We start from the raw sequence: 46538 nt of genomic DNA, 5'->3' as shown, positions 1-46538 counted from the left end.
CGTGCGACCCCGACCCTGCTCCGCAGGGCCACCTTCTCCCGCAAGGGGAGAAGGACAGCTGAGCCGCCGTCGCTCGGTCATCCTGACCAGCCAGGACATCACCGCGCCAGCAGGCGGGCGGGGATGTCGATGGGCATGTCGAGGAGTTGCTGGGCCTTGCCCTTGGCCAGCGGGTCCAGGCGCAGGCTGGAGAACTGGCCGCCGCCGAGCGCCTGGATGCAGTGCAGGTTCAGGGCCTGGAGGCCCGGCAGGTCGTAGGCGATCACCTGGGGCGCCTTGGCCCCCTCGAACTCGTGGGCGAAGAAGGCCTGCACCGCCTGGGGTGAGAGCGCCTTGCGGATCCAGGGCAGGTATTGCGGCCGGCGCGCGATGACCCCGATGTTGAAGGCGTCGCCCTTGTCGCCTGAGCGGGCCCAGGCGACGTCGATCAGGGGAACCTGGATGACCGCTTCGTCGGCCGGAGCGGTGGGGACCTCCGGGCGGGTGACCATGGCGGGGTCGAAGGGCTTGGCTGGCGGAACCGCCTCGACGGTGAAGGTTCTGTCCCCAACCGACACGACCGCCGGGACCTCGGTGCGGGGCAGCAGGACGGAATAGACCCGCGCCACCGGGGTGATGGTCGGCGCGCCGCCGAACCAGCCGGTGGAGCCGACGCTCATGGAGGTGGTGGGCGAGGCGAACTCGCGGGCCAGCAGACCCAGGGCCTCGGCGCTCTCGTGCTCGGCGCCGACCCGGGCGACCACCTCGCGCACGGCCATCGCCTCGGGACGGGCCTGGGCGCCGTAGGAGGACTCCGCCCCCAAGAGCTCGATGCGGCTGTCGCGCAGGGGCGGCAGGTTGCGGTCGCGCAGCATGTCGCCCAGCCGCTCCAGCAGGGCCTCGGCCTGGCGCTGGGCCTTGCGGGCGGCGTCGCGGCCCACCACCGGCATGGCCCCGATGAAGCGGTAGCCGTCCTCGAAGGTGATGCAGACCTTGTAGGCCCCGCTGGCGGGATAGCCCTTGGCGCCGGTGACGCGTACGCGGTCGGGCCCCACGGCCTCCACCTTCACCTGGGTGAAGTCGCAGACCACGTCGGGCAGGGCGTAGCCCTGGGGATCGCCCACCTCGTAGAGGATCTGCTCGGCCACGGCGGCCGGCGAGACCAGGCCGCCGGTGCCTGGCGGCTTGGTGACCACGAAGCCGCCGTCGGCCTGGCATTCGATCACCGGATAGCCGATGTGGGCCCAGTCGGGGACCTCCTCCCAGTCGGTGAACAGGCCGCCGGTGGCCTGGGCGCCGCACTCGATGACGTGGCCGGCGAGCGAGCCGGCCGAGAGCTTGTCGTGGTCGTCGTCGGTCCAGCCGAACTCGTGCATCAGCGGCCCGAGCGCCAGCGCGCTGTCCACCACCCGGCCGGTGATCACCATGTCGGCCCCGGCGGCGAGCGCCTCCGCGATGGGCCGGCCGCCGAAATAGGCGTTGGCGGTGAAGACGTGGGCGGGATCGGGGAAGGCCGCGTTCGTGAACATCTCGGTGAGGCCGCGGGCGGACAGGTCGCCCAGCCGGTCCATCAGGTCGTCGCCCTCGACGACGGCGATCTTGAAGCTAAGGCCCGCGGCGGCGGCCAGCTCCTCCATCCGCGCGCGGCAGGCCTGGGGGTTGAGGCCGCCGGCATTGGTGACGATCTTCACCCCCTGGGCCTTGAGCTCCTGGAGGTTGTCCTTCCAGACCCATTCGGTGAAGTCGCGGGCGAAGCCCTGGTCCGGCCGAGCGGCCTTGAGCTGGCCCAGCGCCGACATGGTGGCCTCGGCCAGGTAGTCGAGGATCATGTAGTCGAGCTTGCCGCCCTTGAGCAGCTGTGGGGCGGCCACGGAGGAATCCCCCAGGAAACCGCCGGCCCCGCCGATTCTGACCACCTTGCCCATGACCGGCGCCTCCCAACGCGAATGTCCGGGCGACAGCTAGTCCCCTGCCGTAAGGGGCGCCAAGAGGGGTTCGGCGGCAGGGCGCGAGGCCAAGGCGCGGCCACCCGCCCTGCCCGTATCCACGCCGTGAGGGGATTGCGACGACAGGGCAAACGCAGGGGCGCAACTGAATGCATTTTCACCCAAATTGGGGCCACATGCCGTCCGGCTGCTAGCCAGATAATTGCGCCTCGTCCAGCGCCGCCTCCATCGCGATCAACAGCTTGGCCGCGTCGATGGGCTTGCCGACCAGCCCATCCATGCCGGCCTGCATGTAGGAACTCAGATGATGAGCCATCACATTGGCCGTCAGGGCGAGGATGGGCGTCCGTGCGCCACCCCGTCCGGCCTCCTCCTGGCGAATGACCCGGGTCGCGGTCAGCCCATCCATGACCGGCATCTGGGCGTCCATGAGGATCAGGTCCCAGTTCGCCGTCCGCCAGGCGTCCACGGCTTCCTGACCGTCGTTGACGACCACGGGATTGAGCCCCGCCTGCTGCAGCATCGTCTGGATGACGATCTGGTTCACGGGATTGTCTTCGGCGACCAGGATGCGAAGCGCGCCAGGATCGTCGAATTCGGCTTCGTTGGCCGCCGCCTGCGCGGAGGCCTGCCGCGGGGCTTCCGACCGCGCCAGGGGGAGCCTCGCGGTGAAGGTCGAGCCGACACCTTCCTCGCTTTCGACGGTGACGTCGCCGCCCATCAGACGGGCGAGTTCGCGGGAGATCGCCAGGCCCAGGCCCGTGCCCCCGAACCTTCGGGTGATCGAGGGGTCGGCCTGGGTGAATTTCTGGAACAGTTCGCCGATCTTGCCCGCCGATATCCCTATCCCCGTGTCGCGGACGGCGAAGCGCAATTGACCGTCCGGGTTCGACACCACCAGCGCGACCTGCCCCTCGGTGGTGAACTTCAGGGCGTTGGAGGCCAGGTTATTGACGATCTGGCGGACGCGCGTCGGGTCCCCCTTGAAGATCCCCTCGGCCTCCGGCGCGATCTCCAGGGTCACGGCGATGTCTCTCTCGGCGGCCATGGCCAGGAGGTTGGCGAAGGCCGAGCGGGCGATCTCGGCAAGATCGACCTCACCCTCCTCGATGGTCAGTTTTCCGGCCTCGATCTTGGAGATGTCCAGCAGATCGTTGAGCAGGCTCAGCAGCATCTCGCCCGACTGCAGGATGACCTTCACCTGCCCATGCTGCCGCTCGGTCAGGTCCTCCTTCGCCAACACCTGTCCCATGCCCAGGATGCCATTGAGCGGCGTTCGGATCTCGTGACTCATGGTGGCCAGGAAGGTCGACTTGGCCAGGTTGGCGGTCTCGGCGTCTTCCTTGGCCCGCAGCAGGGCCTGCTCGGAGGCCTTGCGGGCGGTGATGTCCTGAAGGGCGCCGATCAGATGGAGGGGGCGGCCATCCGGGTCGGCGATCAGCCTGTTGGCGGCGGAGACCCAGACCTCCTTGTGGTCGGCGCGGACCACCCGGTACTCGGGGCGGTAGGGCGCGCCGTCCTCAAGGTGGCGTCGCCACGCCTCCTCGACGTCGGGGCGATCACGCGGATCGATGATCCGATAGATGTCCCGGTAGAGCTCCTCGTAGGTCTTTGGCTCGGTGAAGAAGGTGTCCTCGGCCCCGGCCTTGATCAGTTCGCGCCGGACATAGTCCATCTCGTAGACATGGACATCGGCGATCTCCAGGGCGAGCTCCAGCCGCTGCTCCGAGCGTCTGGTGCGTTCGAGCGCGGCCTGCACCTCGACCAACGCCGCCGCCTCGACCTGCGCCCGAGCCTGTTCGCTGGCCTCCAGATACGCGGCCACGGAGAGGTCGATGTCGAGCAAGACCGACTTGATCAGAGCCCCGATGGACGTCCCGGTCGACATGGCCTCGGTCGGGCGCGTCGCGCTCTCACGGACGATGGCCTCGACGAGATGCTGGAGCACCGTGGCGTATCCGCCAATGTACCAGCTGGGGTTCAGGCCGATCCGGGCATGGGCCTCGCCGATCCGTCGCGCGGCGCCCGCATAATCCTCGTCGAACTGAGCCTCGAAGATGCGCTCCCAATGAGACTGCTGGCGGTTCTTGACCCCGGAGAGGGCGGCGTCGTCTGGAAAGAACCGCGCGGTCTCCGGGAAGGCGAGTATCCGCTCGTAGAGGGCGTCCAGGGCGACCGGAATGGCCCCTTGCATCAGCGGACGGAGCCCTCGCAGAGCCGTGACGTCGCGGGCCCCGAGCCTGATGAAGTCGAGGCGCTGGCGCATATCGGAATGCGATGTCATGCGGTTGCTCCTCGACCTCCCGGAGTCCATCCCCGCTTCGACCAGGGTCCAGCGAGGTTAATCGGACCTTAGCCGCACCCGCGTTCTTCCAACTTATGTCGGCTCCGCGACACATGGTCACGAGCGTGGGACGATATCATCACCGTTCGGCGCGCTGTGGTTGCGGCGCCCGGGCGTCCCAGTCTTTGCGGAGGTGAAGCCCAGCCGGCGCCAGAACGGGACCGGCTCGAAGCCGAGCTCCGCGCTCGGCCACAGGCTGATGATCCGGCCGTGGGCGACCAGGATCAGGGCCGGCGGCTCCCGACGCGCGTCTTGGGGTGACAGTAACCCCCCGCCGAGACAGGCGCCTAGGAGCGCGATGGAGTCAGAGCAGATCCGAGGCGGCCGGTTCCTGGCCGAGCGCGATCTTGCCGGCGATCTGGGCGGTGCGGTCCCAGTCGAACATCACGTGGCCGCGCATCATCTGCAGGTCCCGCAGATGCCGCTGCAGCGGGGCGTTCAGGAATCCCGAGCTGGCCCCGGCCGCGGCGGCCAGGCTGTTCACCGCCTGGTTGGCCAGCCGCACGATGTCGGCCGAGGCCAGGCGCAGGGCCAGCAGGGTCTCCAGCGGGGTCTGGTGGCCAAGCGGCCCGTCGCGCTCCAGCAGGCGGACGGCGTCCTCCCACACCAGGCGGGCCGCGCGCACCGTGGCGATGGCCTCCCCCAGCCGCAGATGGGTGATGGGCAGGTCGCCCTGTTTCGCGCCGCTATAGGCCTGCAGCTTGATCTTCATCCGGTCGGTGAAGGCGCGCAGGGCGCCCTCCGCCGCGCCCAGGGCCGGGGTCGCGGCCACCAGGCCCAGGGTCGCCGACATCGGATAGTTGACGGTGGTCCCGGGATGGATCGCCTCGCCCGGCGACGGGGCGAACTTCAGCAGCAGGGCCGGGACCGTCCGGTGCTCCGGGACGAACAGGTCCTTGGCGACGATGGTGTTGCTGCCGGTGGCCGCCATGCCCGCCGTGCGCCAGACGTCCTCCACCGACACCTCGGCGAGCGGCAGGACGCAGAAGCGCGGCCCCATGGCGCCGGCCTCGACGCAATTGACGATCACCCAGTCGGAGTGATTGACGCCGGTGGCCCACTCCCAGCGGCCGCCGATCCGATAGCCGCCCTCGACCTTCTCCGCCTGGCCGGTGGGCGCCAGGGGGGCCGGGGCCAGCGGGACCGCGCCGCCGGCGAACAGCTCGGCCTGCAGCTGCGGGGTGAACTTGCAGAGGATCCAGGCGTGCAGGGCCAGGAAGGAGAGCGTCCAGGCGCTGGAGGCGCAGCCCTGGGCCAGGCGCCGCGACACGTCCATGAAGAGCGGGAAGCCGGCGCCTTCCCCGCCCACGGCGGGCGGGGTCAGGAGGCTGAAGAACCCCGCCGCCAACACCTCGTCCAGGGTCGCGTCGGGCAGGCGGCGAAGCGCCTCGGCGCCCTCGGCCCGCTCGGCCAGGCGTCCGGAAAGGTCGTCGGCCCAGGCGGCCCAGTCGCGGCCCGGCGCGGCGGTATCGGTCATCTCGTGGCCTCCCATTTCCTGCATGAGGGGCCTTAGAACCCGCGCGCGTCCAGCCAGCCGGTGACGGCGGCGACGGCGGTCGGCAGCAGGTCGGGACGCTCGATGTAGTAGTGGTCGGCGCCCTGGATATCGACATAGGTCTTGTCGGCGCAGGCGAGCGCCTCGAACAGGCGGCGCGCATGGCTGGGCGTGCAGGCCAGGTCGGCGGTGTTGTTGATGGTCAGGGTGGGGCAGCTGATGTTGGCGGCGTTCTTGACGCCGTTGGCCCGGCTCTCGTCATAGCTCCACTGCGACAGCCAGGAGCGCAGGGTGGTGAAGCGGCCCAGCCCCACCGGCCCGTCATTGGCGATCCGCGGCTCGCCCAGATAGCAGGTGTGGGGCCGGCGGTCGGAGGGGTCCTGGGTGGGGTCGGTCCAGCGGACGTCGCACATGGTGCCGTAGACCACGAAGGGCCGCTCCATGTCGGGATCGCCCGCGGCCTTGAGCTGCGCCAGGGTTTGTCGCGCATTGGCGGTGATCCTGCGGTTGCGCGCGATCTGGGCGGCGCGGAACCGAGCCACGAACTCAGGCGCGTAGGGCGACTGGTTGGGGCAGTCGGGGTCGTAGATGTTGAGCTCGCGGTCCCGCTCGAAGGGGTGGGCCTCGTCCAGGATCGAGGGGTCGATCCACTCGGTCATGGTGACCGAGCGGCTGATATGGGCGGCCAGCAGCAGGACGCCGTCGGCCGGTTGCAGCCCCGCGCCCACCAGGTCCACGGGATCGCCGGCCGGGGTGTCGGTGATCGTCGGGTGCTCGGCCTGATCCTGGTAGAACAGCGACAGCGAGCCGCCCCCCGACCAGCCGCCCAGCACCACCTTCTCGTAGCCGAACCGCGTCTTCAGGTCGGCGACGCAGGCGCCCAGGTCCAGGACGCACTTCTCCAGGATCAGGGCGGTGTCGTTCCCCCGGTAGCGGGTGTTGCAATAGATGACGTGCCGCCCGGCCCGGGCCAGGGCGGTCACCAGCGGCAGGAACGACCCGCCCCCGATCGGGTGGCTGAACAGGATGACGGTCTTGGACTCGCCCGTCTCCGGCCGGATGCGCATGCACTCGACGAAGACCTGCCCCTCGGGCCCGCCATAGGTTTCCTTCAGCCGGCTCTTCTCGGCATAGGCATAGCCATAGGGCTCGCGCAGGATCTTCATGAGGGCCTCCCACGGCCGTTGCTCCGGCCTGTGTTTCTGATTAGAAAGTCAGAAATCCTGACTGGGGAGTCAAGTCCATGCTGGAGGCCGTGGCCGCGCCGCCGACCCGCAAGGGACCGCAGACGGCCGGCCGCATCCGCGAGGCCGCCCTGGAGCTGTTCTCCCGCCTGGGCTTCGAGCGGGTGACGATGGGCGAGATCGCCGCGGCGGCCGGCGTCTCCCAGGCGACCCTGCACTACCACTTCGACGACAAGGCCTGTCTCTGGCGCGCCGCCATGCTGCAGCTGGGCGCGGTGATCGCCGAGGAGGAGCGGCTGCTGGAGGCGATGGCCGACGCCCCGCCCGAGGTCCAGCTGCGCATGGCCATGAAGCTGTTCCTGCGCATCAGCTGGAAACACCCGGCTCTCGGCCGGATCGTCGCGCTGGAGGGCATGGCCGGCGGCGAACGGCTGGCCTGGCTGGACGCCCATCTGACCGGCCCGCGCAACCGGCGGCTGGCGGAGATCGCCCAGGCCGCCATCGACAGCGGCGCCCTGAAGCCCTTTCCGGCCCCCATGCTGGTCATTACCCTGCAGGCGGCCAGCGCCGGGGTGATCAACCTGGCCCCCATGATGGGCGTCAGCTTCGGCATGGACCCCTCGGCCCCCGAGGCGCGCCAGGCCCACGAACAGATGATCCTGGACGCCATCCTTGGCGGCCTGCTCACCCACCCGACAACCCCATAGAAAACGACCGAGGAAACCCATGGGACAGCAACCGACCGGCATCCATCACCTGGCCTTCATGGCCGGGGACATCAAGAAACACATCGCCTTCTTTTCCGAGGTGATGGGCTGCCCGCTGGTGGCCCTGTTCGACATGCACGGCGTGCCGGGCGGATTGCACGCCTTCCTGCGGATGAACGACCACAGCTACTTCTCGATCGTCCAGCTGCCGGACGTGGACAAGATCCCGATCGAGCTCGGCAAGACCCATTCGGGCACCGGCGCCCTGCCCTGCGCGCCCGGGACCCTGCAGCACCTGGCCTTCCGCGCCGACAGCGACGCCGACCTGATCGCCATGCGCGACCGCATCCGCAGCCATGGGGTCAATGTCATCGGCCCGATCGACCACGGCATGTGCCGCTCGATCTATTTCGCCGGTCCCGACCACATGACCCTGGAGGTGGCCACCTCGAGCGAGGCCATCGATCCCGCCCGCTGGATCGATCCCACGACCCTGGAGAAGGCCGGCATCAGCGCCGAGGAAGCCGAGCGCTTCAAGGCGCCGGCCGCCTATTCCGGCCCGAGCCCGGCGCCCCAGCCCCCCTATGCCGCCGACAAGCCCCACATGGCCTATCCGGAGGCGCAGTACCGCGCGATGCTAGCCGTCCCCGACGAGGTGATCACCGCCTCGGCCTCCTATACCGAGCCGCCCGTGCCGGCCGGGTGAAGGCGGCTGAACCCGCCCTTAGGGATCGATGATCTCCAGGTCGCCATGTTCGGCCAGGACCGCCGCCGAGGTGAAGCCCAGCCTTCGCCAGAACGGGACCGGATCGAAGCCGAGTTCCGCGCTGAGCCACAGGCTGATGATCCGGCCGTGGGCGATCACAACCTTGGTCCCCTCCCCCGCCGCGGCGACCCGTTCCATGGCCGCGGCGAAACGCTCCCGGGCCGCCGCCCCCGTCTCCTCGCCCATGATCAGGTGATCGGGGTCGCGCAGGGCGCGCTCGATCAGGGCCTCGATCTCGGCGGCGGAGACGAAGGGATTGTGGTCGGCGCGGTGCTCGGCCAGGTCCTCGTCGGTCCGCACGGCCAGACCCAGGACCTCGCCCATGGCGGCGGCGGTGTCGTGGGCCTTGAGTTCGGGACTGGCGAACAGGAATTTCGGATCGAACCTGGCCAACTTGCCAGCCAACCGGGAGGCCGACGCCTGCCCCTCGTCCGATAGCGCCCATAGGGAGCGCGGCACGTCGGGCACGATGGCCGGCTTGCCGTGCTTGACCAGGATCAGGGCCGGCCGACGCGCTTGATTTCCCATTCCAGCTCGATCCCGGTCTTGGCCTTAACGTCGGCGCGCACCGCCTCGCCCAACCCTTCCAGATCGGCGGCGGTCGCCTCCCCGGTATTGATCAGGAAGTTTGCGTGCAAGGGCGAGAACATGGCGCCGCCGAAGGGTTTTCCGCGCCAGCCGGCCTCGTCCACCAGCTTCCAGGACGAGTGACCGGGGGGGTTCTTGAAGGTCGAGCCGCCGGTCTTCTCGCGGATCGGCTGGGTGGTCTCGCGCCGCGCGGTGATCTCGGCCATGCGGGCCTCGACAGCGGCGGGGTCGTCGGGGGTCCCCTCGAAGAGGGCGCCGGTGAAGATCAAGCCCCCCTCGGCGGCCTTGGCCGACTTGCGGTAGGAGAAGCCCATCTCGGCGTTGGAAAAGGTCTTCCGTTCCCCCGCCCGCGTCACCGCATAGGCCTCGACCAGGACATCCTTGGTCTCGGCGCCGTAGCAGCCGGCGTTCATCATGGTCGCGCCGCCGATGGAGCCGGGCACGCCGCGATAGAACTCCAGGCCCGCGATGCCGGCCTTGGCCGCCTCGCGGGCCACCAGGGCGTCCAGGGCCGCGGCGCCGGCATAGATGCGATTGTTCCCGCGCGGCTCAATCCTGCCGAAACTTCGGCCGGCCAGGCGGATCACCACGCCATCGACCCCGCCGTCGCGGACCAGGGTGTTGGAGCCGACCCCCAGGACCGTCACCGGCACGGAAGGGTCCAGCCCCTTCAGGAAGTCGGCGAGATCGTCCTCGTCCTGCGGCAGGAACAGCAGGTCGGCCGGCCCGCCCACCCGAAACCAGGTGAAGGGCGCCAGGGGCTCGTCGCTGAGCAGTTTGCCGCGCGCCTTGGGGAGGTTGTCGCGCCAGCTCACGTGGCGGCCAGGGCCTCAAGCTGGGCCGGCAGGGCGTAGGCCCAGCTGGTGATGTCGCCGGCGCCGAGGCAGACCACCAGGTCGCCGACCTTGGCCTCGTCGGCCACGACGCGGGCGAGCGCCGCCGGGCTCTCCAGGGCCACGGCGCGGCGATGGCCAAAACGGCGCAGGCCCTCCACCAGGCCGTCGCGGTCGGCGCCGGCGATGGGGCTCTCGCCGGCGGTGTAGACGTCGGAGACGATCACTACGTCGGCGTCGTTGAAGCAGCCGCAGAACTCGGAAAACAGGTCGTGCAGGCGCGAATAGCGGTGCGGCTGCACCACGGCGATCACCCGGCCGCCCGTGACCGCGCGGGCGGCTTTCAGCACCGCGGAGATTTCCACCGGGTGGTGGCCGTAGTCGTCGATGATGCGGATTCCGTTCGCGACGCCCACGGTGGTGAAGCGCCGCCCCACCCCGCCGAAGGTGGTCAGGCCCTTGCGGATGTCGGCCTCCGACACCCCCAGCTCGCGGGCGATGGCGATGGCGCCCAGCGCATTCATGACGTTGTGCTGGCCGGCCATCGGCAGGTGCAGGTCCTCCCAGCGCATGGGCTCGGCGTCGCGCGGCGCGATGACGGCGTCGAAGCGCGAGCCGTCGGGGCCCATGCTGATCTTCTCGGCCCGGACTTCGGCCTGGGGGTTGGTCCCGTAGGCGATCAGGCGGCGGTTGACGACCTTGGCGGCCATGGCCTGAACGTCGGGGTGGTCGGTGCAGACGGCGGCGAAGCCGTAGAAGGGCACGTTCTCCACGAAGTCCTGGAAAGCTTTCTTCACCGCGTCGAAGTCGCCGTAATAGTCCAGGTGCTCGGGATCGATATTGGTGACGATGGCGCAGGTGGACTTCAGCTTCAGGAAGGTGCCGTCGCTCTCGTCGGCCTCCACCACGATCCACTCGCCCTCGCCGACCTTGGCGTTGGTGCCATAGGCGTTGATGATGCCGCCATTGACCACGGTGGGGTCCATGCCGCCGGCGTCCAGCAGGGCGGCCACCAGGGAGGTGGTGGTGGTCTTGCCGTGCGTGCCGCCCACCGCCACCGAGAATTGAAGACGGGTCAGCTCGGCCAGCATCTCGCCGCGATGCACCAGGGGCAGGCGCCGGGCGCGGGCGGCGAGCATCTCGGGGTTGTCGGCCTTGATGGCGGTGGAATAGACGATGGCAGAGGCGCCCTCGATATTGGCCGCCCCCTGGCCGATGAAGACCTTGATCCCCAGCTTCTCCAGCCGCTCGGTGTTGGCGCTGGCCTTGGCGTCGGAGCCCTGCACGCTGTAGCCGATGCGCCGCATGATCTCGGCGATGCCGCTCATGCCGATCCCGCCGATGCCGATGAAGTGCACGGGGCCGACGGGGAACGGGACAGGGCGGCGATTCATGACAAGGAACCTAGTGTGCGTTTGTCCCGAGGGGGACCTCGATTATGCGTTCGGATCGATATGGCGGTGCGCCAAACGTCAACGATAGACCTCTCGTCGATGACCCACGTCGACGACGACGATGAGCAGTTCGGCGTCTTCGACCAGGTAGAGCACGCGATAGTCACCGACACGCAGCCGATAGTTGTCCTGGCCCTTCAGCTTCTTCACACCCGACGTGCTGAAGGGATCGGCCGCAAGCTGATCCAGGCGTTCGTAAATTCGCGCGCGGTCCCGCTTCTGGATGGCCCCCAGCGCCTTCACCGCGTCCCGCGTGATTGTCAGCCTGTACGTCATGCCCGCGCCCCGAACGTCTCTATCGGGTCGATCGTGCTGTCACGACGTATCGGAGCGGGAGACGGTTCGGGAGGCCCCTAGTCACCGAGTTCGCGCTTCGCCTCTTCCAGGGAGGTGACGTCCAGGCGGCCCGCGCGGAGATCCTGTCGAGCGCGCTCCAGGATTTCGCGGTCACGACGATCCTCCGCGCTTTCGCCCGGCACGTTGGCCGTTTCGGGCGGGCGGGCTGCAGATGACATGACGGTGCGACGGCTCATTGCAATTTCACATTACCACGTGGACGCATGGGTCATCAAATGGGCGTGGGAGAGTCAGGCTCTAGGACCTGGCTGCGGTCTTTTCGACCAGGTCGGCCAGGCGCTCGGCGGCGTCGGGCTTGGCGATGGAGCGGGCGCTGGCGGCCATGCGGGCCAGGCGGTCGGGATTGGTCAGCAGTTTCTCCAGGGCGTTGGCCATGGAGTCGACGGTGAGCTGGTGCTCGCGCGCCACCTGGGCCCCGCCGGCGTCGGCCATGACCTTGGCGTTCTGGCCCTGGTCGTCGTCCAGCGCGATGGCCAGCGGGATCAGGATGGCCGGCTTCCCGGCGATGGCGAACTCGCAGACCGTGCCGGCGCCGGAGCGGCCGATCACCAGGTGGGCGTCCTTCAGGCGGCCGGCCATGTCGCGGAAGAAGGGGGCGATCTCGGCCTCAACCATGGCGTCGGCATAGATCTTCCGCGCGTTCTCCATGCTCTCGGCGCGGGTCTGCTGCTGCACCTTCAGGCGCGCCCGCAGGGGTTCGGGCAACATGCGGATGGCCTCGGGCATCAGTTCCGAGAGCAGGCGAGCGCCCTGGCTGCCGCCGGTGATGAGGATGCGGATGGGCCCGTCGGCGGTGGGCGGGACGTAGGGCAGGTCGTAGAGGGCGCGAATCTCCGGGCGCACCGGATTGCCCACCACCACGGCGCTGTCGGCGACCTTGGGCGGGGCCTTCTGCAGCATGGGGAAGGCGCAGGCCACGGCCTTCACATGGCTCACCAGCCGGCGGTTGGCCCGACCCATGACCGCGTTCTGCTCGTGCATCACGGTGGGCAGGTTGAGCGTGATCCCGGCCAGCAGGCCGGGCACCGAGGGATAGCCGCCGAACCCCACCACCACGTCGGGCTTGATGCGCCGGAAGGCGGCGCGGGCCTGCATGACGCCGCGCAGGATCGAGAGGCCGGCCAGCGCCATGCCGACGGGATCACGGGGTTTGTAGGTGCGGGCCGACAGGCCGATGCGCTCCTCGGCCGGGAAGCTCTCGGCGAAGGCCGCCACCCGTTCGTCGCTGGCCAGCACGATGCGCCAACCACGGGCGATCAGGGCCTCGGAGAGGGCCTGGGCGGGGAAGAGGTGCCCACCGGTGCCTCCGGCGGCGACGACGGCGATCTTGCGCATGGGTGCGCTTTAGGCGAAGGCCGCGGACTTGGCGAGGCCCTCACCCTGGGAATAGGCCCCCGGGCGACGCCGGGTGAGGGCGAGCGCCAGGCCCAAGGTCAGGCAGATGGCCAGCATGGAGGAGCCCCCATAGGAGATGAACGGCAGGGTCATGCCCTTGGTGGGGATCATGTTGAGGTTCACCGCGATGTTGATGAAGGCCTGCTCCCCCACCAGGACGAAGAGGCCGGCCGCGGCCACCTGCTGGAACGGATCGCTCAGCTTCATGGCCTTGTAGAGGCCGCGGATCACGATGAAGGCGAACAGGGCGATGAGGATCAGGGAGAAGACCAGGCCGTACTCCTCGGCCGCCACCGAATAGATGAAGTCGGTGTGCAGGTCGGGAACGTGGCGCTTCATGACGCCCTCCCCCGGGCCGCGCCCGAAGAAGCCGCCGGCGGCGATGGCCTCGGCGGCGCGGTCCACCTGGTGGGTGTCGGCCCGGTCGGGGCTGATGAAACGGTCCACGCGGCTGGCCACGTGGGGGAAGAGGAAATAGGTCGAGGACAGGCCGGCGAGCGCCGTGCCGCCCAGCAGCATCACCCAGGAGAGCGGCACCCCGGCCATCCAGAAGGCCGCCCCGAAGGCCACGGTGATCAGCACCGTCTGGCCGACGTCCGGCTGGATCAGCAGCAGGCCCACCGACAGCAGGTAGAGCCCAAACGCGATGGTGACGCCGGGCACGCCCTGGCCCTTCTGCCCCTCGGCGAACATCCAGGACACCAGGATGATCAGGGCCGGCTTCATGAATTCCGACGGCTGCAGGGTGAAGCCGGCGAACTCCATCCAGCGGGTCGCGCCCTTGGCGTTGTGGCCGATGAAGGGCAGCACGGCCATGATCGCGATGGCGGCGATGTAGATGAAGAAGGCCGCCCGCCGCACGCCCTTGGTGTCCAGCATCGAGGTGGAGACCAGGATCACCGCGCCGACGGCGGCGAACAGGCACTGGCGCACGGCGAAGTGGAAGGGGTCGCCGACATTCATCCGCGCCGCGGCCGAGGGGCTGGCGGCGAAGGACAGCATCACCCCCAGGATGATCAGCACCCCCAGGGCGCCCAGCATCCAGCGGTCGATGGTCCACCACCACACCCCGACCGGGGTGCGGTCGCTGCGCGCGAAGGCGTGCGCCTGGGTGGGATTCATGCGCGCGCGCCCTTGGCCGCGGGCGCGGTCAGGCCCTGGACGGCGGCGCGGAACGCCTCGCCCCGGGCCTCGAAGTCGGCGAACTGGTCGAAGGAGGCGCAGGCCGGCGAGAGCAGGACCACGGCGTCCTGGCCCTTGGCGGCCGCGTCGGCATAGGCCTTGGCCACGGCGACCTCCATGGTCCCGCAGGCCACGGTCTGGGCCTTGCCCTTCAGTGTCTCCTCGAAGGCCTCGGTGGCCTCGCCGATCAGATAGGCCGTCTCGATCTTCGGGAAGAGATCGGCCAGGGCGTCGATGCCGCCGGTCTTCGGCTGGCCGCCGGCGATCCAGTAGAACCTGGGATAGCTCGACATGGCCTGGCGGGCGGCGTCGGTGTTGGTGGCCTTGCTGTCGTTGACGAAGCGGACCCGGCCGAGCTGGCCGACGGTCTCCATCCGGTGCGCCAGGCCCGGGAAGCTCATCAGGCCCTCGGCGGCGTCCTCGGCGGAGATCCCCAGGCCGCGGGCGGCGGAATAGGCCGCCGCCGCGTTCTGCCAGTTGTGGCGGCCCGGCAGGGAGCGGGCCCGCAGCAGGTCGGCGACCTCGACGGCGCGCTCGCCGGTGGCGTCGTAGAGCAGGCCCTGCAGGGCGTAGACGCCCCGGCCCATGGCCTTCGACGCCGAGATCGGCACGATGGTGCGGCGGTTGGCGGCGGTGATCTCGGTGCAGATCCGCTGGCCCCAGGGATCGTCCACCCCGATGACCGCGGTGTCACCCTTGCCCTGGTTGAGCAGGATGCGGCGCTTGGCGGCGACATAGCCCTCCATGCCGCCGTGGCGTTCCAGGTGGTCGGGGGAGACGTTGAGCAGGATGGCCACGTCGGGCTTCAGGCTGGAGGTCAGGTCGAGCTGGTAGGAGCTCATCTCCAGGACGTAGACCGCCCCGCCGTGCATGTCCTCCAGGCCCAGGACTCCGATGCCGATATTGCCGCCCACCCGGGTGTCGCGGCCGGCCGAGGCGCAGATGTGGCCGATCAGGGCGGTGGTGGTGGACTTGCCGTTGGTGCCGGTGATGGCGACGATCTTCGGGCGCTTGTGCTCGGGCGCGGCGTTCACGGTGCGGGCGAACAGCTCCATGTCGCCGACGATCTCGACCCCGCACTCCTGGGCCTTGGTGACGGTCCAGTGCGGCTCGGGATGGGTGAGCGGCACGCCGGGCGACAGCATCAGGGCGGCGAAGCCGCTCCAGTCGGCGGTCGACAGGTCCACCAGCGGCAGGCCCTCGGCCTGGGCTGCGGCGCGGCCCTCGGGCCGCTCGTCCCACAGCGCCACCTGGGCGCCGCCGGCCACCAGCGCGCGCGCGGCGGCCAGACCCGTGCGGGCCAGGCCGAAAACGGCGACCGTCCTGCCTTCGAAGCCGCGGACCGGGATCATGACCTGCTCACGCCCTCCCTACCGCAGCTTCAGGGTGGCGAGGCCCAGGATGGCCAGCACCACGGCGATGATCCAGAAGCGGATCACCACGGTGGATTCCGACCAGCCGAGCTTCTCGAAATGGTGGTGGATCGGGGCCATGCGGAACACCCGCTTGCCTGTCAGCTTGAAGGAGGCGACCTGGATCATCACCGACAGGGTCTCCAGCACGAAGAGACCACCGATGATCCCCAGCACGATCTCGTGCTTGGTGGCCACGGCCACGGTGCCGATGGCCCCGCCGAGCGCGAGGGAGCCGGTGTCGCCCATGAAGATCTTGGCCGGGGGCGCGTTATACCAGAGGAAGCCCAGGCCAGCCCCGATCATGGCCCCGCAGAACACGCCCACCTCCCCCACGCCGGGGACGAAATGAAGCTGCAGGTAGCGGGCGAAGACGTAGTTGCCCACCAGATAGGTGATCAGGCCGAAGGCGGCGGCGGCGATCATCACCGGCACGGTGGCCAGGCCGTCCAGGCCGTCGGTGAAGTTCACCGCATTGGCCGCGCCGACGATGATGAAGGCCCCGAAGGCCAGGTAGAACCAGCCCATGTCCAGCAGCAGGCCCTTGAACACCGGGAAGGCGACGGAGGTCGCCAGGTCCGGCGCCTCGGGCGGACGGCCGCCATAGATGACGATGAGGGCCACGGCGGCCAGCGCGATCACCGCCTCCAGCACCAGCCGCACCTTGCCCGACACCCCCTCGGTGGTCTGCTTGGTGACCTTGGCGTAGTCGTCGGTGAAGCCCAGGATCCCGTAGCCCACGGTCACCAGCAGCACCGCCCAGACATAGACGTTGGACAGGTCGCTCCACAGCAGGGTGCCCACCAGCAGGCCAGCCAGGATCATCACCCCGCCCATGGTCGGCGTGCCGGCCTTCTCCACCACGTGACGGGCGATGCCGTCGGCGCGGATCGGCTGGCCCTTGCCCTGCTTGGCCTGCATCCAGCGGATGAAGCGCGAGCCCATCAGGGCCACCACGATCTGGGCCGTGAACAGCGCCATGCCGGTGCGGAAGGTCAGGTATTTCAGCAGGTTGAGGATCGGCACATGGCCGCCCGCCGACATCTGCTCATACAGCCAATAGAGCATCAGCCCGCCTCCCCGGAACGCGCGTCGAGGGCGACCAGCGCGGCTGTCACCGCGCCCGCCTTCGAACCGTTCGACCCCTTCACCATCACCAGGTCTCCGGGCTCTGCGGCCCGGGCGACCTGCGGCGCAAGCTCGGCCGCGGACTTGGCGTAGCCGCCCCGCCGAGTCGACGGAAGGGCGTCCCACAGGGATTTCATCAGGGGACCAGCGCAGAACACCAGGTCGATGGCCGCTTTTTCGAGTGGCTCGGCCAGGCCGGCATGGAAGGCGGGACCGCCCTCCCCCAGCTCCAGCATATCGGTCAGCGCGACGATCCGCCGCCCCGAGGTCTTGCGGGCGCCCAGGGTCGCGAAGGCCGCGGTCATGGAGATCGGGTTGGCGTTGTAGCTCTCGTCGATCAGGGTGAAGGCCCCGCCGGCCAGGCGGATGGTCTTCTCGGCCCCCCGGCCCTCGAGGGGCTCGAAGGACCCCAGGGCCGCCAGGCTGTCGCCGAGGGACACGTCGAGCGCCTCCAGCATCAGCAGCACGGCCATGCTGTTGGGGCCCCAGTGGAAGCCGGTCTGCAGGATCGGGAAGTCGAGCGCCTTGCCATGCAGCCGGGCCTGGACCACCGCGTGGCCGGCCTGGGGCTGGAAGTCGATCAGGCGGGCGTCGCAGGCCTCGCCGGCGCCGAAGCTCAGCACCTTGCCGCCGGCGGCGCGGGCCGCGTCGCTCAGCAGGTCGAACCATTTGTTGTCGGCGTTGAGGATCGCCACGCCGCCCGGCTCCAGGCCGTCGAAGATCTCGGCCTTGGCGCAGGCCACCCCGATCTCGCCGTCCGGGAAGTTCTCCACATGGACCGGGCCCACGGTGGTGATGGCCACAGCGTGGGGCCGCACGAAGCGGGTGAGCGGCGTGATCTCACCGGTGTGGTTCATGCCGATCTCAAACACGGCGCGCTCGGTGTCCCGGGGCATGCGGGCCAGAGTCAGGGGCACGCCGATGTGGTTGTTGTAGCTCTTCACCGACGAATGGGCCTTGCCCGCCAGCATCAGACCGGCGCGGACCGCCTGGGTGACGCTGGTCTTGCCCACCGAGCCGGTGACGGCCCCGCGGCGGGTTTGGACTGCGCGAATCCGGGCCGCTTCCCCCAGCAATTCCAAGGCCTTGAAGGTGTCTTCCACCAGGACGTGGGGACCCTCGACCGTCTGGCTCACCAGGGCGCCGGCCGCGCCCTTGGCGAGCGCCGGGGCCACGAACTCATGGCCGTCTCGGACGCCGGCCAGGGCCACGAACAGATCGCCGGTCTCGATGGAGCGGGTGTCGATGGAGACGCCGTCCACGGCGAAGTCGCCGACCACCTTGCCGCCGGTCGCCCGGGCGATCTCGTCTGCGGTCCAGAGGCTCATGGCTTGCCTCGCAGGGCCTGGTCGGTCTCGATCACGTCGTCGAAGTGGTGGACGACGCCGGCGATGGTTTGGGTCTGCTCGTGGCCCTTGCCGGCCACCACCAGGACGTCGCCGGCCGCCAGCAGGGCGACGCCGGCGCGGATGGCGGCGCGGCGGTCGCCGATGTTCCGCATGCCGGTCGTTCCGGCCATGACCTCGGCGCGGATGGCGGCGGGGTCCTCGCCGCGGGGATTGTCGTCGGTGACGATGGCGACGTCGGCGAAGTTCGCGGCGATGGCGCCCATCAGGGGACGCTTGGTGCGGTCGCGGTCGCCGCCGGCCCCGAACACCACGATCAGCTTGCCCTCGACGTGCGGCCGCAGGGCCTTCAGCACCGTCTCCAGGCCGTCGGGGGTATGGGCGTAGTCGACATAGGCGACGCCGCCCTTCGCGCCCGTCCCGATCAGTTGCAGCCGGCCCGGCGCGCCCTCCAGGGTCTCCAGGGCTTTCATGACGCCGGCCACGGGTTCGCCAGCGGCGATGCAGAGGCCCGCGGCCACCAGGGCGTTGGAGGCTTGATAACCGCCCACCAGGGGCAGGTTCACCTCATAGGTCCGGCCCTGGGCCAGGATGGTCAGCCGCTGGCCTTCGGGAGACGGCGTGCGAGAAACGAGCGTCAGCCCCTGCCCCGCCTCCCCCACCGACATCACGCTCTGGCCGTGGGTCACGGCGGTGGCGGCGAAGGCGTCATAGGCGTCGGAGTCCGCGTTCAGCACGGCGGTCCCGCCACGCGGCAGCAGGGTCGTGAACAGGCGCAGCTTGGCGTCGCGATAGGCCTCCATCGTGACGTGATAGTCGAGGTGGTCCTGGGTCAGGTTCAGGAAGCCGGCGGCGGCGATCCGCGCCCCGTCCAGGCGACGCTGATCCACCCCGTGGGACGAGGCCTCCAGGGCCAGATGGGTCACCCCCAGCTCCACCAGCCGGCTCATCAGCTCGGCGACGTCGGCGGCGTCCGGCGTGGTCAGGCCCGGCGGCGTGAGCTGGGCCTCGAAGCCGTCCGGCCCGGTGGCGTAGACCCCGAGCGTGCCCATGCTGGCGGCGCGATGGCCCCCGGCGTTGAAGATCTGGCGGCAGAAGGCGGCCACCGAGGTCTTGCCGTTGGTGCCGGTCACCGCCACCACCGTGGCCGGCTGGACCTTCCAGAAGGCGGCGGCGGCGAGCGCATAGGCCCGGCGCGGGTCGGAGGTCACGACGAAGGGGACGTCGACGCCGGGCGCCTCTGCCGTCGCGATCACGGCGGCGGCGCCGGCGGCGACGGCGCTCGGCACGAAGGCCAGGCCATCGGCCTTGCTCCCCGGCAGGGCGGCGAACAGGAAGCCGGGCTTCACCTTGCGGCTGTCGGCGGTGACGCCCTCGATCATCGGATCGACGGCCAGGTCGCGGGCCACCAGGTCTGAAAGCCGCACGCCCATCAGTGTTCGCTCTCGATGGGAACGACGGCCTCGGCGGGCGCCGCGGTCACCAGGTCGGGCCGACGGGCCACGCCCAGGAAGGGCGCCACGCGGTCGATCACCCGGCCGGCCGGCGGCGCGGCGGTCCAGCCGCCGGTGGCGAAACCGAAGGTCTCGGGCGTGCCCTTGGGCTCGTCCATCAGGATCAGCACGAAATAGCGGTCGGCCTCCAGCGGCCCGTCGGCAGGGAAGACCGCGGCGAAGGACGAGATCAGCAGGTTGTTGGAGTAGCGGCCGCCGACGATCTTGTTGGCCGAGCCGGTCTTGCCGCCGACCCGCAGGCCCGGCGCATTGGCCTTGCCGCCGGTGCCCCGCACGACATTGACCCGCATCAGGTCCAGCATGGCCCGCGAGGTCGCCTCGGAGACCGCGCGGGTTCCCTCGGGCCGGGTCCCCGGCTTCATCGGCCGGATGGTGAGCGGCACATAGGTCCCGCCGTTCAGGATCGCGCCCATGCCGGCGGCGACCGCCAGGGGCGAGACCGAGATGGCGTGGCCGAAGGAGGTGGAGGCGACGTCGTTCTCGTTCCAATGGCGGGGCACGATCGGTCTGGCGCTCTCCGACAGCTCCACCGGGGCGGCGCGGGTCAGGCCGAAGGCCTTGAAATACTTCTGCACCGTGGCAGAGCCGGCCTGCAGGGCGAGCTTGGTGGTGCCGATGTTCGACGAGTGGATGAAGATGTCGGCCACCGACATGATCTTGTTCTCGGCGTGGTAGTCGTGGATCACCTGATTGCCGATCTTCACCGGCTGGCGGGCGTCGAAGGTCGAGGCGAGCGTCGCGGTCCCGGAGTCCAGCCCCATGGCCACGGTGAAGACCTTGAAGGTCGAGCCCATCTCATAGACCGAGGCCGCGGCGTGGTTGATCAGCTGCTCGGGCGTCGCCTTGCCGGCCAGGTTGGGGTCGAAGGTCGGATAGGAGGCGATGCCCAGGACCTCGCCGGTGTGGACATTGGTGATGATCCCCACCGCGCCCTTGGCCTGGTGCGCGGCGGCGGCCTTGTAGAGTTCGTCCTCCAGGGCGGCCTGCACCCGCAGGTCGATGGAGAGCGGCGTGGCCACATGGTTGGGGGCGCCGCCGCGAATGGCGTCGTTCAGGGCCAGTTCCGCCCCCGACAGCCCCTCGCCGCCGGTGTCGGCGAAACCGATCAGGTGAGCCGCCGTGACGCCCAAGGGATAGAGCCGGCGCTGTTCGGGCTCGAAGGTGACGCCGGGCAGGCCCAGCTCGTGGATGCGGCCGCGCACCTCCGGCGTCAGGCCGCCCGCCAGGAAGCTGCGGCGCTCGCCGCGCAGGGCGCGCTCCAGCCGCGCCGGGGACAGGCCCGGCAGGGCGGCGTGCAGGGCGCGGCGGGTCTCGGCGGTGTCCCAGATCTCGCGCGGATCGACATAGAGCCCGTAGTGCAGCAGGTCGGCGGCCAGCATGGCGCCGTTGCGGTCGGTGAGGTCGGCGCGGGCGGCGCCCACCGGACCGGCCAGCCCATTGCCGCGGCCGGCGTCGGAGAACAGGGCCATGCGGGTGGCGCCGATCCCCAGGGTCACGAAGCCGGCGGCGAACATGGCGGCCACGAAGAAGATGCGGATGCGGGTGTCGTCTTCGGCCTTGCCGGCCGCCTTGGCGCGCTCGAAGGCGTGCTCCAAGCCCCAGAGCCGCGCCTTCAGCCAGCCCCAGCCGGGCGCCTGGAAGTTGGGATGGGCCAGGCTCAAGACGCGGGCTCCTTGCGCGCGATCTCGGCCAGGGCGTCGGGCGTGACCTCGCGCTTGGCGGAGATGGGCGCCAGGCCCAGATAGCCGGTGGAGAGCTGCTCGATGCGGGTTGGCTGCTCCAGATGGCTGACCTCGGCCTTCAACAGGCGGATGCGGGCGTGCTCGGCGGCGATCTGGCGCTCCACCAAGGCGATCTCGGAGCGCTCGCGGCCGGCGATGGTCTTGGCCAGATAGACCGACATCACCAGGGCCATCAGCAGGGCCAGGGCCACGACGTCCACGAGGCGGAAGCCTCGGACCCGGCGATCCAGCAGGCTCATGCGGCCTCCTTCCAGACCGGCGCGGCGGTGCGGACCGCGGCGCGGAGCTTGGCCGAACGGGCGCGGGGATTGGCCGCGATCTCGGCCTCGGACGGGGGGTGAGCCCCCTTGAAGATCAGCTCGAAACTGGGGGCGGCGCCGGCCTGGGCCGGCGGCAGGTGACGCGAGCCGGCCGGGGTCTGGCCGGCGCGGGGGGTGAAGAAGGACTTCACGATGCGGTCCTCCAGCGAATGGAAGGTCACCACCGCCAGGCGGCCGCCCGGCTTCAGGACGCGCTCGGCCGAGACTAGGCCCGCCTCCAGCTCGGAGAGCTCGTCGTTCACAGCGATGCGCAGGCCCTGGAAGGTGCGGGTGGCGGGATGGACCTTGGCGCCGCGGCGTCCGCCGAGGACCCGCTCGACGAAGTCGGCGAACTCCAGGGTGCGCTCGAAGGGCTGCTCCTCGCGGCGCCGCGCGATGGCGCCGGCGATGCGGCGGGCCTTCTTCTCCTCGCCATAGACCCAGAAGATCCGCGACAGCTCGGCGGGTTCGGCGGTGTTGATCAGGTCGGCGGCGGTGGGACCCTCGGCCCCCATGCGCATGTCCAGCGGCCCGTCGCGCATGAAGGAGAAGCCGCGGTCGGCCTCGTCGAGCTGCATGGAGGAGACGCCCAGGTCCAGGGCGACGCCGTCGACGGAGCCCTCGCCCAGCCGCTCGTCCATCTCGGAGAAGCAGGCCTCGATCAGCTGGAAACGCTCCCCCAGGCCCTCGGCGAACCGGCGGGCGGTGGGGTCGCGGTCGAAGGCGATGACCTCCGCCCCCGTGGCCAGCAGGGCCCGCGAATAGCCCCCGGCCCCGAAGGTGCCGTCGACGATCCGCTGGCCGGGACCCGGTTTGAGGGCCTCGATCACCTCCGCCATCAAGACGGGGACATGGGGGGCGCTCATGAACCGACCCCGGCGCGGGCGGCGCGCTGGGCGCCGCGCAGCTGGGCCAGGCCCTCGCGGGCGATCTCGCGCTGGGCGGCGCGGTGGGCCTGGAACGCCTCGCGCTCCCAGATCTGGAACCGGTCGCCGAGCCCCACGACCACGACCCAGTCGCTGAGGCCGAACATGTCGCAGAGCCCCTCGGGCAGGGTCACGCGGCCGGCGGTGTCGAAGCTCATCTTGGCCAGGCCGCCGAGGATCGAGGTCTCCAGGGCCGAACGCAGGGGGTCGCCGAAATCCATCTCGTCGATCACGCCTAGGTAACGGTCCAGCAGGGCTTTGCCGCCACCCTCGATGCAGTCGGCCTCGATGGAAGGAAAGCAGATGATTCCGTCGAAGGGGCCAGAGGCGAGAGCGCGGAACTCCTGCGGCACAACGATGCGCCGCTTCGCGTCCAGCTGTTTCTCGAACGTCGAGACGAACATCCCGCCGCCCCCCAGTTTCTCGCCCCCGATCGGGCCGCCCTCACGCCGCCTTGAGGACCCAAACCGACGCGGCCCCAGCACCCAGCGAACAAGAACTGGGTTAACACGGGCTCAACTGGGCGACAATGCCTCTGAATGACTATTTAGCGCGGATTCAAAGATGTCGCAGACAACTATGGTTAACGCCGGTAAACACTCCACAGAACATACAGAGAACTCGTTAAATATAGCGGCGGAACGTCGCATAGGTTGTGGATAGCTAGAGTCGCGCGCGACGGCTGAGTTCGCGCCCTTGCTCTGCGTATCTCGGCCTGTGGGAAATGATGGACCAGACGGCCTGTAAGCCGGGTTCTGTGCCGCCCGCCGAGGCGGGCATTGGCGATCATTCCTCTGGACCGCCCATCGCTGGACGGTTCTCGCGACCTACCCGGGTGTCTCGGGTCTACGACAACCCTACCGGCGAACCGGCGCGACACCCCTATTCGGTCTTGCTCCTGGCGGGGCTTGCCATGCCGTCCCCATTGCTGGGTCCGCGGTGCGCTCTTACCGCACCCTTTCACCCTTCCCGGCGCCGAAGCTCCGGAGGTCTGCTCTCTGTGGCGCTATCCCTAGGGTCACCCCCGGTGGGCGTTACCCACCGCCATGTCGTCGTGGAGCCCGGACTTTCCTCGCCTGCCGAAGCAGGCGCGACCGCCCAGCCATCTGGTCCGCGCGTTAGATGGGCGCAGACGCCTCGCGGGTCAATCGGCCAGCCGACCGTAGATCAGCTGGTCCCAGTAGCGGCCCTTCCAGTGGGCGTGGTCGCGCAGGGTCCCCTCCAGGGAAAAGCCGTGCCGTTCCAGCAGGGCGCAGGACCGCGCGTTGCCGAGCGTCACCATGGCCTCGATGCGCCGCAGCGACAGGTCGTGGAAGCCGAAGGCCAGGACGTGAGGCAGGATCTGGCTCATCACCCCGCGCCCCCAGTCGGCGCGTCGCAGGTCGTAGGCCACCTCGCCGCGCCGCGCCCGGTCGAACACGAGGTTGTTGAAGCCCACCGTGCCGATCAGGGCCGGATCGCCGGCCCGCCGGATGGTCCAGCGCACCCCGCCATCGCCGTCCGCCAGCTCGGTCCCCCAGTCGATGATCTCGTGAGCCTGCGCCAGGGTGGTGAGCGGGGCGATGTCCATGTACTCGGCCACCAAAGGGTCACCGAACAACTCAAGCAGCCCCGCCGCATCGTCGCGTTGCAGGGGCGCGAGCCGGTAGTCGCCGACGACAAGGGCGCAGGTGGCGAGCCCGAGGCTCACAGATCCCGCATCCGCCGGCCGATGGGATGGTCGGCCAGGGCGGCCATGACCCCGGCCCGGTCGGCGGCCGCCTTGTTCTGGGAGAGCTTGTTGGTCCCCTCCAGGCGGCTCACCGCCATCCGCGCGCCGACGATGCCCCCCAGCAAGCCGTCGAACTTGCCCGGGCTCATCTTGTGGCGCGTCCAGGGCGCCTTGGGCAGGAGGCGGGCCTCCTCCATCGCCGAGAGGTCGTCCAGCAGGGCGATGGTCCCGGCCGTGTCCAGGGCCGCGACCAGCCCCTCCGCCTCGACGGCGACGTAGTTCCAGGTGGGGACGGAGTCCTTGTCCTCGTACCAGTCGGGGCTGACATAGGCCTCGCAGGCCAGGCTGACCGCCACGGCGGGAAAGCCCTGGGCCACAGCCGCCACCAGGGCGTTTCCCCGCGACAGGTGGAAGTCGATCGCCAGGCCGGCGGCGGTCGGCCGCGCGATCACCGGGGCGTGGGCCACCAGGATCCGCCCGTCCACGCCGGCGGCGATGGTGCAGAAGGGAAACGCCGCCAGATGGGCCAGCAACCCGTCCTCTTCGCTCAGCTTGAACAGGGCCGAGGGGTGCATCAGGCGCCGATCCGCAGCAGGGCGATCAGCCGGGCCCGGGTCTCTCCGTCGGCGATGCCGTCCACCACCTCGGGCCGCCAGTGCCGCTGGAAGGCGGTGACGACGGCGGTGGTGTGCGCGTCGAACTTGCCCGAGGGCGCGCAGTCATAGCCCAGCCGCGTGAACCCGGCCTGCAGGGCGAAGACCGCGGCCCCCTCCTCCCCCTCGCCCAAGGGCAGGCCCGGAGCGGCGGCGGGTTCGGCCCACAGGCCATGGCCGGCCTGCGCCAACCGCTTCCAGGGGAACAGCTCGCCCGGGTCCTGCTTGCGGTCGGGGGCGACGTCGGAATGGCCGACGATGGCGCCGTCCTCGATGGTCCAGCGGGTGCGGATCTCGCTCACCAGGTCGATCACCGCGGCGATCTGCGCGTCGGGGAAGGGCCGGTAGCCGAACTCGTGGCCCGGATTGACGATCTCGACGCCCACCGAGCGGCCGTTGATGTCGCGCTCGCCCTTCCAGGAGGAGACGCCGGCGTGCCAGGCCCGCCGCTCCTCGGCCACCAGGGTGAAGACCCGGCCGTCCTCCTCCACCACATAGTGGGCCGAGACCTTGGCCTGAGGATCGCGCAGGCGCGCGATCGCCCCCTCCCCGGTCTGCATGCCGGTATAGTGCAGGACGATCATGTCCGGCGGGGTCTTGCGAACGTCGAAATTGGGCGAAGGCGCCGGGATCGGAGTCATGGGCCGAAGGTTATTGCGAGCGGTTGCGCAAGGCCACCAGCAAAGCCACCGCCTGGCTAGGCCGCAGGGCGATCACCAGCACCCCGGCCAGGGCGATGGCCGTGCCGAAGGCCATCCGCAGGTCGAAGACGTCGTGGGTGAAGATCACCCCCATGCCGATGGTGGCCAGCGGGGTCATCAGGGTCAGGGGCGAGATCAGGTTGGCCTCATACTTCTGGATCAGGCTGTAATAGAGGGTGTGGGCCAGGACCGAGACCACCAGGCCGGAGAACAGGGCCGAGGCCACGAAGGGCCAGCCGGCGGCGATCCCCGCCTGGACCTGCCCCGGCTCCAGGGCCGCGCTCAGCGCCACCATGGGCACGAGGGACGACAATCCCACCCAGGCCTGCAGGCGCAGGGGCTTCACCCCCTCCATCTGCTTCATCATCACCGCCCCCAGGCCGCCGAGGAAGGAGGCGGCCACGATAAACAGCAGGCCGCCGGAGATCTTGAAGCCGTGCGGGTCCCACATCACCGCCAGCACGCCGGTGAGCGTCAGGACCATGCCTGCGATCCGCCGCCCGGTCAGCCGTTCGCCAAGGATCAGGAAGGACAGCAGGGTGGTGATCGGCACGCCCACCTGGCTGACGATGGCCACGGCCGAGGGGCTGGCGGTCTTCAGGCCGATGAACACCAGGGCGAAGGTGCCCGCCCCCATCAGCACGCCGACCACCAGCATCCGCCAGCGCGGACGCGGCATGGGCAGCAGCCAGGGGAAGACGGCGATCAGCACCACGGCGAAACGCACCGCGGCGTAGAACATCGGCGGCACGCCCAGATGGGCGACCACGAACTTCGACACGATATTGTTGGCCGCCCAGACGACGCAGACGAAGGCCAGCAGGGCGAAATCCCGGAGCGACATGATCCGGGCTTAGAGCGTGTTTGCGACAGCCTGCAAACCGTTGTCGGCCCCAGGGACGGAAAGACGCACGACCTGCCTACCTGCGTCGGGTGAACTTGAGCGCAGTGAGGGTGTCGGAGAAGCCGACGACCTTGGAGTCCGTCAGGCCGTGGGCCTTGGCGACGGCCATCACCTCCACGTCCTTGAGCGCAGCCGCCTTGCCCTTGCGCGAGACGATCCAGAGGGCGCCCTTGTCGGCCAGGGCCGGGATCAGGTCGGGGATGCGGTCCAGCTCGGCGGCGCTGTCGGCGGCGTAGAAGAGGATGTCGAGATCGGCCAGGTCGCTGACGGGCGCGGCGTCCCGCTGCGCCAGTTCATCGGCCAGGGCGTCGTCGGCGACGTTCAGCACGGCCACCCGCAGGCCGGGCTTCACCCCCAGCTTGTCCAGCCGTCCCTTGGGATTGAGGATCGCCTGGGCCCAGCTCGCCGCGGCCTTTTCGCCCAGGGTGAAGCGCGAGCCGTCGGACAGGACCAGGTCGCCGGCCTCGGCGCGGACGCCCTTGAGCTCATCGCCCTGGAACACCCGGCGCTCGGCGCCCCGGAACAACAGCCTGGGCGGCTCGTACTGCAGCCGCCCGGCGTCCGCGCCGTGCGCGAACCGCGCCTGAACCTGAGCGTCCTTGCCCATGAAATCCTCCCGCCTCGCGACCCATGTGAGCCGACGACACGGGAGGAAGCAAGCTAGCCCTTGGCCTTGGCGTCGCGAGCCTTGGGTTCGGGCGGCGGCTTGCCATGGTTGCGCCGCGCGGGCGCGGACAGGTTGCCCAGGAAGGCGAAGGACAACAGGGCGTGGTCCATCTTCGTCACAGTCATTTGGCGTCTCCTTGACCAGCTGGTCGAGCCAGAAAGAGACGCGAAGCGGCTTCCAGGGGCTTGCACCCTCCTAGTCGTCAGCGCGTCGGAGACAGAGGATGCGCCAGCGCCCGAAACTTGCAAGAAAAACATCCGCCTACGGACTAAATCAGCCTACGGAATATCCGCCTAATGGTCTGATTTTAAAAGGCTTCAACTTTCGACCAAGCGACATATCGCGACGAGGTGTCGCGTTCGAGACACACCGTCGAAGGCCCCATTTTGACGCGAATTCGCGCCACGCGGACTCCGACTTCGATAATCCGTATGCGACCTATATTCGCGCCGCGACGCGAGCGGCTCCTTCCCCCTTGGACAGGGAGAAGGAGCGCTTGAGTCCTAGGCGGCCTTGCCCAGGGACAGGGTCTCGTAGCGGGCCAGGTGATGGTCGGTGGAGCCGAAGGCGCCCTCGATCATGGTGGCGCGCTTGAAGTAGTGGCCGATGGCCATCTCGTCGGTCATGCCCATGCCGCCATGGATCTGGATGGCGTTCTGGCCGACGAACTTGCAGGCCTTGCCGATCTGCACCTTGGCGCCCGACACGCCCTTGGCGCGCTCGACGGCCGGTTCGCTCAGCTTGATGTCGGCCATGTAGGTCATGGAGATCGACTGTTCGAGCTGGATGAACATGTCCACCATTCGGTGCTGCAGCACCTGGAAGCTGGAGATCGGTTGGCCGAACTGCTTGCGCTGGCGGGCGTATTCCACCGTGCCCTCGTGCAGCTGGCGCAGCACGCCGCAGGCCTCGGCGCAGGTGGCGGCGATGGCCTCGTCGATGACCTGCTCCACCAGGGGCAAGGCCTGGCCCTCGGGGCCGACGATGGCGTCGGCGCCCACGGCCACGTTCTCGAAATAGACTTCCGAGGCGCGGAAGCCGTCCACGGTGGGATAGTCGCGGGTGGTGACGCCCTTGGCGGCCTTGGGCACGATGAACACCGAGACGCCCTGGGCCTCGCGCTGGCCGCCGCCGGTGCGGGCGGTGACGATCAGGTGGGTGGCGTAGGGGGCGCCGATCACCACGGCCTTGTGACCGTTGATGACGTAGCCCGCGCCGTCCTTCTTGGCCGTGGTCTTCAGGTCGCTCCAGGTGTAGCGACCCTGCGGCTCGGCATGGGCGAAGGCGAAGATGGCGTCGCCGCTGATGATCTTGCCGATCAGGTCGTCGGCCGCGGCCGGCTTGCCGTGCTTGAGGAAGCCGCCGCCGATCACCACGGTGGGCAGGTAGGGCTCCACCACCAGCGCCTTACCCAGCTCTTCCATGATGACCATGTTGTCGGTGGTCCCGCCGCCCAGGCCGCCCTGGGCCTCCGAGAAGGAGGCCCCCAGGATGCCCAGTTCGTCGGCGAAGGCCTTCCAGACCTGCGGCCGCCAGCCGGCCTCGGTCTTCAGCGCCGCGCGGCGCTGGTCGAAGCTGTAGTTGTCGGCCAGGTAGCTGGCGATCGTGTCGCGCAGCATCGACTGTTCTTCGGTGAAGCTGAAATCCATCGTTCGTCCCCAAGGGTAGGGGCCGCCGGTGTCCTCCCTGGCGGCCTGTCAGTGTTCTTTGCGGCGGTCGGCTAGAGGCCCAGCACCATCTTGGCGATGATGTTGCGCTGGATCTCGTTGGAGCCGCCATAGATCGAGGTCTTGCGGCCGTTGAAGTAGTCGCCCGCGGTGTCGATGGCGTGCAGGGGGCCGACGCCGGAATTGTGCCCGCCCTCCCCCAGGAACGGCGCGCCGTAGTGGCCCGCGGCCTCCAGGGCCAGTTCCTGCAGGCGCTGCTGGATCTCGGTGCCCTTGATCTTCAGGATCGAGCTTTCCGGGCCGGGGCCCTTGCCGCTGCTCTCGCCGGCCAGGGTCCGCAGTTCGGTGAACTCCAGCGCCGTCAGGTCGATCTCCAGCTCGGCCACCTTGCGCTTGAAGAAGGGGTCGGCGATCAGGGCGCCGCCGGCGTCCGACAACTCGGTCGAGGCCATCTCGCGCACCCGCTCCAGGCCGCGCTTGGAGCGCGCCACCCCGGCGATGCCGGACCGCTCGTGGGCCAGCAGGGCCTTGGCGCAGGTCCAGCCCTGGTTCTCGTGGAAGACGCGGTTCTCCACCGGCACCTTCACATTGTCGAGGAAGACGTCGTTGACCTCGTGGCCGCCCTCCAGGGTCGTGATGCGGCGCACCTCGATGCCCGGGGTCTTCATGTCGATCAGCAGGAAGGAGATGCCCGACTGCGGCTTGGAATTGGGATCGGTGCGCACCAGGAAGAAGCCCCAGTCGGCGTGCTGGCCCAGCGTCGTCCACGTCTTCTGGCCGTTGACCAGGTAGTATTCCTTGCCGTCGTCCCCGGTGATCCGCTCGGCGCGGGTCTTCAGGCTGGCCAGGTCGGAGCCGGCGCCCGGCTCGGAATAGCCCTGGCACCACCAGATCTTGCCGTCGCGGATGTCGGGCAGGAACTTCTCTTTCTGCTCCTGGGTGCCGAAGGTGTAGAGCACCGGCGCCAGCATGGCGACGCCGAAGGGCAGGATGCCGATGGTGTCGGCCCGGGCCTGTTCCTCCGACCAGATGTACTTCTGGGTGGGGGTCCAGTCGGTTCCGCCGAACTCCTTGGGCCAGGACGGAGCCGACCAGCCCTTCTTGGCCAGGATGCGGTGCCAGGAGAGATAGTCCTCCTTGCCCAGGGTCTCGCCGCGCGCCTGTTTCTCGCGCAGCGCCTTGGGGTAGTTGTCGGCGATGAAGGCGCGGGCCTCCTCACGGAAGGCGTTATCTTCGGGCGAGAAATCGAGGTTCATCACAAGGCTCCCTGGCGCTTCCGCTTACAGCGTATTGCGTGCGGCCGGAACATACGCAAACGCCCACGCCTTGGGAAGATGACGCTGACGTCAGCGTCAACCAAAACCCTTGGACGGCGTCAGCTTCGGGCCACATAGGCGTCCACCTCCGCCACCCTGGCCGCGATCTCGTCGGGCGCAAGGAACGACCCCGTGAAGCTGTTGCGGGCGAGCGTCGCCAGCTCGTCGCGGGTCAGGCCCAGCGCCTGGGTGGTCTCCATCCAGTTCTGGGCCAGGTAGCCGCCGAAATAGGCCGGGTCGTCGGAATTGATCGTCGCCCTCAGCCCCAGGTCCAGCATGCGCTTCAGCGGGTGGTTCCTCAGGTCGTCGACGACGCAGAGCTTCAGGTTCGACAGCGGGCAGACGGTGAGCGTCATGCCGTCGGCGACCAGCCGCTTCACCAGGGCCCGGTCCTCCAAGGACCGGTTGCCGTGGTCGATGCGGTCGACGGCCAGGCCGTCCAGCGCCTCCCAGACATAGGCGGGCGGACCTTCCTCGCCAGCATGGGCCGACAGCTTCAGGCCCCGTTCGCGCGACGCCTTGAACACGCGGGCGAACTTGGAGGGCGGATGGCCCAGTTCCGAGGAATCCAGCCCCACCCCGACGATCCGGTCCAGATAGGGCTCGGCCTGTTTCAGAGTCTCGAAGGCCGCCTCCTCCGACAGGTGCCGCAGGTAGCTGAGGATCAGCTTGGAGGTGACCCCCAGTTCCTTCCGCGCCTGGGCCATCCCGGCCAGCAGCCCCTCGGCGGCCACGGCGAACGGGAGGCCTCGGTCGGTATGGGTCTGGGGATCGAAGAAGATCTCGGCATGGACCGCGCCGTCCGCCGCCACCCGCCGAAAATAGGCCAGGGCCAGGTCGCGGAAGTCCTCCTCCGTCTGGAGCACGCCCGCCCCCTGGTAATAGATGTCCAGGAAGTCCTGCAGGTTGGAGAAGGCGTAGGCGGCGCGGACCTCCTCGACGCTCTTGAACGGCAGGTCGATCCGGTTGCGGCGGGCGAATTCGAACATCTGCTCGGGTTCGAGGCTGCCCTCGATGTGCAGGTGGAGCTCGGCCTTGGGCAGGCCCGCGATGAAGTCGGCGGTCGGTTGCATGACGCTATCTCCGGGCGCGGGCCGCCCCTCGTCAAGGCAGCTTGAACTTCATCTGGATGACGATCGCGCCGTTCTTCACCCGCCGGTCGTGGGGCTGGATGCGATAGGCCTTCACCAGCTTGAGGGCGAAGGCGCCGACATTGGCGCCGGCCGGGGTCTCGGAGACCACCACGCAGGCGCGCAGGGCGCCGGCCGCGGTCACCTGGCACCGCACCACCGCCAGGCCCTGGCGTTCGGCGGCGCGGGGCGGGACGCTGAGCGCCGCGGCCAGGGCGATCCAGATCATGGTCGGTCTCCGGCGATTTGGCCTGCGCGAAGAACCATCGCCGCGCGTGAGCCGTTGGTCATCTTGCCTCGGCCGCGCGAGGCGCGCATCCCTGGGCCATGCCGCGAATCCTTACCTACAACGTCCACCGCTGCGTCGGCGCCGACCGGCGGCTGGACGTGGGCCGCATCGCCGACGTGATCGCCAGCCTCAAGCCCGACATCGTGGCGCTGCAGGAGCTCGACGTCGGCCGTCTGCGCACCAAAAATGTGGACCAGGCCCATGAGATCGCCCAGCGCCTGGACATGGCCTTCCATTTCCACGCCGCCATGCAGGTGGAGGAGGAGCTCTATGGCGACGCCATCCTCACCACCTATCCCGAGCACCTGGTCCAGGTCGGGCCCCTGCCCGGCTACGGCCGCATCCCGCAGCTGGAGCCCCGGGGCGCCCTGTGGATCGAAGTCGAGATCGACGGCGCGCCGGTGCAGATCATCAACACCCATCTTGGTCTCGTATGGCAGGAACAGCAGGCCCAGGCCGCCTGTATCGCCGGGCCCGACTGGCTGAGCCATCCTCGCTGCCAGGGGCCGACCATCCTGCTGGGGGACTTCAACGCCACGGCGAGCTCGGTGGTCTACCGGACTCTCGCGGCCAAGCTCGAACCCGCCCGTCCGTTGTCGCCGCGCAAGACGCCGACCGCGACCTTCCCCTCGGCCCTGCCGGTGCTGCGCATCGACCATCTGTTCGTCAGCCCGCAGATCAAGGTGACCGACGTCTTCGCTCCCTATGCCCCGCTGACGCGGGCGGCGTCGGATCACCTGCCCCTGGTCATGGATTTCGAGGTCTTGGCGGCGGCGGCTGACCCGCCGCGGTGAACAGACCCCGCTGCCCCAGGGACCGGGCTTCGGCATAGAGACGTTCGCGCCGCCGGCCCGGCCGCCAGGAGTCACTGACGTTCACCGGGTCGCCCAGGTGGTAGGCGGCGACGAACTCGCCGAAGTGGGTCATCTTCATGGGCCGGATCGGCAACAGCCGGCCTTCCCGGTTGAGCGCGTCGATGGCGCCGATCAACCCGCCGCGCTCCTGCCGGGCCTTGGCCACCGCGTCCCCCGTATAGCCCAGGAAGTGGCCCACGGCGCGGTCGCGGAAGGCCGCGATGTTCAGCCTGGCCCGCTCGGTGGTGGCCTCGATGGCCAGCTCCAGCTCGGTGTCGAATCCACCGGAGCGGTTGTTCAGGTTCGCCGAGCCCACCCTGGCCAGGGTGTCGTCGATGACCGTGGTCTTGGAGTGGACGATGATCTTCGTCCCCGCCGGGGTGACCGGGTAGTAGGCCCGGAAGCGGCCGAACACGTCGGCCGCCCGCAGCCGCCACAGCATGTTGGACCGCGCCCGGTCCATGGTCAGCTGATCGAACCAGCTGGGGCTCGCCCCGGTGGAGACCAGCACGATCTCAGGTCCGTCGGGCTCGGCCAGCCGCGTGGCCAGGGCCTCGGCGATCAGGGGCGAGGTGAAGTACTGGTTCTCCAGATAGATGATCTTCCGCGCCGAGGCGATGGAGGCCTGAGTCAGGTGGCGAATCTCCTCCACCGAGGGCTCGCGACGCCAGTTGGGCATGGTCCGCGCGATGCCGACATCCATGTCCAGGATGTGGGCCGGAACGTGGGCCGGCCACGGATCGCCCTCCAGCTCGGCCGGCGGCGACAGGGCCTGCTTGGTGGCCCGCAGCCAGCGCTCCCGCGCCAGCTCCCCCAGCGCCTTGGCCGCCGGCCCGTCGACCATCATCATCACTTCGTGCCGCGGCGGGTGGTGTTCCTGGTCGGGCATGATCCGCCGCGGTTCGTGATCGCGGTGGCCCGGCGTGTCCCAGCGGTCGACGCTGATGTCGCCGCTAGCGCAGATCGCCAGCTTGTCGTCCACCACCAGCAGCTTCTGGTGATGGCAGGCGCCCAGCGGCACGGCGTCGTCCAGGCGGAAATGCACCCCGGTGCCCTCGAACCACTTGCGGGCCTTGTGGGGGAAGAACTCCTGGCTGGCGGCGATCGGCAAGGCCGACTTCCAGATCAGCAGCCGGATGTCGAGGTCGGGACGGGCGCGCGACAGCTCCACCAGGACGCGGCCGGCCTCGTCGGGATCGTCGGGACTTTCCTGGCCGTCGGGGAACAGCCGCGTGCGCGGATCGAAGCCCCAGCCCAGCAGCAGGACGGAGCGCTTGGCCTTGCGCAGGGCCTCGAACACCGCGGCGTAGTAGGCCTCGGTGTCCACCAGGAAAGCCGCGCGGTTGGCTCGGGCGACACGCCACACCGTGTCGTCGGGGATCAGTACGCTCATCGCCCGTTCGAAACCCCACTACCCGGCACTCTGCGGGAAAGCCTGCGCCCTGGTCGGGTTCCCGTCGAGTCCGCGCAAGGCGCCGACCGCCCGTCGCCCGAAAAAGAAGGCGCGCCCGGACTGGGGGCCGGACGCGCCTGAGGATCAAGGACCGGTTGGGTCGGGATTAGCCCTTGAAGGCTTGGCAGGGGCCGCTCAACTCGGCGGCCAGGCGGGTCTTGCGTTCGGCGTTGGTGGTCTTGGCCTCGCGGCGGGCGCGATCTTGCTCGTTGGCGCCCATGGAGACCACCACGCTGGTGCGGGTCCGGCCTGCGGCTTTCAGCCAGGCGTCCAGGTCGGTGGTGTCAGCGGCCGAGACCTCCGCCAGGCCGCGGCAGCGGTTAGCTTTCAGATAGTCGACATCGGTCACCCGATCGGCGGCCAGGGCCGATCCGGCGGTCATCAGGGTGACGGCGGCGAGCGTGAGAGTGGCGAGACGCATGGTGTTTTCCCTCGAAATAAGATGACGGGAAACTGCTCTCGGGGCGGTGGCGCTTCAAATGAATTCGCAGCAACATTAAGTATTCATAGATTACGGATTCTTAATCGACGAGCATCGTTACTTAGGTAACATAAATATCTTGTAATGTTACGCGTCGTTCGGCAGAACATGGATATGGCCCAGCCCGACCTCAAGCTCGACGTCGCCGGCGTGAACGCCCTGATGGCGCGCGCCTTTCCCGATGCGTCGCCTCAGGCCCTGCCCCAGGTGACGGAGCTGGCTCCCGGCCGCGCCCACATCGTGCGGCCCTACGGCCCGGGCATGCTGCGCCCCGGCGGGGTGATCGCCGGCCCCAACCTGATGAGCCTGGCCGACAGCGCCGCCTACGCCCTGATCCTGGCCCATATCGGCGACCAGCTAATGGCGGTGACCAGTTCGCTGCTGATGAACTTCCTGCGCGGCGCGGTTCCCGGCGACCTCCATGCCGAGGCCAGCTTCCTGCGGCTGGGCCGCCGCATCGCCGTCTGCGACGTGCGCCTCTGGACCGAAAGCCAGGACCGGCTGGCGGCCCAGGCCACGGTGACCTACGCTATCCCCTCATGAGCGACGCGCCCCTCCGCCCCCCCGCCCCGATCAAGACCCCCTGCATCAAGGTCTGCGTCATCGACGGCGAAACCGGCCTCTGCATGGGCTGCTACCGCGAGCTGACCGAGGTCGCCGCCTGGCAGAAGCTCAGCGACGACGAGCGCGCCCGGATCATGACCGAGCTGCCGACCCGGCGGTCAAAGATCCGACCCGAAAAGCTGGCCATGTTCAGCTAACCCAAGGCGGAATTAAGCGTCCGGATTCACCGGTTGCAAACACCCGCCCCGTAACCTGCCCGTTCAACAAGGCCGGGAACGGTCGCGAACGCCGGGTGGCGAGGGTGTCAGGTATGATCAAGTTGGCCGCCATGGCCCTGATCGGTGCGGTGTCGGCCGTGGGCGCGGCCCAGGCCGTGGTCAGCCTTGACCCGACGACGCGCTCCGATGGCCTGCGCGCCGCGGTCGCCTCGCTCAATCCGCAACCCCAGCCGGCGCCGGCCGTCGGCGGCGCGGCCTCCATCGCCAAGGCCAGCGACGGCCACTATTGGGCGCAAGGCACCGTCAACGGCGCCAGCGTCCGCTTCCTGGTGGACACCGGCGCCAGCGCCGTGGCGCTCACCGCCGCCGACGCCCAGCGCCTGGGCTTCGATCCGGACAAGCTGAACTACGCCTACAAGGTGATGACCGCCAACGGCGAGGCCAGGGCCGCGGCCGTCAAGCTGGCCTCGGTCTCGGTGGCCGGCGCCAAACTGGCCGATGTCGACGCCCTGGTGCTGGACAAGGGGCTCGACGCCTCCCTGCTGGGCATGACCTATCTAGGCCGCCTCTCCAGCTTCCAGGCCACCCGCACCGCGCTGATCCTTCAGCCCTGAGACCGCCGCCAGAGCCCGGTCGACCACGTCCAGGCCAGCCCCCAGCTTCACGCTCTCGACCGTCAGAATCCGCCGCCAGGTCCGCGCGCCCGGCGCGCCGTGGAACAGGCCCAGCATGTGCCGGGTGATCCCCGCCAGGTGGACGCCGCGGGCCAGCTGGCCGGCGATATAGGGCTTGTAGAGCTCCACCGCCTCAAAGGGATCGACGTCGGACGCCGACCCGAAGATGCGCCGGTCCACCTGCCCCAGGATCCCGGGCGTGTGATAGGCCGCCCGGCCCAGCATCACCCCGTCGACGAGCGGAAGCTGCGCCTGCGCCTCGTCCAGCGTGCCGATCCCGCCATTGATCTCGATGCTCAGGCCCGGCCGTTCGCGCTTCAGCCGGTGGACGAGGCCGTAGTCCAGGGGCGGCACGTCCCGGTTCTCCTTGGGCGACAGGCCCTTCAGCCAGGCCTTGCGGGCATGGACGATGAAGGTGGAGACGCCCGCCTGGGCGCAGAGGTCCACCAGGGTGAAGAGGCTCTCTTCCGGGTCCTGGTCGTCCACCCCGATGCGGCACTTCACCGTGGCCGGAATGGAGACGGCCGCGCCGATCGCCGCCATCCCCTCGGCCACCAGGGCCGGCTCGCGCATCAGGCAGGCGCCGAAGCGACCGCTCTGCACGCGGTCGGACGGACAGCCGACATTGAGGTTGATCTCGTCATAGCCGAGGTCGGCGCCGATCCTGGCCGCCGCCGCCAGGTCGGCGGGCTCCGAGCCGCCGAGCTGCAGGGCCACGGGATGCTCCCCCGCGTCGAAGCCCAGCAGCCGCTCGCGGTCGCCATGCAGCACCGCCCCGGTGGTCACCATCTCGGTATAGAGCAAGGCCTCGCGCGTCAGCACCCGGTGGAAGGCCCGGCAATGCCGGTCGGTCCAGTCCATCATCGGGGCGACGGACAGTCTATGCGATTGAACTTGCCGCAATTTTCCTGAGTCTCGACGAGTTGGGCCGCAGCTTGCGCACGGGCTTCTACGCTATTACACGCCGCTTTTCGCGACCTTTCGACGTCGTGACGCGCACGGGGCGCGCACCAGATCGTCTCCCGTGCGATCAAGCAGGTTCCACCGGAGGCGCCGAGTTGGCCTATCTCTCGACCAAGACCTATGGCGCGGAGCGCGGCCTGTCATGCGCCCTGCGCCAATGGGCCGCCGACAGCCACTGCAATCTCATCCATGGCTACTCCCTCGGCTTCAAGTTCACCTTCGCGGCCGAGCAGCTCGATCATCGCGGTTGGGTGGTGGACTTCGGGAAAGGGGGCTTTGGCCCCATACGCGACTGGCTGCACGAGGTCTTCGATCATAGCCTTCTGATTGCGCAGGACGATCCGGCCCGGGAGACGTTTCTGAACCTCCGCGACCTCGGCCTGGCCAATGCGCGCCTCGTGCCCGGCACAAGCTGCGAGGCGATCGCGCAATATGTCTTCGCGCACACCCAACCCATGGTCGCCGCGGCCACCAAGGGGCGATGCTGGATCGAGAGCGTCGAGTGCTTCGAGCACGGGGCGAACAGCGCGATCTATGCGAACCCCGACTCCGTCCTGCGCCAGGTTTCCGCCGAGGCGCTTCAGGGACTGATCCAGGCCGGGACTTGACCCTATCTGGCCGGCTCAAGCTCCGACAGCGAGGGGTAGTCGGTGTAGCCCTCCGCACCGGGCGAATAGAAGGTCTCCGGGATCCACTTGTTCAGGGGCGCGTCGGCGCGAAGACGCTCCACCAGGTCGGGATTGGCCAGGTAGGCCTTGCCCCAGGCCACCGCGTCGGCCCAGCCGGCATCCAGGGCCGCCTGGGCGCTCTGCTTGGTGAACCTCTCGTTGGCGATATAGACCCCGCCGAAGGCCTTCTTCAGTTGCGGGCCCAGGCTGTCGGGACCCTCGGCCTCGCGGGCGCAGAGGAAGGCCAGCTTGCGCTTGCCCAGCTCGGTGGCGACGTGGGTGAAGGTGGCCGCCAGGTCGCGGTCGCCGACGCTGTGGGCGTCGCCGCGCGGCGCCAGGTGCATGCCCACGCGATCGGCGCCCCAGACGGAGATGGCGGCGTCGGCGCAGTCCAGCATCAGGCGCGCCCGGTTGGCGATGGAGCCGCCGTACTGGTCGGTGCGCTGGTTGGCGCTGTCCTGCAGGAACTGGTCGAGCAGGTAGCCATTGGCGCCGTGCAGTTCCACCCCGTCGAAGCCGGCCTTCTGGGCGTTCTGGGCGCCGAGGCGGAAGGCTTCCACCACGTCCTGGACCTCATGGGTCTCCAGGGCGCGCGGGGTCGGATAGGGCCGTTCGGGACGGAGCAGGCTGACATGGCCCCTGGCGGCGATGGCGCTGGGACCGACTGGCGCGCGCCCGTCGAGGAAGGTCGGATCGGAGATGCGGCCGACGTGCCAGATCTGCATGAAGATGCGCCCGCCGGCCGCCTTCACCCGGGCGGTGACCTGCTTCCAGGCTTGCGTCTGCTCATCGGACCAGATCCCGGGCACGCCGGCATAGCCGACCCCCATGGGGTCGACCGGCACGCCCTCGGAGATGATCAGGCCGGCGGTGGCGCGCTGTTCGTAGTACTGCGCCATCAGGGCGTTGGGGATGCGGCTGTCGCCCGCCCGGCTGCGGGTCAGGGGCGCCATGATCACCCGGTTGGGCAGGGTCAGGTCGCCGATGACGAGGGGATCGAAGAGCGAGGGCATGGGCGGTCCTGGGGCTGGCGCGCGGATCGGCGGCCCCTCCACATAGGCGCCCCGCCCGCCCCTGCCCAGGGGACGGCGCGGCTTTCGCCGTCCCCGCCCGCGCCTTCGCCTCAAGCGGCCCTGGCCGCGGGCCGGCGGGTGCGCCAGACGGAGTAGCCGATCCCCCCCGCCAGCAGGGCCGCGGTGACCCCCAGGGACACCGGGGCCGGGAACTTCTCCCACCCCATGGCCTCGGCCACGAAGACCTTGCCGCCGATGAACACCAGCAGGGCGGCCAGGGCCTGCTTCAGATAGGCGAAGCGGTCCACCACCGCGCCCAGGGCGAAGTAGAGCGCCCGCAGGCCCAGGATGGCGAAGATGTTGGAGGTGTAGACGAGGTAGGGGTCGGTGGTGATGGCGAAGATCGCCGGCACGGAGTCGACGGCGAAGATCACATCCGCCAGCTCGATGGTCACCAGCACCATCAGCAGGGGGGTGGCGAACAGCATCGGCCGGCCGCCCGGCCCCGGCTCGCGCACCACGAAGCGCGACCCGCGGAAACCATCGGTCAGCCGCAGGTGGGAGGCGGCCCAGCGATAGAGGACGTTGTCCCGCGGGTCCTTGGCCTCCCCCTTGGCCAGGAACATCTTGGCGCCCATCAGCACCAGGAAGCCGGCGAAGACCAGCAGCACCCAGTCGAAGCGCGCCACCAGGGCCGCGCCGAACCCGATCATCACGCCCCGCAGCAGGATCACCCCCAGGACGCCCCAGAACAGCACCCGGTGCTGGTAGGCCGCCGGAACGGCGAAGGCGGCGAAGATGCTGGCGATGACGAAGACATTGTCCAGGGCCAGGCTTTTTTCCACCAGGAATCCCGTCAGGTACTCAACCCCGGCCTGGGGGCCTAGCTCCCCCCAGACCCAGACCCCGAAGCCCAGGCCCATCGAAAGGTAGCCGGCCGACAGGGCGAGGCTCTCCCGCACCCCGATGGTCCTCTGTTTCCGGTGCAGCACCCCCAGATCCAGCACCAGCAGGAGCGTCACCACGCCGGCGAAGATCAGCCACATCCAGAGCGGCTTGCCCATCAAGGGCGCGAGAAGCATGTCCAAGATCTTGTTCCCCAGAACAGGGGGCGCGTCGCACCCCGTCGCGGTCCGACATCACGATCACACGATCGCCAGAGGGGCCCGGTCCGCTGAAAGATTGGTGGGTCGGCGGCGCGGCGTCGCCACGCACCGGGCGGTGGGAAATTGTGCCGGCCGGGCCCGCGGGGGACCCACAGCCCGTCCGCCTCACACCCGGATGTCGAGGGTGTGGCCGGTCGCCCGGCGCGGCGCGAGGTTGGAAGCCACCGGCGCGGGCCCCTCCACCGGCCGGCCGGTGGGGGAACTGGCGTGGGAGGCCGCCAGTATCGTGGCCTGGGCCAGGACCCGGGTCTCCAGCTGTAGCCAGGCCCTCGGTGGCGGAGACGCCGAGACCCTCATCGCCGGCCCCTGGCGGCCACCAGGTCGAAGGCCTCGGCCTCCAGGTCCAGGAGGTGGCAGATCCTCAGGATCGCCGCCCGTTCCTCGGCGTCGAAGCCTCCGTCGGCGGCGGCGATGGAGCAGGCCGCGGCCACCAGCAGATGGGCGGGACCAGCCCGCCCGCGCAGCCGTAGGATCGCCGCCTCGGCCACCGCCTCGCCATCCTCGGGGTCCTTGTCGAAGCGGTCGATCAAGGCCTCGAAGGCCTGCATCGCATCATCCACGCCGAACACGCCAAAGGCCGGCAGGCCCTGGACCCGGGCCACCAGGCGCCGCCGCTCCTCGGCGGTCACCCAGCCGTCGGCATGGGCCACCAGGGCGCAGGCCCCCACCAGGGCGTCCAGCTGCAGGCTGTCGCCCGGGGTCCAGGCCTCGGTCTTCAGGCTGGCGCTGGTGGGCCGCCTGTTGGTGAGCTTGTGGGACATGTCGCGTACCTCCTCTGTTGGGAGGATGCGCCCGGCGCCGGGGGCTGGAGATGGACCCGGCATCGGGCGCACCCGATGCGGTCCGACATCACGATCACGGCGATCGTCAGAGGGGCCCGGCCCGCGCCAGGGATATGGGAACGCGCGCAACGACCTCAAGACCCTGGCGAGGATTTTGCCGCATGCCTGTGATCAGGTTGGCGTCAACCGCCGCCGAGGCGCGACGCCAGGTCGGCGACCAGGTCCTCGAGCTGATCGAGGCCGGAATTGGTCCCCGCCTCGAAGCCGCCGCCGATGTGCATCTTCGCGATCTCGTGGTCGGCGAACACGGTGTGCATGGTCAGCCGGGTCTTCCCGTCCACCTCGTCGAAGGTGACGGTGACCACCATCATCTTCTCGAAGTTGAAGCCGTTGTCGTAGACGATCTTCTTGTCTGGAACGATCTCCAGATAGGTCCCGCCGAAGGGCTCGTTCTGCACCCCGCTGGGCCCCGTCATGGCGAACTTGAACGTGCCCCCGACCCGGAAATCGATCTCGGCCAGGGTAACGGGCCAGCCCACGGGTCCGAACCACTTCATGATGTGCTCGGGCCGCGAATAGGCCTCGAACACCAGGGCGGCCGGGGCGTCGATCACCCGGGTGATGGTGAACTCGCGCTCGGGTTCGACGGAACTCATGAGGGCTCTCCCTTGGCCTGCAGGTCTTTCACATAGGCTTCCAACTGATCGAGGCTCTCGTCCCAGAAGCGGCGGTAGTCGCCGATCCAGCGGGCGGCCTCGGCCAGGGGCTTGGCGTTCAGCCGCACGGGCCGGAACTGGGCGTTGCGGCCCCGGGAGACCAACCCCGCTCCTTCCAGGACCTTGAGGTGCTTGGAGATGGTCGGCTGCGCCAAGCCGAAGGGCGCGACGAGCTCGTTCACCGTCGCCTCCCCCTGCGCCAACCGCGCCAGGATCGCCCGCCGCGTCGGGTCGGCGAGCGCCCCGAACACCAGATCCATCTGCACCGCCTGCATATATCGTCATCCAGCTATATTGCTAATTCTCTATATTCGGATGAGCCAGCGCGTCAAGCGTTCCCCTGCATGGAGGACAAGCTCAACAAACGCGCAGTTTCTTCCCGCCTGGCCCGGGGCTGTCACCGCGCCATTGCAGGAGGTCCCCGCGCGCCTAGCCTTCGGCGCCGCGGTGGTGAGGCTGAACCTCTAGGATCAGAAGTCCGGCTTGGCGGTCATCAGCCAGAGGATGGTCAGCACGGCGCCGAAGGCCGGGAACCCGCACGCGAACCACAGCCGCCAGAGCCGATGATAGGCGGCGCCCAGGGGCTCGCCCGCGCTGGCCGCGGCGCGCGCCAGATCGCGCAGGCGCAGCTGGATCCGGACCACCGGCCCCCAGAAGGCTCCGGTCAGGACGTAGAGGAAGAGGCTGGCGGCGATCCAGCCTTCGGTGAGGCTGTAACCGGCGATGCGGGCGAGCGCGACCCCCGTGAGAGGCTGCAACACCACCGCCGTGGCGGTGAAGATCGTGTCGGCGATCACGACGACGCTTGCCGTATGGGCGATCAGCCGGGCGTCCCCCGTGCGGTGCGCCATCAACATGAAGAAGGCGATGCCGGCGCCCGTACCGAACAGCACCGTGGCGCCGATGATGTGGGCGAGCTTGAGCAGCAGATAGAGGCTCATCGTTCGTCCATCATGGCCAGGGCCGCCAGGGCCAGGACGGCGGCCGGGATCGTCTTGACCAGCGGCCCCAGGGGATCGCCCCAGAGATCGGGCCGCCACAGGGTGGCGCCCAGCAGGTAGGCGAGCGTCACCGCCACCATCCCCTTCAACGCCCAGGGCGCGGTGCGGCGCGCGCAGACCAGCAGACCGAGCGCCAGGTCCGCCACGCCCCCGACAAGGACAAAGCCGTGAGCCAGCCGCCCATCCACGCCGGCCTCCGTCAGCACACGGGCCGCCGTCCCGGCGCGCGCCAGGCCAATCGCTCCAGACAGGCTCCAGAACGCGGCGAGTGTCGCCAGCGCCAGGGGCTTCACGAAGTACAGCCGCCCGTACCACCGCTCCTGCGCCCCTGCGGGCCAGCCTGCGAGAATCGCATCGAGACTGCGCGGTGCAAAGCCGAGCAGGCGCGGCCCGTCGCCGGCCTCGGCTTTCACCCCCGCCACCAGCTCGGCCACCGCCGTGCTGCGCATCGGACTACGCCAGCCCAGCCAGGCCAGGCCGTCGGCGGCCAGGGCGGTGAGCCGCGCGAAGTTTGACGGCAAGGGCGTCGCCCGCGCCGGCGGCAGGCCCAGCCAGGCCCGCAGCGAGGTGAGCACCTGCGCCAGCGTCGTCGTTTCCGGAGCGGCCAGGTCGACACAGACCTTCCGTGGTCCGTCGGGGGCGAGGGCCCGCGCGACGCCCTCGGCGACATCCTCGACCGAGACCACCTGCACGGTCGCCGCCGCATGGCTCAGAGGGATCAGGCCCGGGAAAGCCGCCAATCCCCGCAACAATCCGCTGCCGCCATAGGCCGCCGGCGCCAGAACCAGCCCCGGTCGCAGGATCACCCAGTCGAGGTCCCGCGCCCGCAGGGCGGCGTCGCCTTCCCGCTTGGTGCGCCGGAAGGCGCCCTCCCCCTGCTCGACCCCCGCCGCCGAGATCTGCACGAAACGCCGCACGCCCGCCGCCACGCAGGCGTCGGCCAGATGCGCCAGGCCGCTCACATGGACGGACGAAAGGTCGTCGCGCGGACTGTCCTGCAGGGCCCCGGCGCAGTTCACCACCGCGTCCACGCCGACCAGCAGCGGCGCCCAGCCGTCGCTATCCAGGCGCCCGAGGTCGGCGCGGACCCAATGCGCCTTCGGCGTTCGCCGCGCCGCAGCGGTCACGTCGCGGCCCGCGGCCACCACCTCGCGACCATCGGACAACAGGCGCGCGGTCACATAGCCGCCGATCAGGCCATAGGCTCCGATAACCAGGACTCGCATGCTCGCTCCACCGCCGTCCGCCCAACCTGACCCGGATCGGCCTTGCGCGCTACGAGGGCTAGTCCCGCCGCCGCGCCGCGGCCACCAGGGCTTGGATGGCCCAGGACTTCACGGCCTGGGCCTCGGCGTCGTCGATCCGCAGCACGTCCTTGAACACCACCATGGCCTCGGTGCCGACGATGAGGGCCAGCGCCGCCTCCAGCCGGGCGAGCACCACGGGATCGAACTGGTCCCTGGCCGGCGCCAGGGCCGCCTGGATCAGGGGGGTGCGGCGGTTCTGGCGGGCCGGCGTGTCGGCGTCGCTCTCCCGCAGGGAGCGCTCCAGGGCGTTGATCAGCATCATCCGCAGCGGCCCCTCATGGGCCGCCATCATCTGGTGCAGGGCCTGGTTGACCCGCTCGACGCGGGCCACCGGCCCCTCCCCCTCGGCGCCCTGGAACAGGACCTCCGGCTCGGGGGTCACGACGTCCAGGGCCGCCTCCACCAGCAGGGCCTCCACGCCGGGGAAATAGCGGTAGGCCGTGGCCCGCGAGACCTGGGCCTCGGCGGCGACCTCCTCCAGGTCGGGCTTGCGGCCGGCGGCCATCAGCCGGGCGGCGGCCTGCAGCAGGTCCTTCCGCGTGCGGTTTCGCTGGTTGGGACGGCCGGTCTTGGCGGGGGCGGCCATCCTCAGTCCTGCGGCAATTGCTGGAAGATGGCGCCCATGTCGAGCCAGACGTTCTCGCGCTTGATGTCGCCGCCGCCCGCGAATTCGATCACGTGCAGCAGACGGAAGGCCAGCGGCCGGCCGCGCCCCTCCAGGCCGAAGGGCCGCCCCACCGCCCGCCCCGACCACAGGGACTCGTCCACCAGGAAGTCCTCGCCATAGAGCCGCCTGAGCACCTTGATCTGGCCGTCGGCCAGGTCGGCGAACAGTTCCTCATAGAAGGGCCGCGCCCCCTCCGGACCATGGGTGGGGCCGGTGGGCCAACCGACGATGTCGTGCTCCACGTCGGGCGACAGGGTGGAGAGCACCCCCTCCACATCGTCGGTCGCCTCGAAGGCGAAGTGTTCGTCGATCTTCCGATCCATCTCCTGACGGGTCAGCGCCATCTCTCGTGCTCCTTGCTTCGCGATGTCGCAGCGACCCTTAATGAGACTTATATCTCATTGCAAGATTACAATCTCGTCACGAGGCGCGAAGCGTTGCGATCCGTTCGCCCCGGGAGACGGTCAGGGTCTAGGCGGCGCGGGCCGCGCGGTCGGCGCGGGCCAGTTGCCGGAAGGAGATCAGCCGCTCGCTGGCCTCGTCCCACAGCGACAGCGGGATGGCCCGCAGGCTCTGGGGCACGCTCAGCCGGCTGACCTTGCTCAGCTCCGGATGGTCCCGCAGCACGGCGGGCAGGCGGTAGAAGGGGATGCGGCTGGCGATATGGTGCACGTGGTGCACCCCGATATTGGCGGTCATCCAGCGCAGGGGCGCCGGCAGGTGGTAGTGCGAGGCGCCCTTCAGCGCCGCCTCGGTCAGGTCCCACTCGCCGCGGCGGGCCCAGTAGGTGCCCTCGAACTGGTGCTGGACATAGAACAGCCAGACCCCGATCGAGGCGGCGATAACCAGGGTCGGCAGGTTCACCAGCAGCAGGGCCTGCCAGCCGGCCAGCAGGCCCACCGCCAGCAGGAAGGCGGCGATGGCCAGGTTGGTGCCCATGGCGCTGAGCCAGGGCCGCCAGCCGCCCTTCATCAGGCCGCTGGGCAGGCGCTGCTCCAGCAGGAAGACATAGGCCGGGCCGACCCCGAACAGCACCACCGGGTGGCGATAGAGGCGGTAGCCCAGCCTGCGCCAGAACGGCAGGGCGCGGTACTCCGCCACGGTCAGGGTCATGATGTCCCCCAGGCCCCGGCGGTCGAGGTCGCCGGAGGTGGCGTGGTGGATGGCGTGGGTCTGGCGCCAGCAGTCGTAGGGCGTCACGGTCAGGACCCCGATCACCCGGCCGATCCAGTCATTGGCCGCCCGGTTGCGGAAGAAGGACCTGTGGCTGCAGTCATGCTGCACCATGAACAACCGCACCAGGAAGCCCGCGGCCGGAACCGCCAGCAGCAGGGCCAGCCACCAGAGGCCGAAGGCCGCCGCCACCCAGGCGCCGCCCCAGATCGCCGCCAGGGGGGCGGCGCTCAGGACGATCTCAAGGATGGAGCGGGAGGCGCTCGGCTGCTGATAGGGCGCCAGGCGGTTGCGCCAGGGGCGCGTGTCGGGAGTCGGCAAGGGAGGGAGTCTCACAGTGTAGGACGCCCGACCTAGCACGCCGATTGAGTCGAAATGACGAACGACCTCGTGATCAGCCGCCGCCCGCATCGCCGCCAGGTCCAGCCTGGTCATCCGCGGCATGGCCTGGGTGGCCCGCTGCGCCCGGCCGGGCGCGACCTCCCTCGGGGGCTTCCCCAGGGACAAATCGAACCGTCGCTCCCCGACAAGCCGCCTGCAGAAAATCCGTCAGGTCGACTGGGTGTTGTCGGGCAGGTTCAGGATGCGCTTGGAGATGATGTTGTTCTGGATCTCGGAGGAGCCGCCATAGATCGACATGGCCTTGCCGCCCAGCCAGCTGCGCACGGTCTCGATCTCCTCGCCCGTGAAGTCGTCGCCGCTCCAGCCCAGGCCCTGGTGGCCCATGATCTCCAGGGTCAGTTCAGCCCGGGTCTGGGACACCGCCGTGGCGGAGTTCTTCAGCACCGAGGCGCCGTTGGTGGCGCCCGAGGCCTCCTTGGACTCCGCCATCACGCGCGCCAGGGTCAGGCCGTGGATCTTGGCGTCCATCAGGTGGCGGGTCAGGCGGGTGCGCAGGTCGCTATCGGCCAGGCGGCCGGCGGCGTCCACGCCCACATAGCGCTTGGCGATGTCCTGCAGCGGGGTGGCCCGGCCGCCGTTGGAGGCGCCTGTCTGGCTGGCCCGCTCGTGCTGCAGCAGGCGCTTGCCCACCGTCCAGCCGCCGTTCAGCGGGCCCAGCAATCCGTCCTTCTCGGCCCGCGCGTCGGTGAAGAAGGTCTCGCAGAAGGGCGAGGCCCCGGCGATCAGGCCGATGGGCCGCGGATCGATGGCCTTCTGGTGCATGTCGATCAGCATGAAGCTGATCCCCTCATGCTTCTTGGC

Annotated in this window: 51 protein-coding genes and 1 other RNA gene; 7 read left to right on the top strand and 45 right to left on the bottom strand. The window is 69.5% G+C overall.

The window, feature by feature from the left end; genetic code table 11:
• Nucleotides 1-98: 98 nt before the first annotated feature.
• The 4 genes from Q7T09_RS19260 to Q7T09_RS19245 all read right to left on the bottom strand — a co-directional run bounded on the left by Q7T09_RS19260 (nt 99) and on the right by Q7T09_RS19245 (nt 6930).
• Entirely contained in the window at nt 99-1904 is a 1806-nt protein-coding gene (locus Q7T09_RS19260) for an acyclic terpene utilization AtuA family protein (RefSeq protein WP_304701821.1), read from the bottom strand.
• 211 nt (nt 1905-2115) lie between these two features.
• A complete protein-coding gene (locus Q7T09_RS19255; protein ID WP_304701820.1) occupies nt 2116-4209 on the bottom strand; it encodes a protoglobin domain-containing protein in 2094 nt (697 codons plus the stop codon).
• A 364-nt stretch (nt 4210-4573) separates the two neighbouring features.
• Nucleotides 4574-5746 (bottom strand): hypothetical protein, encoded by a 1173-nt coding sequence (locus Q7T09_RS19250; protein ID WP_304701819.1) that lies wholly within the window; start codon nt 5744-5746, stop codon nt 4574-4576.
• Nucleotides 5747-5778: 32 nt separating this feature from the next.
• A complete protein-coding gene (locus tag Q7T09_RS19245) occupies nt 5779-6930 on the bottom strand; it encodes a S9 family peptidase (RefSeq protein WP_304701818.1) in 1152 nt (383 codons plus the stop codon).
• A gap of 77 nt (nt 6931-7007) precedes the next feature.
• On the opposite strand from Q7T09_RS19245, the gene Q7T09_RS19240 reads away from it, so the two are divergent.
• Nucleotides 7008-7655: a TetR/AcrR family transcriptional regulator gene (locus Q7T09_RS19240; RefSeq protein WP_304701817.1), complete on the top strand. Its 648-nt coding sequence runs from the start codon at nt 7008-7010 to the stop codon at nt 7653-7655.
• A 19-nt stretch (nt 7656-7674) separates the two neighbouring features.
• A complete protein-coding gene (locus Q7T09_RS19235) occupies nt 7675-8361 on the top strand; it encodes a VOC family protein (RefSeq protein ID WP_304701816.1) in 687 nt (228 codons plus the stop codon).
• Nucleotides 8362-8379: 18 nt separating this feature from the next.
• On the opposite strand, the gene Q7T09_RS19230 is transcribed toward Q7T09_RS19235, so the two are convergent.
• The 26 genes from Q7T09_RS19230 to Q7T09_RS19105 all read right to left on the bottom strand — a co-directional run bounded on the left by Q7T09_RS19230 (nt 8380) and on the right by Q7T09_RS19105 (nt 31575).
• Nucleotides 8380-8949 carry a histidine phosphatase family protein gene (locus tag Q7T09_RS19230; protein ID WP_304701815.1) on the bottom strand — a complete coding sequence of 190 codons (570 nt, stop codon included), beginning with the start codon at nt 8947-8949 and terminating at the stop codon, nt 8380-8382.
• Nucleotides 8919-9824 carry a UDP-N-acetylmuramate dehydrogenase gene (murB, locus tag Q7T09_RS19225; RefSeq protein WP_304701814.1) on the bottom strand — a complete coding sequence of 302 codons (906 nt, stop codon included), beginning with the start codon at nt 9822-9824 and terminating at the stop codon, nt 8919-8921. The genes Q7T09_RS19230 and murB overlap by 31 nt, the downstream gene beginning before the upstream one ends.
• Complete coding sequence (gene murC / locus Q7T09_RS19220; RefSeq protein ID WP_304701813.1) at nt 9821-11236, bottom strand: UDP-N-acetylmuramate--L-alanine ligase; 1416 nt, start codon at nt 11234-11236, stop codon at nt 9821-9823. Before murC ends, murB begins: the two co-directional genes overlap by 4 nt.
• Nucleotides 11237-11314: 78 nt before the next feature.
• Complete coding sequence (locus Q7T09_RS19215) at nt 11315-11572, bottom strand: type II toxin-antitoxin system RelE/ParE family toxin (protein WP_304701812.1); 258 nt, start codon at nt 11570-11572, stop codon at nt 11315-11317.
• Between the two features lie 77 nt (nt 11573-11649).
• Nucleotides 11650-11829 (bottom strand): hypothetical protein, encoded by a 180-nt coding sequence (locus tag Q7T09_RS19210; protein WP_304701811.1) that lies wholly within the window; start codon nt 11827-11829, stop codon nt 11650-11652.
• A 61-nt stretch (nt 11830-11890) separates the two neighbouring features.
• A complete protein-coding gene (gene murG, locus Q7T09_RS19205) occupies nt 11891-12988 on the bottom strand; it encodes an undecaprenyldiphospho-muramoylpentapeptide beta-N-acetylglucosaminyltransferase (RefSeq protein WP_304701810.1) in 1098 nt (365 codons plus the stop codon).
• Between the two features lie 9 nt (nt 12989-12997).
• On the bottom strand, nt 12998-14170 hold the full coding sequence (ftsW, locus tag Q7T09_RS19200; RefSeq protein ID WP_304701809.1) for a putative lipid II flippase FtsW: 1173 nt from the start codon (nt 14168-14170) through the stop codon (nt 12998-13000).
• On the bottom strand, nt 14167-15582 hold the full coding sequence (gene murD / locus Q7T09_RS19195) for a UDP-N-acetylmuramoyl-L-alanine--D-glutamate ligase (protein WP_304701808.1): 1416 nt from the start codon (nt 15580-15582) through the stop codon (nt 14167-14169). Before murD ends, ftsW begins: the two co-directional genes overlap by 4 nt.
• Nucleotides 15583-15600: 18 nt before the next feature.
• Nucleotides 15601-16710, bottom strand: coding sequence for a phospho-N-acetylmuramoyl-pentapeptide-transferase (gene mraY, locus Q7T09_RS19190; RefSeq protein ID WP_304701807.1), 1110 nt, complete (start codon nt 16708-16710; stop codon nt 15601-15603).
• Nucleotides 16710-18098: a UDP-N-acetylmuramoyl-tripeptide--D-alanyl-D-alanine ligase gene (murF, locus tag Q7T09_RS19185; protein ID WP_304701806.1), complete on the bottom strand. Its 1389-nt coding sequence runs from the start codon at nt 18096-18098 to the stop codon at nt 16710-16712. Before murF ends, mraY begins: the two co-directional genes overlap by 1 nt.
• Nucleotides 18095-19549: a UDP-N-acetylmuramoyl-L-alanyl-D-glutamate--2,6-diaminopimelate ligase gene (locus Q7T09_RS19180; RefSeq protein ID WP_304701805.1), complete on the bottom strand. Its 1455-nt coding sequence runs from the start codon at nt 19547-19549 to the stop codon at nt 18095-18097. The genes murF and Q7T09_RS19180 overlap by 4 nt, the downstream gene beginning before the upstream one ends.
• Complete coding sequence (locus Q7T09_RS19175; protein WP_304701804.1) at nt 19549-21291, bottom strand: penicillin-binding protein 2; 1743 nt, start codon at nt 21289-21291, stop codon at nt 19549-19551. Before Q7T09_RS19175 ends, Q7T09_RS19180 begins: the two co-directional genes overlap by 1 nt.
• The gene (locus Q7T09_RS19170) at nt 21288-21611 is read right to left on the bottom strand and encodes a cell division protein (protein WP_304701803.1); all 324 of its coding nucleotides are present in this window, start codon (nt 21609-21611) and stop codon (nt 21288-21290) included. Before Q7T09_RS19170 ends, Q7T09_RS19175 begins: the two co-directional genes overlap by 4 nt.
• Complete coding sequence (gene rsmH, locus Q7T09_RS19165; protein ID WP_304701802.1) at nt 21608-22537, bottom strand: 16S rRNA (cytosine(1402)-N(4))-methyltransferase RsmH; 930 nt, start codon at nt 22535-22537, stop codon at nt 21608-21610. The genes Q7T09_RS19170 and rsmH overlap by 4 nt, the downstream gene beginning before the upstream one ends.
• Complete coding sequence (locus Q7T09_RS19160) at nt 22534-23001, bottom strand: division/cell wall cluster transcriptional repressor MraZ (protein ID WP_304701801.1); 468 nt, start codon at nt 22999-23001, stop codon at nt 22534-22536. Before Q7T09_RS19160 ends, rsmH begins: the two co-directional genes overlap by 4 nt.
• A gap of 324 nt (nt 23002-23325) precedes the next feature.
• Nucleotides 23326-23707, bottom strand: an RNA gene (rnpB, locus tag Q7T09_RS19155) — RNase P RNA component class A.
• 34 nt (nt 23708-23741) lie between these two features.
• Nucleotides 23742-24287 (bottom strand): GNAT family N-acetyltransferase, encoded by a 546-nt coding sequence (locus Q7T09_RS19150; RefSeq protein ID WP_304701800.1) that lies wholly within the window; start codon nt 24285-24287, stop codon nt 23742-23744.
• Entirely contained in the window at nt 24284-24883 is a 600-nt protein-coding gene (locus Q7T09_RS19145; RefSeq protein WP_304701799.1) for an FMN-binding negative transcriptional regulator, read from the bottom strand. Before Q7T09_RS19145 ends, Q7T09_RS19150 begins: the two co-directional genes overlap by 4 nt.
• The gene (locus Q7T09_RS19140; RefSeq protein WP_304701798.1) at nt 24883-25602 is read right to left on the bottom strand and encodes an N-acetylmuramoyl-L-alanine amidase; all 720 of its coding nucleotides are present in this window, start codon (nt 25600-25602) and stop codon (nt 24883-24885) included. The genes Q7T09_RS19145 and Q7T09_RS19140 overlap by 1 nt, the downstream gene beginning before the upstream one ends.
• Nucleotides 25603-25612: 10 nt before the next feature.
• Nucleotides 25613-26506 (bottom strand): DMT family transporter, encoded by an 894-nt coding sequence (locus Q7T09_RS19135; protein ID WP_304701797.1) that lies wholly within the window; start codon nt 26504-26506, stop codon nt 25613-25615.
• Nucleotides 26507-26582: 76 nt separating this feature from the next.
• Nucleotides 26583-27173 carry a DUF3052 family protein gene (locus Q7T09_RS19130; protein ID WP_304701796.1) on the bottom strand — a complete coding sequence of 197 codons (591 nt, stop codon included), beginning with the start codon at nt 27171-27173 and terminating at the stop codon, nt 26583-26585.
• A 53-nt stretch (nt 27174-27226) separates the two neighbouring features.
• Nucleotides 27227-27358, bottom strand: a complete 132-nt coding sequence (locus Q7T09_RS19125; RefSeq protein ID WP_304701795.1) for a hypothetical protein — start codon at nt 27356-27358, stop codon at nt 27227-27229.
• 378 nt (nt 27359-27736) lie between these two features.
• Nucleotides 27737-28882: an acyl-CoA dehydrogenase family protein gene (locus tag Q7T09_RS19120; RefSeq protein WP_304701794.1), complete on the bottom strand. Its 1146-nt coding sequence runs from the start codon at nt 28880-28882 to the stop codon at nt 27737-27739.
• Between the two features lie 71 nt (nt 28883-28953).
• The gene (locus Q7T09_RS19115; protein ID WP_304701793.1) at nt 28954-30156 is read right to left on the bottom strand and encodes an acyl-CoA dehydrogenase family protein; all 1203 of its coding nucleotides are present in this window, start codon (nt 30154-30156) and stop codon (nt 28954-28956) included.
• A 119-nt stretch (nt 30157-30275) separates the two neighbouring features.
• Nucleotides 30276-31289, bottom strand: a complete 1014-nt coding sequence (locus Q7T09_RS19110) for an adenosine deaminase (RefSeq protein ID WP_304701792.1) — start codon at nt 31287-31289, stop codon at nt 30276-30278.
• Nucleotides 31290-31320: 31 nt separating this feature from the next.
• On the bottom strand, nt 31321-31575 hold the full coding sequence (locus Q7T09_RS19105; protein WP_304701791.1) for a TonB family protein: 255 nt from the start codon (nt 31573-31575) through the stop codon (nt 31321-31323).
• 98 nt (nt 31576-31673) lie between these two features.
• Here Q7T09_RS19105 and Q7T09_RS19100 point away from each other — a divergent pair, with 98 nt between their 5' ends.
• Nucleotides 31674-32429 (top strand): endonuclease/exonuclease/phosphatase family protein, encoded by a 756-nt coding sequence (locus Q7T09_RS19100; protein WP_304701790.1) that lies wholly within the window; start codon nt 31674-31676, stop codon nt 32427-32429.
• Here Q7T09_RS19100 and Q7T09_RS19095 read toward each other — a convergent pair.
• Nucleotides 32383-33882: a phospholipase D-like domain-containing protein gene (locus Q7T09_RS19095; protein ID WP_304701789.1), complete on the bottom strand. Its 1500-nt coding sequence runs from the start codon at nt 33880-33882 to the stop codon at nt 32383-32385. The genes Q7T09_RS19100 and Q7T09_RS19095 overlap by 47 nt on opposite strands.
• A 166-nt stretch (nt 33883-34048) precedes the next feature.
• Complete coding sequence (locus Q7T09_RS19090) at nt 34049-34363, bottom strand: hypothetical protein (protein ID WP_304701788.1); 315 nt, start codon at nt 34361-34363, stop codon at nt 34049-34051.
• A 174-nt stretch (nt 34364-34537) separates the two neighbouring features.
• Here Q7T09_RS19090 and Q7T09_RS19085 point away from each other — a divergent pair, with 174 nt between their 5' ends.
• From Q7T09_RS19085 to Q7T09_RS19075, 3 genes are all read left to right on the top strand, one after another.
• Nucleotides 34538-34966 (top strand): PaaI family thioesterase, encoded by a 429-nt coding sequence (locus Q7T09_RS19085; RefSeq protein ID WP_304701787.1) that lies wholly within the window; start codon nt 34538-34540, stop codon nt 34964-34966.
• Complete coding sequence (locus tag Q7T09_RS19080) at nt 34963-35184, top strand: DUF1289 domain-containing protein (protein WP_304701786.1); 222 nt, start codon at nt 34963-34965, stop codon at nt 35182-35184. The genes Q7T09_RS19085 and Q7T09_RS19080 overlap by 4 nt, the downstream gene beginning before the upstream one ends.
• A gap of 113 nt (nt 35185-35297) precedes the next feature.
• Nucleotides 35298-35819 (top strand): TIGR02281 family clan AA aspartic protease, encoded by a 522-nt coding sequence (locus tag Q7T09_RS19075; RefSeq protein WP_304701785.1) that lies wholly within the window; start codon nt 35298-35300, stop codon nt 35817-35819.
• Here Q7T09_RS19075 and dusA read toward each other — a convergent pair.
• Nucleotides 35763-36782, bottom strand: a complete 1020-nt coding sequence (gene dusA / locus Q7T09_RS19070; protein ID WP_304701784.1) for a tRNA dihydrouridine(20/20a) synthase DusA — start codon at nt 36780-36782, stop codon at nt 35763-35765. The two genes, Q7T09_RS19075 and dusA, sit on opposite strands and share 57 nt — an antisense overlap.
• A 155-nt stretch (nt 36783-36937) precedes the next feature.
• Here dusA and Q7T09_RS19065 point away from each other — a divergent pair, with 155 nt between their 5' ends.
• Nucleotides 36938-37450: a 6-carboxytetrahydropterin synthase gene (locus Q7T09_RS19065; protein ID WP_304701783.1), complete on the top strand. Its 513-nt coding sequence runs from the start codon at nt 36938-36940 to the stop codon at nt 37448-37450.
• 2 nt (nt 37451-37452) lie between these two features.
• Here the strand turns inward: Q7T09_RS19065 and Q7T09_RS19060 are convergent, their stop codons facing one another.
• From Q7T09_RS19060 to Q7T09_RS19005, 12 genes are all read right to left on the bottom strand, one after another.
• Nucleotides 37453-38523 (bottom strand): alkene reductase, encoded by a 1071-nt coding sequence (locus Q7T09_RS19060; RefSeq protein ID WP_304701782.1) that lies wholly within the window; start codon nt 38521-38523, stop codon nt 37453-37455.
• Between the two features lie 110 nt (nt 38524-38633).
• Nucleotides 38634-39605: a TerC family protein gene (locus tag Q7T09_RS19055; RefSeq protein ID WP_304701781.1), complete on the bottom strand. Its 972-nt coding sequence runs from the start codon at nt 39603-39605 to the stop codon at nt 38634-38636.
• A 189-nt stretch (nt 39606-39794) separates the two neighbouring features.
• Entirely contained in the window at nt 39795-39986 is a 192-nt protein-coding gene (locus Q7T09_RS19050; RefSeq protein WP_304701780.1) for a hypothetical protein, read from the bottom strand.
• Nucleotides 39983-40450: a tellurite resistance TerB family protein gene (locus tag Q7T09_RS19045; protein ID WP_304701779.1), complete on the bottom strand. Its 468-nt coding sequence runs from the start codon at nt 40448-40450 to the stop codon at nt 39983-39985. The genes Q7T09_RS19050 and Q7T09_RS19045 overlap by 4 nt, the downstream gene beginning before the upstream one ends.
• A 203-nt stretch (nt 40451-40653) precedes the next feature.
• A complete protein-coding gene (locus Q7T09_RS19040; protein WP_304701778.1) occupies nt 40654-41127 on the bottom strand; it encodes an SRPBCC domain-containing protein in 474 nt (157 codons plus the stop codon).
• Nucleotides 41124-41462: a helix-turn-helix transcriptional regulator gene (locus Q7T09_RS19035; protein WP_304701777.1), complete on the bottom strand. Its 339-nt coding sequence runs from the start codon at nt 41460-41462 to the stop codon at nt 41124-41126. Before Q7T09_RS19035 ends, Q7T09_RS19040 begins: the two co-directional genes overlap by 4 nt.
• Before the next feature lie 195 nt (nt 41463-41657).
• Nucleotides 41658-42128 carry a DUF2269 domain-containing protein gene (locus tag Q7T09_RS19030; RefSeq protein WP_304701776.1) on the bottom strand — a complete coding sequence of 157 codons (471 nt, stop codon included), beginning with the start codon at nt 42126-42128 and terminating at the stop codon, nt 41658-41660.
• On the bottom strand, nt 42125-43414 hold the full coding sequence (locus Q7T09_RS19025) for an SDR family oxidoreductase (RefSeq protein WP_304701775.1): 1290 nt from the start codon (nt 43412-43414) through the stop codon (nt 42125-42127). The genes Q7T09_RS19030 and Q7T09_RS19025 overlap by 4 nt, the downstream gene beginning before the upstream one ends.
• Before the next feature lie 58 nt (nt 43415-43472).
• The gene (locus Q7T09_RS19020; protein WP_304701774.1) at nt 43473-44081 is read right to left on the bottom strand and encodes a TetR/AcrR family transcriptional regulator; all 609 of its coding nucleotides are present in this window, start codon (nt 44079-44081) and stop codon (nt 43473-43475) included.
• A 2-nt stretch (nt 44082-44083) separates the two neighbouring features.
• Nucleotides 44084-44506 (bottom strand): ester cyclase, encoded by a 423-nt coding sequence (locus Q7T09_RS19015; RefSeq protein WP_304701773.1) that lies wholly within the window; start codon nt 44504-44506, stop codon nt 44084-44086.
• A 127-nt stretch (nt 44507-44633) separates the two neighbouring features.
• Nucleotides 44634-45656: a fatty acid desaturase gene (locus Q7T09_RS19010; RefSeq protein WP_304701772.1), complete on the bottom strand. Its 1023-nt coding sequence runs from the start codon at nt 45654-45656 to the stop codon at nt 44634-44636.
• A 228-nt stretch (nt 45657-45884) separates the two neighbouring features.
• Nucleotides 45885-46538 (bottom strand): acyl-CoA dehydrogenase family protein (locus Q7T09_RS19005; protein ID WP_304701771.1); only part of this gene is annotated, 654 nt, incomplete at its 5' end.

Origin of the sequence: Phenylobacterium sp. (genome assembly GCF_030645195.1) — a bacterium.
Taxonomy (GTDB): Bacteria; Pseudomonadota; Alphaproteobacteria; order Caulobacterales; family Caulobacteraceae; genus Phenylobacterium.
Note: the sequence above shows the minus strand (reverse complement) of the source record. Positions and strands in the feature narration are given on the sequence as shown.

Bases quoted from the DNA above. Each gene is read 5' to 3' on its own strand.
- ftsW (WP_304701809.1), bottom strand. From the start codon at position 14,170: ATGAATCCCACCCAGGCGCACGCCTTCGCGCGCAGCGACCGCACCCCG.
- Q7T09_RS19045 (WP_304701779.1), bottom strand. From the start codon at position 40,450: ATGTCCCACAAGCTCACCAACAGGCGGCCCACCAGCGCCAGCCTGAAG.
- murD (WP_304701808.1), bottom strand. From the start codon at position 15,582: ATGATCCCGGTCCGCGGCTTCGAAGGCAGGACGGTCGCCGTTTTCGGC.
- Q7T09_RS19235 (WP_304701816.1), top strand. From the start codon at position 7,675: ATGGGACAGCAACCGACCGGCATCCATCACCTGGCCTTCATGGCCGGG.
- Q7T09_RS19020 (WP_304701774.1), bottom strand. From the start codon at position 44,081: ATGGCCGCCCCCGCCAAGACCGGCCGTCCCAACCAGCGAAACCGCACG.
- Q7T09_RS19250 (WP_304701819.1), bottom strand. From the start codon at position 5,746: ATGACCGATACCGCCGCGCCGGGCCGCGACTGGGCCGCCTGGGCCGAC.
- Q7T09_RS19255 (WP_304701820.1), bottom strand. From the start codon at position 4,209: ATGACATCGCATTCCGATATGCGCCAGCGCCTCGACTTCATCAGGCTC.
- Q7T09_RS19260 (WP_304701821.1), bottom strand. From the start codon at position 1,904: ATGGGCAAGGTGGTCAGAATCGGCGGGGCCGGCGGTTTCCTGGGGGAT.
- Q7T09_RS19030 (WP_304701776.1), bottom strand. From the start codon at position 42,128: ATGAGCCTCTATCTGCTGCTCAAGCTCGCCCACATCATCGGCGCCACG.
- Q7T09_RS19160 (WP_304701801.1), bottom strand. From the start codon at position 23,001: ATGTTCGTCTCGACGTTCGAGAAACAGCTGGACGCGAAGCGGCGCATC.
- Q7T09_RS19105 (WP_304701791.1), bottom strand. From the start codon at position 31,575: ATGATCTGGATCGCCCTGGCCGCGGCGCTCAGCGTCCCGCCCCGCGCC.
- Q7T09_RS19050 (WP_304701780.1), bottom strand. From the start codon at position 39,986: ATGAGGGTCTCGGCGTCTCCGCCACCGAGGGCCTGGCTACAGCTGGAG.
- Q7T09_RS19120 (WP_304701794.1), bottom strand. From the start codon at position 28,882: ATGGATTTCAGCTTCACCGAAGAACAGTCGATGCTGCGCGACACGATC.
- murG (WP_304701810.1), bottom strand. From the start codon at position 12,988: ATGCGCAAGATCGCCGTCGTCGCCGCCGGAGGCACCGGTGGGCACCTC.
- Q7T09_RS19240 (WP_304701817.1), top strand. From the start codon at position 7,008: ATGCTGGAGGCCGTGGCCGCGCCGCCGACCCGCAAGGGACCGCAGACG.
- Q7T09_RS19145 (WP_304701799.1), bottom strand. From the start codon at position 24,883: ATGCACCCCTCGGCCCTGTTCAAGCTGAGCGAAGAGGACGGGTTGCTG.
- Q7T09_RS19060 (WP_304701782.1), bottom strand. From the start codon at position 38,523: ATGCCCTCGCTCTTCGATCCCCTCGTCATCGGCGACCTGACCCTGCCC.
- Q7T09_RS19115 (WP_304701793.1), bottom strand. From the start codon at position 30,156: ATGAACCTCGATTTCTCGCCCGAAGATAACGCCTTCCGTGAGGAGGCC.
- Q7T09_RS19015 (WP_304701773.1), bottom strand. From the start codon at position 44,506: ATGGCGCTGACCCGTCAGGAGATGGATCGGAAGATCGACGAACACTTC.
- Q7T09_RS19035 (WP_304701777.1), bottom strand. From the start codon at position 41,462: ATGCAGGCGGTGCAGATGGATCTGGTGTTCGGGGCGCTCGCCGACCCG.
- Q7T09_RS19090 (WP_304701788.1), bottom strand. From the start codon at position 34,363: ATGCGTCTCGCCACTCTCACGCTCGCCGCCGTCACCCTGATGACCGCC.
- Q7T09_RS19230 (WP_304701815.1), bottom strand. From the start codon at position 8,949: ATGGGAAATCAAGCGCGTCGGCCGGCCCTGATCCTGGTCAAGCACGGC.
- murC (WP_304701813.1), bottom strand. From the start codon at position 11,236: ATGAATCGCCGCCCTGTCCCGTTCCCCGTCGGCCCCGTGCACTTCATC.
- Q7T09_RS19100 (WP_304701790.1), top strand. From the start codon at position 31,674: ATGCCGCGAATCCTTACCTACAACGTCCACCGCTGCGTCGGCGCCGAC.
- Q7T09_RS19080 (WP_304701786.1), top strand. From the start codon at position 34,963: ATGAGCGACGCGCCCCTCCGCCCCCCCGCCCCGATCAAGACCCCCTGC.
- Q7T09_RS19025 (WP_304701775.1), bottom strand. From the start codon at position 43,414: ATGCGAGTCCTGGTTATCGGAGCCTATGGCCTGATCGGCGGCTATGTG.
- Q7T09_RS19140 (WP_304701798.1), bottom strand. From the start codon at position 25,602: ATGACTCCGATCCCGGCGCCTTCGCCCAATTTCGACGTTCGCAAGACC.
- Q7T09_RS19040 (WP_304701778.1), bottom strand. From the start codon at position 41,127: ATGAGTTCCGTCGAACCCGAGCGCGAGTTCACCATCACCCGGGTGATC.
- Q7T09_RS19210 (WP_304701811.1), bottom strand. From the start codon at position 11,829: ATGAGCCGTCGCACCGTCATGTCATCTGCAGCCCGCCCGCCCGAAACG.
- Q7T09_RS19085 (WP_304701787.1), top strand. From the start codon at position 34,538: ATGGCCCAGCCCGACCTCAAGCTCGACGTCGCCGGCGTGAACGCCCTG.
- Q7T09_RS19075 (WP_304701785.1), top strand. From the start codon at position 35,298: ATGATCAAGTTGGCCGCCATGGCCCTGATCGGTGCGGTGTCGGCCGTG.
- rsmH (WP_304701802.1), bottom strand. From the start codon at position 22,537: ATGAGCGCCCCCCATGTCCCCGTCTTGATGGCGGAGGTGATCGAGGCC.
- Q7T09_RS19125 (WP_304701795.1), bottom strand. From the start codon at position 27,358: ATGACTGTGACGAAGATGGACCACGCCCTGTTGTCCTTCGCCTTCCTG.
- Q7T09_RS19170 (WP_304701803.1), bottom strand. From the start codon at position 21,611: ATGAGCCTGCTGGATCGCCGGGTCCGAGGCTTCCGCCTCGTGGACGTC.
- Q7T09_RS19110 (WP_304701792.1), bottom strand. From the start codon at position 31,289: ATGCAACCGACCGCCGACTTCATCGCGGGCCTGCCCAAGGCCGAGCTC.
- Q7T09_RS19055 (WP_304701781.1), bottom strand. From the start codon at position 39,605: ATGCTTCTCGCGCCCTTGATGGGCAAGCCGCTCTGGATGTGGCTGATC.
- Q7T09_RS19180 (WP_304701805.1), bottom strand. From the start codon at position 19,549: ATGGGCGTGCGGCTTTCAGACCTGGTGGCCCGCGACCTGGCCGTCGAT.
- Q7T09_RS19095 (WP_304701789.1), bottom strand. From the start codon at position 33,882: ATGAGCGTACTGATCCCCGACGACACGGTGTGGCGTGTCGCCCGAGCC.
- Q7T09_RS19135 (WP_304701797.1), bottom strand. From the start codon at position 26,506: ATGTCGCTCCGGGATTTCGCCCTGCTGGCCTTCGTCTGCGTCGTCTGG.
- mraY (WP_304701807.1), bottom strand. From the start codon at position 16,710: ATGCTCTATTGGCTGTATGAGCAGATGTCGGCGGGCGGCCATGTGCCG.
- Q7T09_RS19215 (WP_304701812.1), bottom strand. From the start codon at position 11,572: ATGACGTACAGGCTGACAATCACGCGGGACGCGGTGAAGGCGCTGGGG.
- murF (WP_304701806.1), bottom strand. From the start codon at position 18,098: ATGAGCCTCTGGACCGCAGACGAGATCGCCCGGGCGACCGGCGGCAAG.
- Q7T09_RS19245 (WP_304701818.1), bottom strand. From the start codon at position 6,930: ATGAAGATCCTGCGCGAGCCCTATGGCTATGCCTATGCCGAGAAGAGC.
- Q7T09_RS19130 (WP_304701796.1), bottom strand. From the start codon at position 27,173: ATGGGCAAGGACGCTCAGGTTCAGGCGCGGTTCGCGCACGGCGCGGAC.